General features: G+C 59.7%; 53 protein-coding genes, 1 tRNA gene and 1 pseudogene (1 of these 55 running past the window's edge). 26 read left to right on the top strand and 29 right to left on the bottom strand.

Features of this window, described 5'->3' with window-relative positions; genetic code table 11:
• The 8 genes from mfd to HMPREF2547_RS10300 all read left to right on the top strand — a co-directional run.
• On the top strand, positions 1–1983 hold the 3' portion of the coding sequence (mfd, locus tag HMPREF2547_RS10335; protein ID WP_070605790.1) for a transcription-repair coupling factor. Its footprint begins 1644 nt before the window's first position; the window shows 1983 of its 3627 coding nt (coding positions 1645–3627); its start codon lies beyond the left edge, outside the window; the stop codon is at positions 1981–1983.
• A gap of 7 nt (positions 1984–1990) precedes the next feature.
• Positions 1991–3016, top strand: a complete 1026-nt coding sequence (locus tag HMPREF2547_RS10330; RefSeq protein WP_070605748.1) for a MazG nucleotide pyrophosphohydrolase domain-containing protein — start codon at positions 1991–1993, stop codon at positions 3014–3016.
• A gap of 71 nt (positions 3017–3087) precedes the next feature.
• Positions 3088–3948 (top strand): lytic transglycosylase domain-containing protein, encoded by an 861-nt coding sequence (locus HMPREF2547_RS10325; RefSeq protein WP_070605746.1) that lies wholly within the window; start codon positions 3088–3090, stop codon positions 3946–3948.
• Positions 3949–4033: 85 nt separating this feature from the next.
• Positions 4034–5308, top strand: coding sequence for a phosphopyruvate hydratase (gene eno, locus HMPREF2547_RS10320; RefSeq protein ID WP_048733955.1), 1275 nt, complete (start codon positions 4034–4036; stop codon positions 5306–5308).
• Positions 5309–5420: 112 nt separating this feature from the next.
• A complete protein-coding gene (locus tag HMPREF2547_RS10315; protein ID WP_048733957.1) occupies positions 5421–5957 on the top strand; it encodes an FtsB family cell division protein in 537 nt (178 codons plus the stop codon).
• A 137-nt stretch (positions 5958–6094) separates the two neighbouring features.
• Positions 6095–6631, top strand: a complete 537-nt coding sequence (locus HMPREF2547_RS10310) for a DUF501 domain-containing protein (RefSeq protein ID WP_069359271.1) — start codon at positions 6095–6097, stop codon at positions 6629–6631.
• Positions 6632–7621, top strand: coding sequence for a Ppx/GppA phosphatase family protein (locus tag HMPREF2547_RS10305; RefSeq protein ID WP_049172251.1), 990 nt, complete (start codon positions 6632–6634; stop codon positions 7619–7621).
• A gap of 12 nt (positions 7622–7633) precedes the next feature.
• A tRNA-Leu gene (locus HMPREF2547_RS10300) sits at positions 7634–7710 on the top strand.
• Between the two features lie 62 nt (positions 7711–7772).
• On the opposite strand, the gene HMPREF2547_RS10295 is transcribed toward HMPREF2547_RS10300, so the two are convergent.
• Positions 7773–9356 carry a succinic semialdehyde dehydrogenase gene (locus HMPREF2547_RS10295; protein WP_049190697.1) on the bottom strand — a complete coding sequence of 528 codons (1584 nt, stop codon included), beginning with the start codon at positions 9354–9356 and terminating at the stop codon, positions 7773–7775.
• Positions 9357–9427: 71 nt separating this feature from the next.
• Complete coding sequence (locus HMPREF2547_RS10290) at positions 9428–9760, bottom strand: hypothetical protein (protein WP_048733964.1); 333 nt, start codon at positions 9758–9760, stop codon at positions 9428–9430.
• A gap of 235 nt (positions 9761–9995) precedes the next feature.
• Here HMPREF2547_RS10290 and HMPREF2547_RS10285 point away from each other — a divergent pair, with 235 nt between their 5' ends.
• On the top strand, positions 9996–10823 hold the full coding sequence (locus HMPREF2547_RS10285; RefSeq protein WP_048733966.1) for a Bax inhibitor-1/YccA family protein: 828 nt from the start codon (positions 9996–9998) through the stop codon (positions 10821–10823).
• Positions 10824–11072: 249 nt separating this feature from the next.
• Here the strand turns inward: HMPREF2547_RS10285 and greA are convergent, their stop codons facing one another.
• Together greA and HMPREF2547_RS10275 are read right to left on the bottom strand one after the other, a co-directional pair.
• Positions 11073–11585, bottom strand: a complete 513-nt coding sequence (greA, locus tag HMPREF2547_RS10280) for a transcription elongation factor GreA (protein ID WP_016423193.1) — start codon at positions 11583–11585, stop codon at positions 11073–11075.
• A 173-nt stretch (positions 11586–11758) separates the two neighbouring features.
• Complete coding sequence (locus tag HMPREF2547_RS10275; protein ID WP_048733970.1) at positions 11759–12226, bottom strand: DUF4307 domain-containing protein; 468 nt, start codon at positions 12224–12226, stop codon at positions 11759–11761.
• A gap of 261 nt (positions 12227–12487) precedes the next feature.
• Here HMPREF2547_RS10275 and mca point away from each other — a divergent pair, with 261 nt between their 5' ends.
• From mca to HMPREF2547_RS10255, 4 genes are all read left to right on the top strand, one after another.
• The gene (mca, locus tag HMPREF2547_RS10270; protein WP_070438243.1) at positions 12488–13342 is read left to right on the top strand and encodes a mycothiol conjugate amidase Mca; all 855 of its coding nucleotides are present in this window, start codon (positions 12488–12490) and stop codon (positions 13340–13342) included.
• 27 nt (positions 13343–13369) lie between these two features.
• Positions 13370–13654 carry a hypothetical protein gene (locus HMPREF2547_RS10265; protein WP_016423190.1) on the top strand — a complete coding sequence of 95 codons (285 nt, stop codon included), beginning with the start codon at positions 13370–13372 and terminating at the stop codon, positions 13652–13654.
• Positions 13655–13966: 312 nt separating this feature from the next.
• Positions 13967–15058: a 3-deoxy-7-phosphoheptulonate synthase gene (locus tag HMPREF2547_RS10260; RefSeq protein WP_070605744.1), complete on the top strand. Its 1092-nt coding sequence runs from the start codon at positions 13967–13969 to the stop codon at positions 15056–15058.
• Between the two features lie 38 nt (positions 15059–15096).
• A complete protein-coding gene (locus HMPREF2547_RS10255) occupies positions 15097–15882 on the top strand; it encodes an isoprenyl transferase (protein WP_016423188.1) in 786 nt (261 codons plus the stop codon).
• A gap of 30 nt (positions 15883–15912) precedes the next feature.
• Here the strand turns inward: HMPREF2547_RS10255 and coaA are convergent, their stop codons facing one another.
• Positions 15913–16848, bottom strand: a complete 936-nt coding sequence (gene coaA / locus HMPREF2547_RS10250) for a type I pantothenate kinase (protein ID WP_042388837.1) — start codon at positions 16846–16848, stop codon at positions 15913–15915.
• A 150-nt stretch (positions 16849–16998) separates the two neighbouring features.
• Between coaA and glyA the strand changes: the two genes are divergently transcribed.
• Positions 16999–18300 (top strand): serine hydroxymethyltransferase, encoded by a 1302-nt coding sequence (gene glyA, locus HMPREF2547_RS10245; protein WP_005510713.1) that lies wholly within the window; start codon positions 16999–17001, stop codon positions 18298–18300.
• A 71-nt stretch (positions 18301–18371) separates the two neighbouring features.
• On the opposite strand, the gene HMPREF2547_RS10240 is transcribed toward glyA, so the two are convergent.
• Positions 18372–19589 carry an HNH endonuclease signature motif containing protein gene (locus HMPREF2547_RS10240; protein ID WP_246815947.1) on the bottom strand — a complete coding sequence of 406 codons (1218 nt, stop codon included), beginning with the start codon at positions 19587–19589 and terminating at the stop codon, positions 18372–18374.
• A 159-nt stretch (positions 19590–19748) separates the two neighbouring features.
• Positions 19749–20288 (bottom strand): GNAT family N-acetyltransferase, encoded by a 540-nt coding sequence (locus HMPREF2547_RS10235; RefSeq protein ID WP_070605742.1) that lies wholly within the window; start codon positions 20286–20288, stop codon positions 19749–19751.
• Positions 20289–20368: 80 nt separating this feature from the next.
• Between HMPREF2547_RS10235 and HMPREF2547_RS10230 the strand changes: the two genes are divergently transcribed.
• The gene (locus tag HMPREF2547_RS10230; protein WP_070605740.1) at positions 20369–21127 is read left to right on the top strand and encodes an enoyl-CoA hydratase-related protein; all 759 of its coding nucleotides are present in this window, start codon (positions 20369–20371) and stop codon (positions 21125–21127) included.
• Positions 21128–21169: 42 nt separating this feature from the next.
• On the opposite strand, the gene metS is transcribed toward HMPREF2547_RS10230, so the two are convergent.
• The 5 genes from metS to HMPREF2547_RS10205 form a co-directional block, all read right to left on the bottom strand.
• Positions 21170–21337, bottom strand: coding sequence for a methionine/alanine import NSS transporter subunit MetS (gene metS / locus HMPREF2547_RS10225; protein WP_048733989.1), 168 nt, complete (start codon positions 21335–21337; stop codon positions 21170–21172).
• A 5-nt stretch (positions 21338–21342) separates the two neighbouring features.
• Positions 21343–22953: a sodium-dependent transporter gene (locus tag HMPREF2547_RS10220; RefSeq protein WP_069359264.1), complete on the bottom strand. Its 1611-nt coding sequence runs from the start codon at positions 22951–22953 to the stop codon at positions 21343–21345.
• A 295-nt stretch (positions 22954–23248) separates the two neighbouring features.
• On the bottom strand, positions 23249–24421 hold the full coding sequence (locus HMPREF2547_RS10215; protein ID WP_048759734.1) for an acyl-CoA dehydrogenase family protein: 1173 nt from the start codon (positions 24419–24421) through the stop codon (positions 23249–23251).
• Between the two features lie 634 nt (positions 24422–25055).
• Complete coding sequence (locus HMPREF2547_RS10210) at positions 25056–25829, bottom strand: alpha/beta fold hydrolase (protein ID WP_016423180.1); 774 nt, start codon at positions 25827–25829, stop codon at positions 25056–25058.
• A gap of 50 nt (positions 25830–25879) precedes the next feature.
• Positions 25880–26272: a DUF5997 family protein gene (locus tag HMPREF2547_RS10205; RefSeq protein ID WP_042389451.1), complete on the bottom strand. Its 393-nt coding sequence runs from the start codon at positions 26270–26272 to the stop codon at positions 25880–25882.
• A 40-nt stretch (positions 26273–26312) separates the two neighbouring features.
• On the opposite strand from HMPREF2547_RS10205, the gene HMPREF2547_RS10200 reads away from it, so the two are divergent.
• Together HMPREF2547_RS10200 and HMPREF2547_RS10195 are read left to right on the top strand one after the other, a co-directional pair.
• Positions 26313–27065 (top strand): type 2 periplasmic-binding domain-containing protein, encoded by a 753-nt coding sequence (locus HMPREF2547_RS10200; RefSeq protein WP_070605738.1) that lies wholly within the window; start codon positions 26313–26315, stop codon positions 27063–27065.
• Positions 27066–27129: 64 nt separating this feature from the next.
• Entirely contained in the window at positions 27130–27762 is a 633-nt protein-coding gene (locus tag HMPREF2547_RS10195; protein WP_016423177.1) for a GNAT family N-acetyltransferase, read from the top strand.
• Positions 27763–27793: 31 nt separating this feature from the next.
• On the opposite strand, the gene HMPREF2547_RS10190 is transcribed toward HMPREF2547_RS10195, so the two are convergent.
• The 5 genes from HMPREF2547_RS10190 to glpX all read right to left on the bottom strand — a co-directional run bounded on the left by HMPREF2547_RS10190 (position 27794) and on the right by glpX (position 34382).
• Complete coding sequence (locus tag HMPREF2547_RS10190; RefSeq protein WP_049172271.1) at positions 27794–29392, bottom strand: MDR family MFS transporter; 1599 nt, start codon at positions 29390–29392, stop codon at positions 27794–27796.
• Positions 29382–30077 carry a TetR/AcrR family transcriptional regulator gene (locus HMPREF2547_RS10185; RefSeq protein WP_049172273.1) on the bottom strand — a complete coding sequence of 232 codons (696 nt, stop codon included), beginning with the start codon at positions 30075–30077 and terminating at the stop codon, positions 29382–29384. Before HMPREF2547_RS10185 ends, HMPREF2547_RS10190 begins: the two co-directional genes overlap by 11 nt.
• A 192-nt stretch (positions 30078–30269) precedes the next feature.
• Entirely contained in the window at positions 30270–31565 is a 1296-nt protein-coding gene (locus HMPREF2547_RS10180) for a TIGR01777 family oxidoreductase (protein WP_240593391.1), read from the bottom strand.
• Positions 31566–31792: 227 nt separating this feature from the next.
• Positions 31793–33193, bottom strand: a complete 1401-nt coding sequence (locus HMPREF2547_RS10175) for a class II fumarate hydratase (RefSeq protein WP_016423173.1) — start codon at positions 33191–33193, stop codon at positions 31793–31795.
• A 163-nt stretch (positions 33194–33356) separates the two neighbouring features.
• On the bottom strand, positions 33357–34382 hold the full coding sequence (gene glpX / locus HMPREF2547_RS10170) for a class II fructose-bisphosphatase (RefSeq protein ID WP_005510610.1): 1026 nt from the start codon (positions 34380–34382) through the stop codon (positions 33357–33359).
• Between the two features lie 370 nt (positions 34383–34752).
• On the opposite strand from glpX, the gene HMPREF2547_RS10165 reads away from it, so the two are divergent.
• Positions 34753–35382 (top strand): DUF4245 domain-containing protein, encoded by a 630-nt coding sequence (locus tag HMPREF2547_RS10165; RefSeq protein WP_080969536.1) that lies wholly within the window; start codon positions 34753–34755, stop codon positions 35380–35382.
• Between the two features lie 118 nt (positions 35383–35500).
• Here HMPREF2547_RS10165 and HMPREF2547_RS10160 read toward each other — a convergent pair whose 3' ends face one another.
• From HMPREF2547_RS10160 to HMPREF2547_RS10145, 4 genes are all read right to left on the bottom strand, one after another.
• Positions 35501–35791, bottom strand: a complete 291-nt coding sequence (locus HMPREF2547_RS10160; RefSeq protein ID WP_070605735.1) for an exodeoxyribonuclease VII small subunit — start codon at positions 35789–35791, stop codon at positions 35501–35503.
• A 61-nt stretch (positions 35792–35852) separates the two neighbouring features.
• Positions 35853–37088, bottom strand: a complete 1236-nt coding sequence (xseA, locus tag HMPREF2547_RS10155; protein WP_070605733.1) for an exodeoxyribonuclease VII large subunit — start codon at positions 37086–37088, stop codon at positions 35853–35855.
• 107 nt (positions 37089–37195) lie between these two features.
• On the bottom strand, positions 37196–38350 hold the full coding sequence (locus HMPREF2547_RS10150; RefSeq protein WP_246819677.1) for a DUF6542 domain-containing protein: 1155 nt from the start codon (positions 38348–38350) through the stop codon (positions 37196–37198).
• A 79-nt stretch (positions 38351–38429) separates the two neighbouring features.
• On the bottom strand, positions 38430–39980 hold the full coding sequence (locus tag HMPREF2547_RS10145; RefSeq protein WP_070605729.1) for an AI-2E family transporter: 1551 nt from the start codon (positions 39978–39980) through the stop codon (positions 38430–38432).
• Positions 39981–40074: 94 nt separating this feature from the next.
• On the opposite strand from HMPREF2547_RS10145, the gene ychF reads away from it, so the two are divergent.
• The 3 genes from ychF (at position 40075) to HMPREF2547_RS10130 (ending at position 44816) form a co-directional block, all read left to right on the top strand.
• Positions 40075–41154, top strand: a complete 1080-nt coding sequence (ychF, locus tag HMPREF2547_RS10140; protein WP_042389448.1) for a redox-regulated ATPase YchF — start codon at positions 40075–40077, stop codon at positions 41152–41154.
• Between the two features lie 123 nt (positions 41155–41277).
• Positions 41278–42252 carry an NAD-dependent epimerase/dehydratase family protein gene (locus HMPREF2547_RS10135; protein ID WP_070605728.1) on the top strand — a complete coding sequence of 325 codons (975 nt, stop codon included), beginning with the start codon at positions 41278–41280 and terminating at the stop codon, positions 42250–42252.
• Between the two features lie 617 nt (positions 42253–42869).
• The gene (locus tag HMPREF2547_RS10130; protein WP_016423165.1) at positions 42870–44816 is read left to right on the top strand and encodes a hypothetical protein; all 1947 of its coding nucleotides are present in this window, start codon (positions 42870–42872) and stop codon (positions 44814–44816) included.
• Positions 44817–45092: 276 nt separating this feature from the next.
• Here HMPREF2547_RS10130 and HMPREF2547_RS11135 read toward each other — a convergent pair whose 3' ends face one another.
• Both HMPREF2547_RS11135 and HMPREF2547_RS11130 read right to left on the bottom strand, forming a co-directional pair.
• The gene (locus tag HMPREF2547_RS11135) at positions 45093–45356 is read right to left on the bottom strand and encodes a hypothetical protein (RefSeq protein ID WP_197737674.1); all 264 of its coding nucleotides are present in this window, start codon (positions 45354–45356) and stop codon (positions 45093–45095) included.
• A gap of 160 nt (positions 45357–45516) precedes the next feature.
• Positions 45517–45672 (bottom strand): annotated as a pseudogene (locus HMPREF2547_RS11130) (hypothetical protein); the annotation flags it as partial.
• Between the two features lies 1 nt (position 45673).
• On the opposite strand from HMPREF2547_RS11130, the gene HMPREF2547_RS10120 reads away from it, so the two are divergent.
• The 5 genes from HMPREF2547_RS10120 (at position 45674) to erm (ending at position 49569) form a co-directional block, all read left to right on the top strand.
• Entirely contained in the window at positions 45674–47155 is a 1482-nt protein-coding gene (locus HMPREF2547_RS10120; RefSeq protein ID WP_016423163.1) for an ApeA N-terminal domain 1-containing protein, read from the top strand.
• A gap of 274 nt (positions 47156–47429) precedes the next feature.
• Positions 47430–47759: a nucleotidyltransferase family protein gene (locus tag HMPREF2547_RS10115; RefSeq protein WP_042389445.1), complete on the top strand. Its 330-nt coding sequence runs from the start codon at positions 47430–47432 to the stop codon at positions 47757–47759.
• The gene (locus tag HMPREF2547_RS11070) at positions 47680–47934 is read left to right on the top strand and encodes a HepT-like ribonuclease domain-containing protein (RefSeq protein WP_081636726.1); all 255 of its coding nucleotides are present in this window, start codon (positions 47680–47682) and stop codon (positions 47932–47934) included. Before HMPREF2547_RS10115 ends, HMPREF2547_RS11070 begins: the two co-directional genes overlap by 80 nt.
• A gap of 197 nt (positions 47935–48131) precedes the next feature.
• Positions 48132–48365 carry a recombinase family protein gene (locus HMPREF2547_RS10105; protein WP_224784272.1) on the top strand — a complete coding sequence of 78 codons (234 nt, stop codon included), beginning with the start codon at positions 48132–48134 and terminating at the stop codon, positions 48363–48365.
• Between the two features lie 349 nt (positions 48366–48714).
• The gene (erm, locus tag HMPREF2547_RS10100; RefSeq protein WP_070517629.1) at positions 48715–49569 is read left to right on the top strand and encodes a 23S ribosomal RNA methyltransferase Erm; all 855 of its coding nucleotides are present in this window, start codon (positions 48715–48717) and stop codon (positions 49567–49569) included.
• A 70-nt stretch (positions 49570–49639) separates the two neighbouring features.
• Here erm and HMPREF2547_RS11030 read toward each other — a convergent pair whose 3' ends face one another.
• The 6 genes from HMPREF2547_RS11030 to HMPREF2547_RS10070 form a co-directional block, all read right to left on the bottom strand.
• On the bottom strand, positions 49640–49993 hold the full coding sequence (locus HMPREF2547_RS11030) for a type IIL restriction-modification enzyme MmeI (protein WP_016423158.1): 354 nt from the start codon (positions 49991–49993) through the stop codon (positions 49640–49642).
• A gap of 641 nt (positions 49994–50634) precedes the next feature.
• Positions 50635–52527, bottom strand: a complete 1893-nt coding sequence (locus HMPREF2547_RS10090) for a heavy metal translocating P-type ATPase (protein ID WP_016423157.1) — start codon at positions 52525–52527, stop codon at positions 50635–50637.
• Positions 52524–52883, bottom strand: a complete 360-nt coding sequence (locus tag HMPREF2547_RS10085) for a Cd(II)/Pb(II)-sensing metalloregulatory transcriptional regulator CmtR (RefSeq protein ID WP_005530797.1) — start codon at positions 52881–52883, stop codon at positions 52524–52526. The genes HMPREF2547_RS10090 and HMPREF2547_RS10085 overlap by 4 nt, the downstream gene beginning before the upstream one ends.
• A gap of 82 nt (positions 52884–52965) precedes the next feature.
• Entirely contained in the window at positions 52966–54033 is a 1068-nt protein-coding gene (locus HMPREF2547_RS10080) for an LLM class flavin-dependent oxidoreductase (RefSeq protein WP_016423156.1), read from the bottom strand.
• A 314-nt stretch (positions 54034–54347) separates the two neighbouring features.
• A complete protein-coding gene (locus tag HMPREF2547_RS10075; RefSeq protein WP_070605789.1) occupies positions 54348–54890 on the bottom strand; it encodes a DUF488 domain-containing protein in 543 nt (180 codons plus the stop codon).
• Positions 54891–55079: 189 nt separating this feature from the next.
• Positions 55080–56792 carry a SulP family inorganic anion transporter gene (locus HMPREF2547_RS10070; protein ID WP_016423154.1) on the bottom strand — a complete coding sequence of 571 codons (1713 nt, stop codon included), beginning with the start codon at positions 56790–56792 and terminating at the stop codon, positions 55080–55082.
• Positions 56793–57069: the final 277 nt, after the last annotated feature.

Raw genomic sequence — 57069 nt, 5'->3', positions numbered from 1 at the left:
GTGCTCGAGTACGCACCGAGCAAGCGCGGAGGCCCCTCGGACCAGCTCTACGTGCCGATGGAGAGCCTGGATTTGCTGTCGCGCTATGTCGGCGGTGAAAAGCCCGCGCTGTCGAAGATGGGCGGCTCGGACTGGAAGTCCACCAAGCGCAAGGCCCGTGGCGCTGTCCGCGAGATTGCGGAAGAGCTGGTCAAGCTCTACGCCGAGCGCCAAGCCGCGCCGGGCCACGCGTTCGCGCCGGATACGCCATGGCAGCAGGAGATGGAGGATAACTTCCCCTTCACCGAGACTGAGGACCAGCTTCAGGCCATCGACGAAATCAAGTCCGACATGGAAAAGCCGGTGCCGATGGATCGCGTGCTCATCGGCGATGTCGGCTACGGCAAGACCGAGGTGGCACTGCGTGCTGCCTTCAAGGCTGTTCAAGATGGCCGTCAGGTAGCAGTGTTGGTGCCAACTACGCTGTTGGCACAGCAGCATTTGACCACTTTCACTCAGCGTATGGAGGGCTTCCCGGTCACCATCCGTGGACTGTCCCGCTTTACCTCGCCGAAGGACTCCAAGGAGGTCCTCGAAGGGCTGAAGAACGGGACGGTCGACATTGTTATCGGCACGCATCGTCTCCTGCAGACCGGCGTGCAGTGGAAAGAACTCGGCCTGGTCATCGTTGACGAGGAGCAGCGTTTCGGCGTCGAACACAAGGAACACATCAAGGCGCTACGGCACCACGTCGACGTGCTCACCATGTCCGCAACGCCAATTCCGCGCACGCTCGAAATGTCGATTGCCGGCATCCGCGAGATGAGCCAGATTCTCACCCCGCCGCAGGATCGTCACCCGGTGCTGACATACGTCGGCGCGCAGTCCGACAAGCAGGTCGCCGCTGCTATCAGGCGAGAGCTGCTTCGCGACGGACAGGTGTTCTACCTGCATAATAAGGTGGAAACCATTGACAAAGTCGCCCAGAATATCCGCAATTTGGTGCCCGAGGCCCGCGTGGTAGTGGCCCACGGTCAGATGGGGGAGGAGCAGCTGGAGCGCACGGTCGATGGCTTCTGGCAGCGCGAGTACGACGTGCTGGTGTGTACCACCATCGTGGAGACCGGCCTGGATATTGCCAACGCCAATACGTTGATTGTGGAAAACGCCCACCATATGGGTCTTTCCCAGCTACACCAGCTGCGTGGTCGCGTGGGCCGTTCCCGTGAGCGCGCCTATGCCTACTTCCTCTACCCGGAAAATCAGACGCTGACGGAGACTTCCTACGACCGTCTGTCCACGATCGCGCAGAACAATGACTTGGGTGCCGGTATGGCCGTGGCCATGAAGGACCTGGAAATGCGCGGAGCCGGAAATATCCTCGGTGCGGAGCAGTCCGGTCACATTGCCGGCGTCGGCTTCGACATGTACGTCCGACTGGTTGGCGAGGCCGTGGCCGCGCTGAAGGCAGTGGCCGATGGTGAAACGCCGGATGCTTCCGATAACGAACCGAAGGAAGTTCGGATCGATTTGCCGGTCGATGCGAATATTCCGGCCGAATATGTGTCGTCGGAACGCCTACGTCTAGAGGCGTACCGCAAATTTGCTGCCGCCAGTGCGCTGGACGATATCGACGTAGTGCTCGAAGAACTCATCGACCGTTACGGAACCCCACCCATTGAGGTGGAAAGACTGGCGGTTATTTCACGACTTCGAATTATTTGCCGGGAATTCGGCGTGCATGAAGTTCAAGCCATGGGTGCGCACATTAGAATAACCCCTATGGAGCTTGCTGACTCCAAGCAGGTGCGTCTCAAGCGCCTGTATCCACAGGCGACCTATCGTGCGGCAACGCGCACGGTTTCCGTCGGAATGCCGAAGGAAGGGCGAGGGTTGCGGGCAAAACCTGTCCGCGATATTGCATTGGTGCAGTGGGTAGCAGACTTCTTGACATCGATGGCGGGAATTCCACGTATGGATATCTCGCACATGGGAAAGGACTAGAAACCGTATGACTATCATCAAGCTCGATAGCCGCTTTCCAACTGCAATTCCGCTGGAAGCCGCTAGCCTGCTGACCGGTGAAGTCAGCTACACCGAAGAAGTCCCGATCCGTGTGCGCTGGGCAATCGCCGACGCCGGTGGGCACTCGGTGTCCCAGGCGGAGATTCTAGTCACCACCGATATGGGAAACGACGAGGTACTCGATCGCCTCGATGCGGGCGAGAAAGTCTACTCCGTCGAACTGGATGATGCACCGGACCCAGCAGCTCCAGCGGACCCGGCCGCTCCGGTTGCAGCGGCTCCCGTGCAGGAGTCGGCGCCGGAACCAGAACCGGAACCAGTGGCAGAACCGCTGACTCCGCAGGAACAGCTTGCCGCAGCTCGTCTGCCCCACGTCGTCGAGGCGGTGGACATCATGGCGGCCGCACGGCGCACGGGGCAGTGGGAAGCTCGCCAGACGCACAAGAGCCTGCTGCCGTATCTCATTGAAGAGACCTACGAGTTTGTCGATGCAGTCAACGAGGGCGGTGACATTCGTAGCGAGCTGTCAGATCTGCTGCTGCAAGTCCTCTTCCACGCTGAAATCGCTGAGGACTTCGACTTCGACGACGTGGCGACCGACTTTATTTTGAAGATGCGAGCTCGTCAGCCGTACCTCTTCGACGGCACTGTGGCCGAGGGAGAAATGGTCTCGGAGGAAGAGCAGGAGCGACTGTGGACTTACGGCCGCGGACGTCCGCGCTCGAACCCGGCTACGCAGTTGCCAGCTCTGACTTTGGCTGAGGAAGCCATCCGCCGCGCACGTGCGCTGGGACTGTCCGATGCAGACATTCCAGTGGAGATTCTGGTCCCGACCCCGGGACTGGAGACTGAGTCCGGTGCGGAAGAGCGAACCCGACAGGCTTCACGCGCATTCCTGGCTGAGCTGGCCCAGATGGAGAATCAGCAGGCCGGTAGTGCTGGGCAGTGGGCAGCGGGCAGCGAAGATAACGAAGAGGCTGAGGACCTCGGCCCGTCGGAAAGCGACAGCTAGTTTCCAACAAAAGTGATTTCTGTCCTCGAGTTTGAGTGATTTTTATGGTTTACCCCGTAGAGTAATTCCCCATGCCTTCTAATTCTCCCTTTGATGAATACGCGCACCCCGCACCCCGCGGGGCGAAGTCGCGTGGCCGCAGTAGGGGGAAAAAGAAGTCCTCGCGAGGCTGTGGCTGCCTCGGTCTAACCTCCCTGGCGGTGCTGATTATCATTGGCACGGTTGGGGCGTTGGCGATGTTCACTGGACCCGTTATCCCGTCGTTGACCAAGAAGCCGATTCCGGACAATGTGCCGCCTGCCGCGGCTGAGCCACCGCCGATGATTGATGTCAACGCGCCCGGGCGCACCTCTGAACAGCTCCGACAGTGGGCGCAGCAGATTTCCCCGAAGACGGGGATTTCTGAGGACGCCCTCCGCGCCTACGGCAACGCATATGTGATTGCGGCAGAACAGTTCCCGAGCTGCCACCTGGAGTGGAACACGCTTGCGGGACTGGGCAAGGTGGAGACTAATCACGGCACGTACTCGGGCAATTGGCTCAAGCCGGCGCATATCGGTGCCGATGGGGTAGTGAGTCCGACGATTATCGGTCCGCCGCTGGACGGTACGAGTGGGTTTGCTGAGGTTCTCGATACTGACAACGGCGAACTCGACGGTGACACAGAGTACGACCGCGCTGTGGGGCCGATGCAGTTTATTCCCGAGACCTGGCATCGCTTTGCGATGGATGCTTCTGGTGATGGTGTCGCCGACCCCAACAACATCGACGACGCAACTGCGACCACGGCACGGATGCTCTGCAGTGGGGAACGCGACCTCGCCACCCCGGAAGGGTGGGCATCTGCAATTCGCTCGTATAACCAGTCTGAGCAGTATCTTCGCGATGTTCGGGACGCTGCGGCGAACTATGCGCTGAATCAGCCCGCATAGGGTGAAAAGGATTTAAGGCGAAGGTTGGCAAACCGTGCCACAATTGGAGTCATGTGCCGGAACGGTTCCGGCGGAAAGGTGACCTATGGCTGCAATCATCGAGTTGAACGCACGCGAAATTCTGGACTCCCGTGGTAACCCGACCGTTGAGGTTGAGGTGCTGTTGGAAGACGGCGCTGTGGGCCGCGCTGCGGTTCCGTCCGGTGCCTCCACCGGTGTTCATGAGGCACACGAGCTCCGCGATGGCGGAGACCGTTACCTGGGCAAGGGTGTCGAGAAGGCTGTCCGCGCTGTGCTCGAGGAGATTGAGGACGCAATTATTGGCCTCGAGGCTGAGGACCAGCGTCTGGTTGACAAAACCATGATTGAGCTGGACGGCACCGACAACAAGTCCCGCCTGGGTGCTAACGCAATCCTGGGTGTTTCCATGGCTGTTGCCAAGGCTGCTGCTGAGTCCGCTGGCCTGGATCTGTTCCGCTACGTCGGCGGCCCGAACGGTCACGTTCTGCCGGTTCCGATGATGAACATCCTCAACGGTGGCGCACACGCTGACTCCGGCGTTGACGTCCAGGAGTTCATGATTGCACCGATCGGTGCCCCGACCTTCAAGGAAGCACTGCGCGTCGGTGCTGAGGTCTACCACGCACTCAAGAAGGTCATTAAGGACAAGGGCCTGTCCACTGGCCTCGGTGATGAGGGCGGCTTCGCTCCGTCGGTTGACTCCACCAAGGCTGCTCTTGACCTGATTGTTGAGGCAATTGAGGCTGCAGGCTACAAACTGGGCGACGATGTCGCTCTGGCTCTCGACGTTGCTTCTTCCGAGTTCTTCAAGGACGGCAAGTACCACTTCGAGGGCGGCGAGCACACCGCTGAGGAGATGGCAGCTGTCTACGCTGACCTGGTTGAGAACTACGCCATCGTCTCCATCGAGGATCCGCTGCAGGAGGATGACTGGGAGGGCTACACCACCCTGACTGCTCAGCTTGGTGACAAGGTCCAGATCGTCGGCGACGACTTCTTCGTCACCAACCCGAAGCGTCTGGCAGAGGGCATTGAGAAGAAGGCCGCTAACGCTCTGCTGGTCAAGGTCAACCAGATCGGTACCCTGTCCGAGACCTTCGAAGCCGTCGCAATGGCTCACAACGCCGGCTACAAGTCCATGATGTCCCACCGCTCCGGTGAGACTGAGGACACCACCATCGCTGACCTGGCCGTCGGCCTGAACTGTGGCCAGATCAAGACCGGTGCTCCGGCTCGCTCCGAGCGCGTTGCTAAGTACAACCAGCTGCTGCGCATCGAGGAGTACCTGGGTGACGCTGCTGTCTACGCTGGTCGCAGCGCATTCCCGCGTTTTAAGTAAAGAGCTGAGGCGCTGCGAAAGCTGCGTCTAGCACTGCCCGTCCGCACCACGCACGTGGTGGTGGGCGGGTTTTTGTTATTTCATCGGCTGGCGGTCGGGTAGAGTGTGGGACATGAGTGCATCGGACCGATCTCGCCGCGGAACACAGTCGCGCCCTGCAGGGGCGGGGCAGCGTTCGGCAGCGGCAATCGCATCGGGAATGCGCTCGCTGAGCACAGCACAGAAGATCGGCATTGGTCTGCTGGTGCTTTTCTTAGTATCTGTTCTCGCAATTCCGCTGCGGACTTTTGCACAACAGCAGGCGGATGTAGCCGCAACGCAGGACAATATTGCTCGCATGGAACAGCGAATTAAGCAGTTAGAGGATGAAAAGGAGCTTTACTCCAACCCTGCCTATGTTAAGGAGCAGGCACGTCTGCGCCTGGGGCTGGTAGAGCCGGGGGAGACCCCATTCCGTATCCTCGATCCGGCCGTGGGCGAACAGCCTGTGACGCAGCCGGAGGAAATTCCGCAGCACCAGGCCAAGAAGTGGTACGAGACTCTGTGGGATTCCATTTCCATCCCGCCCGAACCCGAAGAGACTCGCCCTAATCCGGGGCGCGATCAGGCAACGAGGCCAGAGAGCTTGCCGACGGTACCGGAGTCCTAAACCTCCATACGGCTACCTGAGCCTCTCGGTGAGGTTGCATGCGCGGCGGAGTGTGCCGTCGTAAAGCGAAACAACGCGCTTGTAAGGCGACTGTGAGATTATGTGTCAGTAAAACGGAAGCAAAAGGAGTGTGACCGATGTCTGTGGATACCGCAGATTTGGAAGTGATAGCGGAGCAGCTCGGACGTGAACCGCGCGGTGTAGTGGACATCTCTTACCGCAGCCCCGACGGCACTCCTGGTGTGGTCAAGACGAAGCCGCGCTTGGACGATGGCACTCCGTTTCCCACGCTCTTTTACCTAACTGATCCGCGACTCACCGCCGAGGCCTCCCGGTTGGAGACGACCGGCGTGATGAAAGAAATGACCGCGCGTCTGGAAAGCGACGAAGACCTCGCCGCCGATTACCAGCGCGCGCACGAGGCGTTTCTGGCAGAGCGCAATGAGATGGAAGACCTAGGCACGGACTTCTCCGGTGGCGGAATGCCGACGCGCGTGAAGTGCCTCCACGTTCTTATTGCCTACGCGCTGGCCAAGGGGCCGGATCACTTCCGACTGGGTACTGAGTCGGTGGCGCTGGCGGCGGAGAACGAGAAACTGCGCGGCACCGCGATTCCTGCAGATTGGCCCACGATTGCCGAGCTCGGTATTGCGTATCCGGGGGTGGAGGGATAAATGACGACCCTCGCTGCCGTCGACTGCGGCACTAATTCGCTTCGCCTGCTTATCAGCCGGGTCGAGGTTGTCGATGGAGTTCTCGAAATCACAGAACTGCACCGACTGATGGAAATCGTCCGCCTTGGCCAGGGCGTGGATGCCACTGGCATGCTGGCTCCAGAGGCGCTGGAGCGCGTGCGGGAGGCTCTGACGAAGTATGCGGAGCTTATGCAGGTCGAAAAAGTGCAAGCAGTCCGAATGGTGGCGACATCGGCGACACGCGACGCAAGCAACCGCGACGATTTCTTCGCCATGACCCGCGAGATTCTCGCTCCGTGGGGTGCAGAGGCCGAGGTCATTTCCGGCGACGAGGAAGCCGCGCTGTCCTTCCGCGGGGCGGTAGATGACTTGGAGCCCGAGCTCGGTCCGTATTGCGTCATTGACGTCGGCGGTGGCTCCACCGAGGTTATTGTCGGTGACCACGATGGTACGGTAGCCGGTTCTGATTCCGTGGCTATGGGCAGTGTGCGCTTGACCGAACGGTTCCTGCAGGCCTCGCCACCGACGGCGGAACAGGTCCAGGAGGCGCGTTCGTATGTTGCGGAGCTGGCCGACGAGATTGTTGCGAAGGTGCCTGTCGACAAGGCTCGCACCATCGTCGGCTGCGCCGGGACCTTCACCACGCTGTCGGCGCTGGCACAGGGGCTAGAAACCTACGACCCGGAGGCAATCCACCTGTCGCAGCTGCGCTTTGCGGCGTTGCGTGCGCTGACCGCGTCCGTGATTGAGACCGACGCGGAGTCCCTCGCTGCCAATCCCGTGATGCATCCGAAGCGCGCGGATGTCTTCGCCGGCGGTTCCATCATTGTGGACGGTCTGATGGACATGTTTGAGGCGCTGCCGCTTTCCGAGGCAGCGAAGGAAGAGCAGCGCTTTTTCTACATCAGCGAGAAGGATATCCTCGACGGAATTGTGGCGAGTTTGGTAGACACCCATATCGCCCATTAATCTTTCTTAGGGGCCCCTATAGCCCAATTGGCAGAGGCAGAGGACTTAAAATCCTTTCAGTGTGGGTTCGAGTCCCACTGGGGGCACCAAAAGGCCAGGTCAGAGAGTTTTCTGACCTGGCCTTTTGCTATTTGTGCGCGCTACATGCGGATTACGGCAGGACGTTGAACTTCTTGCCGAGGACAAGTGCCGTGTTGAACACCTTCGAGTACAGCTCACGCGGCATCTGCGGCATCGACACCGGGGAAAGACGCTGCACGGTCACCGTCTGCTCATCGGTGTACTTCAGCAGGCCGCCCGCTGCTTGACGACGGCCCACACCCGAATCCTTGAAACCACCCATCGGGGCATCGACAGACGCGAAGGCCGCAGCAAAACCATCGTTGACATTGACGGTACCGGCCTCAAGCTGTGGAGCCAGCTCCTTTGCGCGACGCGGGGAGGTCCACAGCGAAGCGTTGAGGCCATAACGGGAATCGTTGGACTTGGCGATAGCCTCATGGACGTCCGAGACACGCTGGAGGACTACCACCGGGCCGAATACCTCTTCGGTCAGCAGGGCGACGCCCTCCGGGACGTCGGTAAGCACGGTCGGCTCGTAGAACAGCGGTCCCAGATCCGGGCGAGGACGACCGCCGGCCAGCACGGTGGCGCCGGCCTCGATAGCCTCGTCGACCATGGACTTGACGATGTCGAACTGGCCCTGAGACTGCAGGCAGCCCATCTCGGTTTCCCACTCGTAGCCAGCGCCGATGGACATTGCCTTCACGCGGTCGGTGAATGCCGGGACGAACTCGTCCCAGACGGAGTCCACGACATAGATTCGCTCAATGGACACGCACAGGTGACCGGAGTTGGTGAAGCAGCCAATGCGTGCGCCCTCGACCGCGCGGTTGATGTTGGCATCTTCGGCGACAATCAGCGGGTTCTTGCCGCCGAGCTCCGCGGAGAAACTGATCAGGCGCTCGCCGCACTGCTGTGCCAGCGAGCGGCCGGTCTCGGAGGAGCCGGTGAACATCAGGAAGTCGCACTGGCCGACAATGCCCTGGCCGACAACGCGACCTGGGCCTGGAATGACCTGGAAGAGATCCTCCGGAAGACCAGCGCGGTAGAGCAAATCGACAGCGAAGAGAGCGGTAAACGGAGTGGTGCTGTCCGGCTTGAGCACGATGGCGTTACCAGCCATCAGTGCAGCCAGCGCGTCGGAAACCGCGAGAGTCAGTGGGTAATTCCACGGAGCAATAACACCGACGACGCCCTTTGGGTGGTGGTAGACGGTGGTCTTGGAAAGTACTGGGACAGCACCGTGTGCTCGCTTCGGCTCAAGCAGTTTCGGGCCCTGATTGCCGTAGTAGCGGGCGGTGATAGCGGTGTGTACGAGCTCCTCGTGGGCACTGGCGCGGTTCTTGCCGGTCTCGGCCTGCAGCAGGTCCAGCACCTGGTCGCAGTGGGTAAAGAGCAGGTCGTGGAAGTGGTGCAGCACTTCGCCGCGCTTTTCCGGTGCCATGCGGGCCCACTTCTTCTGCGCCGCACGGGCACGCTTGAAGGCCTCGTCGACATCGGCCTGGGTACCGACAGGAATCTGCGCCAGCTCCTGGCCGGTAAATGGCGCCGAGATAGTGGCGGTCTTCGACTTATCAGCTACCGTGACGCGCTGAAGAAGGCGGGCAACGAGCTCGTCGTTAAGCGGATTGCGGATGGTAGTTCGGTTTGTCGTAGCAGTAGATGCTGTCATGGCACAGATACTACTGTTGCGCGGCGCCCCGAGATAGTAAATTTGGCAAAACTACAAAAACTTAGAAAACTTTAGTAAGTAGTCCAGCCCATCCGACGGTTGCGGTCCGGGTCGCGCGGGCCATCGTTGCCGAACTCGAACGGTTCGTGGCCGTCGACATCGCCGTAGCGCATCTCCGGGTCATCATCCAGATCGTCGTCGACGTCGATGTCCGGCTTTTCCTCGGCCAACCGCTTGCCGAGAGTGTCATGCGGAGAAGCGCCCCGCCAGCGGTCCGGCGGATCCATTACATAATTCTCGCCATCACCGGTGAGGAAGTCGCCATCGAGTCCCTCTGAGCCATCGAGCGTGGTCTCGTCGAAATCACCAGTGGTATCCGGATCGTAGTCAAGGCCATCAGACATCTTGACCAACCTCCTGTTTCATAATCACTCATGTGGTGCCCACGCCTGGCGACTGTGAGTTTTTCCGCGATTACAAAATCACCGCCAGCAGGCGAGGAATTACCTTGATACTAACTGTTTTTCAGGGTTGGGAACAATACCTTTACATCGCCCGTTGTAGAAAGTGTAGGCAAACGTAAGCGCGTGTGCCTGAATACAAAACGTAAGAAAAACTGAGAAAAGAAAGAAGGACGACGTGCGCGAAAGCAGCAATCCTGCATTCAGTTCACTTACTAAGACCGTCGCCCGCGGACAGGCGGGCGCACATCACTACGGCCAAGGTCAGATGGGCGCTGGCTACGGGGATAACCCGTACCAGTCGCAGGTTGCCGCCGACTACCGTCCGATGACGGTCGACGATGTCGTTTCCAAGACCGGCATCACGCTGGCAACCATCATCGTTTTGGCTGCGGTCAATTTCTTCATTGCCGTCAGTGTCTCCACCAGCCTGGCCATGATTCTGACCATTGTCGGCGCCATCGGTGGTCTGATTACTGTTTTGGTTTCCACCTTCGGCAAGAAGTACGGCTCCGCGCCGGTTACCCTCACCTACGCGGCCTTCGAGGGCCTCTTCGTCGGTGGCATCAGCTTCATGTTCACTGCTCCAATTCAGGGCGTTGCCGCTGGTGCGCTGATTATGCAGGCCGTGCTGGCTACCCTGGGTGTCTTCATCGGTATGCTCTTCGTCTACAAGTCGGGCGCTATCCGCGTGACCCCGAAGTTCACCCGTTTTATGAGTGCGGCTCTGATTGGTGTCCTGGTCCTCATGCTGGGCAACCTGGTGCTCTCCCTGTTCGGCCTGGGCTTCCCGCTGCGTGACGGCGGCATGCTGTCGATCATCTTCTCTCTGGTCTGCATCGGCCTGGCAGCCTTCAGCTTCCTGATTGACTTCGATCAGGCTGATCGCCTGGTTCGCGCTGGCGCTCCGGCTCAGTACGCCTGGGGTGTCGCCCTCGGTCTGGCTGTGACCCTGGTCTGGCTCTACACCGAGATTCTGCGTCTGCTGTCCTACTTCAGGGACTAAACGCTAGAAAACTAACTAACGCACAAGCGCCGGGTAGCCCGTTATTACGGGTTGGCCGGCGCTTTGTTGTTGGCAGTCGACGTATTGACCGATAGGGCTGTGCAGTGTGACGTCGTAAAGCGCGATATCGAAGCGGGAGAGGGCACAAAAAATGGACCGATAGGCCATATGGGCTTCTATCGGTCCAAGAATCGGGCACTGTGGCCCGAAGTTGCCGCCTGGGTTGAGGCGGTCTAACGCCGGGAGCGCTTAGGCATCCATCTCCGGGTTGTACGGCTCAGCCTTAACTACGGTGACAGACACTTCGTCGCCGCTCGGGGAAGCGTAAGTGCGGGTCTCGCCCTCCTTAGCGCCGACCAGAGCCTTGCCCAGCGGGGAATCGGTGGAGTAGGTCTCCAGGTTCGGGTTGGAGGAGTCAGCGCCACGGGTACCGATGAGGAAGGTCTCGGTGTCGTCTTCGTCGCCGTCGTAGTAGACGTGGACCACGGTGCCGACCAGAGCCACACCGGACTCCTGCGGGATCTCGCCGACGGTGGCGCGCTGCAGCAGGTCTTCGAGGTAGCGGATGCGCGCCTCTTCCTGTCCCTGCTGCTCACGAGCGGCATCGTAGCCGGCGTTTTCCTTCAAGTCGCCCTCTTCGCGGCGCTCGTTAATCTCGGCGGCGATGACCGGGCGGTTTTCATATAGCGCCTCAAGCTCGGCCTTGAGCTTGTCGTAGGACTCCTGGGTGAGCCATGGGCTATTGTTCTTTGCCTCAGTCATGGTTCCTCCTGTGTTTTGGCTATTTAATACAAAAGCGGCCCCGCGTGGGGCCGTCGGCTGCGTCACAGGATAGCACTGTCACGCCACATGGCAATAACAGGCGCGTCGGAGTGTTGTCGCGCACGCTTTACGACGTGCCGTGGAAGCGCATAATCCTCAGTTGCGAAAGGCAGTTACTTAGCAGGTGCGAGGAACTCCGGAATGTCGGTGGAGCAGCCGTAGACATCGCCTGCGACGGCCAGCTCGCGGGTGGCAATGGGGACGTCCATACGCACCGTAGCGGGGCCGCCGCCCGGGATGAATACGTCGCGACGGCCGACCTCTGCCACGTCATAGTTCAGCGCGTAGATAATGCAGTAGCTATCCAGCTCCGGCTTTTCGCGGGTGACGTCCAGCGTGAAGATGAACTGCTCATCTTCCTTACCTGGAGTGCGGCTCCAGCCCGCTTGCGTTGCAGAGACATCCGGGGCGGAGACGCGGTTCATCTGAACGAAGATGTATGCGCCGGCGATGACGAGCATGCCAACAATAGCGATGACAACCAATTTTGCGGGGAGAGTGCGACTGTTGTCCCCATAGCGCTCGCGCTGCCCGTTAGGCGCTGCGGTATTTCGGGTGTTTCGCTCCGAACTTTCAGCCATGCTTTTTAGCCTATCGGAGTTCTTGGTCGACGTGGTAAAATGTTGACAGTTAAACAATCTTTCTGGTGTGGCGCGGTGTCCTGCTGCTATGTCGTTCCACCGAGTAGCGATGCTGCGTAGTCATATGATGGTGCAGCGCTATAGTGGGGCGGTATTGAAACGGTGCTGTAGTAGCATCGTTGCGGTCGAAGGGCCCCGGCCTCGGCCAGAAAACATGGACTGAGATAGTAGCGGGAGTGACTTCAATTGGCACTTCGTCTGATGGCGATTCACGCTCATCCTGATGACGAATCGAGCAAGGGCGCCGCAACAATGGCCCGATATGTGGCGGAAGGGCATCGCGTCAAAGTGGTGACCTGCACCGGCGGTGAGGCCGGTAGCATTCTCAACCCGGCGATGGATCGGCCGGAGGTGCGGGAGAATATCGCCTCGGTGCGCGTTCACGAAATGGCTGCAGCCGCTGAGATTCTCGGCGTTGAACATGAGTGGCTCGGCTTTACCGACTCCGGTCTGCCTGCGGGTAACCCGGTGCCGGTGCTGTCGCACGGTGTGTTTGCGCGCCAATCGGTCGAGGATGCGACCAAGCCTCTCATTCGGGCCATCCGGGAATTCCGCCCGCACGTTGTCATTACCTACGACGAAAACGGTGGTTACCCGCACCCGGACCACATCATGACCCACATCGTGTCCATGCGCGCTTGGCTGGAGTCCGGAACGGATAAGTACCCCGAGCTCGGTGAACCATGGGAGATTTCCAAGCTCTACTACACCCACGGTTTCATCAAGGCGCGCCTCATCGCGCTGGATAACTACTACCGTGACAACGGCTTGGAAAGTCCGCTGACCGAGTCCTTCCGCCGTTGGACTAAGACTCCCGGCGACATCATGACCCGCGTGACCACACAGGTCGAGTGCGGCGATTACTTCCAGCAGCGGGATCAGGCGCTGCTGGCGCACGCCACGCAGATCGATCCGAACGGGCCATTCTTCGCCGTGCCAGTAGACATTCAGCAGCGCGTTTGGCCGACCGAAGAGTTTGAACTCGCCCGCACTCGCGTGCAGACCGAGCTGCCAGAGGCCGATCTCTTCGCTGGTATCGACCCCGACGCGGAATAGTCCGGAATTAACGCTAAGCTGGAACTCATGATTGAAAGCTTCGATGCCTTGGCGGCTCGCACGACAATTTTCCTGGCGCAGAACCCCACTGGTCCGCGGGGTGCTGACTTCGGAAAGGCCTCTCCTGTTGGCCTGCTCATCATTGTCGTTTTGCTCATCGTCATCCTGGCTCTCGGCTGGGATCTCTCGCGGCGCGCGAAGCGCATGGCCGCTCGCCGGAAGTTCGCCGAGGCGCACGACATGGATCCCTTCGATTCCGAGGCTGTGGATAAGGCGATGGCTGCAGCAGAGCAGCGTCGTGAAGCGGAGTAGTCAGCGTCAAGGTGTGTGCGCGTCGCTTGACGACGGGCAGTTGCGCGCACCCCTGATTGTTTCCCGTGTGGCGGGATTTGGAGTTCGAATTGCGGGATTCTAGGCAGTGCGCTACAGTCAAGCGCATGCGTATGTGGCGATTTTATTTTTCGAAGGCTCCGGAGGCAGTGACGACATAGTCACAGCCGGCGGCTATTCGTCACGTCGCCACCAACCGGAGCCAAAGGCAGCAGCCCCACCAATAGGGGCGCTGCCTTTTGTCGTATCTACAGCCAAATACATGCGTAACGCCCCAGAGAAAAGAGACCTCAGATGACCCCTCCAACTTCCCTCGAAGCCCCCGCCTCTACCGCGAACCGCCGTGTCGTAGCCTTCCACGACCTGCCCTCCCCAGAAGAGGTCATGGCCAAACAGCCACTGACCCCGAACCTAGTTAACGAAGTGGAGCAGTCGCGACTCGACATCGCCCGCGTCATCGCCCGCGAGGACGATCGCCTGCTGGTCGTTGTCGGCCCGTGCTCCATTCACGACCCCGAGGCCGCCATCGACTACGCCCGCCGCCTGAAGGCCACCGCCGATGAGCTCGACGAGGACCTGCTGGTCGTCATGCGCGTCTACTTCGAAAAGCCGCGCACCACCGTCGGCTGGAAGGGACTCATCAACGACCCCGACCTGGATAGCTCCTTCAAAATCAACAAGGGCCTGCACATGGCCCGCGAAGTGCTCATCGAGGTCCTGCGCACCGGCCTGCCCGCCGGCGCTGAATTCCTCGAGCCCAACAGCCCGCAATACATCGCCGATGCCGTCTCCTGGGGTGCGATTGGTGCGCGCACCACGGAGTCGCAGGTCCACCGCCAGCTCGCTTCCGGACTTTCCATGCCCATCGGCTTCAAAAACGGCACCGACGGCAACGTCCAGGTCGCCGTGGACTCGCTGGTCTCTGCAGCAAACCCGCACTTCTTCTTCGGCATGAACGACCAGGGCCGCGCCGCCGTCGTCGAAACCGCCGGCAACCACAATTGCCACCTCATTCTCCGCGGCGGCACCTCCGGCCCGAACTGGGACGAGGCATCGCTTAACGACGCCGAAGCCCGCCTGAACAAGGCCGAGCAAACCATCAGCATCATGGTGGACGCCTCCCACGCCAATTCCGGAAAATCCGAGGTGCGCCAGGCCGAGGTCGTTGAGGAGCTCGGCAAGCTCATCGGTGCCGGCGACAAGCGCATCACCGGCATCATGATGGAGTCCTTCCTCGAAGCCGGTGCGCAAAAAATTACCGATGGGCGTAATGGCCTCGTATACGGCAAGTCCGTCACCGATGCCTGCATGGATTGGGAAACCACCGACCGGCTGCTGCGTACGCTTGCGACAGAAGTCCGGAAGCGTCGGCAGGCACGTGACTAAGCACAAAGCGGCCGTGCCCATTGGGTAGAGTTACATATGTGAAAGAAAACCAGCCGTCCTCACTCCGGCGGATTGCGTATCCGCTCTACGAGCGCAAACTAGCCCAAGAGCTAGAAGGAAAACCTCGCCCCAAGCACGTTGCCATCATGGCCGATGGCAACCGCCGCTGGGCGAGGGAGGCTGGATTCACCGACGTCAGCCACGGCCACCGCGTCGGCTCCCGCAAAATCGCAGAATTCGTCGGCTGGTGCGCCGAGCAGGAAATCGAGCTGGTCACCATCTACCTGCTCTCCACCGAAAACCTCGGGCGAGACCCCGAAGAGCTGGAATTACTGTTCGACATCATCGCCGACGTCGTCGACGAATTGGCGCAATCGCCTAACGACGTGCGCCTGCGCATGGTCGGCCACCTCGAGCTCCTTCCGGAAAGAATGACCGCCCGGCTGCGTCACGACGAAGAAGTCACCGCGAACAACACCGGCATCCAGGTCAACATCGCCGTTGGCTACGGCGGCCGGCAGGAAATCGTCGACGCAGTACGCAGAATCATCCGGGAATCAGTCGCCGAGGGAATCGATGCTTCCGAGCTTGAGGAGCGCATCACAACCGACGCCATTTCTCGCCGCCTCTACACATCCGGACAACCGGACCCCGATCTAGTCATCCGCACTTCCGGAGAACAGCGGCTCAGCGGCTTCCTACTCTGGCAAACCGCCTACTCCGAGATTTGGTTCACCGATACCTACTGGCCCGAATTCCGCCGCATCGACTTCCTCCGCGCACTTCGAGACTTTTCGCAGCGCTCACGCCGCTTCGGCAAATAACCTCCCTACATCCGGAAAAATTTCCGGATGTTAGAGTTTGCGCATCCGGACCCTCGAAACCTTGTGGTCCCGAGACTTCGTAAGAACTAATGACGCACGCACTCGAGTGGGCAAAATATTTTCCGTAAGGTTCGGCAAGTTCACCTGCTGCCAAATGCGTCGGGCTACCTCGGCCGCAGCTTCGTCGTCAAGCGTGGCGTAATCCGCGAAGTGCGCGCCCGGAGCGCGAAACGCCGTCTGGCGGAGACGGAGGAAACGGCTGATGTACCAACGCTCGATGTCCGCGCGCGGGGCATCGACGTAGACACTGAAATCGAAAAGATCGGAAATCATCAGCGTCGGGCCCGTCTGCAAAACGTTGAGCCCCTCGAGAATGAGAATGTCCGGACGGTCAACATCGACGAACTCATCCGGCACCCGGTCATAGAGCGTGTGTGAATACACCGGCGCCTTCACATGCCGCGCCCCCGACTTCACCGCCGTGACAAACCGCATCAACGCACGCTGATCATACGACTCCGGATACCCCTTGCGCTGCATAATCCCACGGCGATTCAATTCCTCAGAAGGGTAGAGGAAGCCATCAGTAGTAACCAAGTCCACCCGCGGATTAGTCTCCCAGCGCTCGAGCAGCACCTGCAGCAAACGCGCCGTCGTTGACTTGCCGACCGCCACCGAACCCGCGACGCCGATAATAAACGGCACCGACGCCCCCTTCGAAGGATTTTCCCCAAGGAAGTTCGACGTTACGGCGTTCAGCTCCCGATGCGCCGCCACACGCATGTGAATCAGACGAGAAAGCGGAAGATAGACCTCGGCGACTTCGTCCAGGTCGATGTTTTCACCGATACCGGAAAGTCGTTCAGCTTCCTCTTCCGTCAGCACCAGAGGCATATTCTTGCGCATTTCGCGCCACTGCTCGCGTTTGAACTCGACGTACGGGCTGGGGGATGTTGCGCGCGTCATACTTCCAATTGTGCCAAGGGGGTGCCGAAAACCGGAAAACGAGTCAATAAAGGGGGCATACCTGAATGGTGCTGCTTTCGTGGTTTGCCCCATAAAGGGCTAGCATGGCCTGTGGCATTGAAGTTTCATTGAAAGGTCGAAAACCTACTCATGACCGGGTCTAACAATAACGATGTCCGCTACCAATCGCTGCGTGAACTCGATCCCGACCTCGCAGAGGCAATGGCAGGGGAGCTCTCTCGTCAGCGTGACATGCTCGAAATGATTGCCAGTGAGAACTTTGTTCCACGTGCAGTGCTGCAAGCTCAGGGCTCGGTTCTGACCAACAAGTACGCCGAAGGCTACCCGGGCCGTCGTTACTATGGTGGCTGCGAATACGTCGACGTCGTCGAGGACATGGCACGCAACCGCGCCAAGGAGCTCTTCGGCGCTGAGTTCGCCAACGTTCAGCCACACGCAGGTGCGCAGGCCAACGCTGCCGTTCTGCATGCGCTAATCAACGCCGGTGACAAGATTATGGGCCTCGACCTGGCACACGGCGGTCACCTGACCCACGGCATGAAGCTGAACTTCTCCGGCAAGCTCTACCACGTCGCCGCATACGGTGTGGACAAGGACACTATGCGGATCGATATGGACAAGGTGCGTGAGCAGGCGCTCGCAGAAAAGCCGGATGTTCTCATCGCAGGTTGGTCGGCGTACCCGCGCCACCTCGACTTCGAAGCTTTCCGTTCCATCGCCGATGAGGTCGGTGCGAAGTTGTGGACGGACATGGCGCACTTCGCAGGCCTGGTTGCCGCCGGTCTGCACCCGTCGCCGGTTCCGCATTCTGACGTTGTGTCGACTACCGTTCACAAGACCCTCGGTGGTCCTCGTTCGGGCATGATTTTGGCTAAGCAGGAGTACGCCAAGAAGCTGAACTCCGCTGTTTTCCCGGGGCAGCAGGGGGGTCCGCTGATGCACGCCATCGCCGGCAAGGCCGTGGCGCTGAAGATTGCTGGTACCGAGGAGTTCAAGGAGCGCCAGGAGCGCACTCTGGCTGGTGCCCGCATTCTGGCTGAGCGTCTCACCGCTTCCGACTGCGCCGAGGCTGGCGTCGATGTTCTCACTGGCGGCACCGATGTCCACCTGGTTCTGGCGGATCTGCGCAATTCTGAGATGAACGGCCAGGAGGCCGAGGATCTGCTCCACGCTGTTGGCATTACCGTCAACCGCAATGCTGTTCCGTTTGACCCGCGTCCTCCGATGGTTACATCCGGACTTCGTATCGGTACTCCGGCGCTGGCCACCCGTGGTCTCGACGAGAAGGCGTTCACCGAGGTCGCCGATGTCATCGGTACTGCTCTCGCCGCCGGCAAGAATGCGGATGTTGACTCCCTGCGTGCTCGTGTTTCGAAGATTGCTCAGGAATTCCCGCTTTACGACGGTATCGAGGACTGGAACCTCATCTAAATCTGCGTTTTTGCAGCGCAAGTACCCGTTCTAGCAGTGCGCTAGGACGGGTTTTCCCGTACATCGGGGTTTTAGTCCGGAGGTGGTGGCTCCGGCCCGAGCTGTTTCGTCGTGCCCGCCCGGTATCCGGCGTAGGACCTCCCGGACATTGATGTCACAAATGAGTTGCTAAACAGCGGCGGCCGAGTTTTATCCGGCGGGCGCCATCGAATATGTCCGGATGTGGGGATGCGTTCGAGGTGGCCGTTGCGTCCTTCCCGGTCGTCGTCGTTAAGCCCGTTGTGTTCGCGGCAGACCATGGTGAGGTTGTCCAGCGTGGTTGTGCCGCCGTGTTTGTGGGCGACTAGGTGGTGCGCTTGTCCGCTATAGGCGGGGCGTTCACAGCCGGGCCAGGCGCAGATGGGGTTGTCGATGAGCATCGCGATGCGCTGCTCTTCAGTCGCCAGGCGGGGGTTGCCGATGGGAAATAAGTCCGTAATGGCGCTGTGTTCGTCGTAAAGCACGGCCCACCCGGTGTCGGCGAGTAGGGCGTTGAGGAAGACGTCGGGGGCGAGCGCGGAGCCGTTGGTGGTGGCGGCGAATCGCGGGCTGTAGTCGATGAGGTCTTGTGCGGTGATGATGATGGCGGGTTGGTAGCGCATTTCATCGAGCTTGTCGACGGGCGTTGCGGCATCGGCATGCTCGAGGCGCTCGGCAAGCGCTTGGCCGACGCAGCGGTCGTGGGAAAACTCCGGATGGGACTTCCGGATTTCTGCGGCACGGATGGTAAGCGGCGACAGGAGATTGTCGAGCATATCCGAGGGGCCGGAGATGTGGAAGTGCTTCATTCCCCGGATGTCTACCTTCCGGGAAAATCGGGCGCGCAGATGCTGGGGTGGCTCGTCTTCGGTGTTGAGCTCGGTGAGAGTTTCCCGCATGTAGAGATCGAGTTCTTCGAAGCCGAGGCGTTCGGCGGCAGCGACGAAGGTGAGCCGCAGGTTGTCGTGGAGTTCGGCGTTGTTGGCTTGGCGGCTGCGCTTGTCGATAAGCACGCAGGTGTCCAGGCTGAGGCCGAGCTGGCGCGCAAGGGCGGTGGCGTCTTCGCGGGCTTTGGTGTTTTCCTCGGTGTCAGCGGGTTGGAGATAGTGGGCGGCGACGCGTAGCAAAAGCCGGAGGCGCGCCGGGTCAAGGCCGAGGGTTGCCGCCAGGTGGGAGGTGGCGTCGTGGCCGTCGGGACGCGCGGCGTGGAGTTCCGCTAGCGTGTCCATTCCGCGCGAGGCCAGTGCGGCGAGCGTCCCAAGAACTGTCATGCCTTTGAAGGTAAAAGTCCGGATGTAGGGGGACAACGCCTATGGGGGCAGGCTGTGGATAAGTCAGCCGGTTTAGCAGTTATCCACATCCGGACTTTTCACTGCGCAAAACGCACCGCAGCCGTACCGCCGTACCGCCGCAGCACGCGCTGCCGTCTGTTACGCCCCGAAGTCACGCAGGGCGCTGCCGGTGAGGCGGAAGGTGTCCCATTCGTCCATGGGGAAGGCGCCGAGGGAACGGTAGAAGTCGATGGAGGGTTGATTCCACTTCAGGACGCACCACTCGATACGTGAGTAGCCTCGCTCCACGGCAATTCGCGCGAGGTTCTGCAGCAGTGCTTTGCCCTTGCCGGTGCCGCGTGCCTCGGGGCGGACGTAGAGGTCTTCGAGGTAGATGCCGTGGGTGCCTTCCCAGGTGGAGTAGTTGAGGAACCACAGTGCAATGCCGTCGAGGCGCGGGCTGCCTTCAACACCGCCACCAACACCGCCATCACCGCCACCGGCGCCGTCGTCCAAATTTCCGGATGTGGAGTCGACGACGTGGCAGAAAATCGCAGGGTTGTCCCCGAAGAGCTGTTCGCGCAGGCGCTCGGGGGTCAGTCGGACGGCATCGGGTTCTTTTTCGTAGGCCGCCAGATCTTTGATGAGGTCGACGATCTCGTGGACGTCGTCAGGCGTGGCGGGGCGTGGAAGTGTCATGTGTCCCTTGTTACTCGCGGCGGGTGATTTGGTGCAAAAGTGCGTCCGAGGCGGGGGAGATTGCGATAACCTGCGAGATTATGAGCAACGTTTCTCAAGACTTTTCCGACGGCATTCTAGCCATCACCATCGACCGCCCGGATGCCTATAACTCCCTGGATAAGAATCTCCGCTTGGAGCTGAAAGCCGCTTTTGAGCGTGCGCAGGAGCCGGATGTGCGCGCTGTTATCCTGCTCGGCGGGCCGAAGGCGTTTTGTACGGGCCAGGATTTGAAGGAGCACATTTCTGACCTGCAGTCCGGCGCCGGCATGGGCAAGGTTGTCGAGGAGTACAACCCGATGGTCGCGGAGCTGACCGCGATTAACGTTCCGGTTATTGCAGCTATCGAAGGTGCTGCGGCGGGTGCCGGCTGGTCGTTGGCGCTGCACTGTGATTTCCGTATCGCGGGCCCGAAGGCGTCGTTCAAGGCGGCGTTCCCGTCGATTCGCCTGGCCACGGACTGTGGCATGTCGGCGCTGCTGCCGCGCATGGTCAGTGACGCGAAGGCGCGTGAGCTGTTGTTCTTCGATAAGAAGGTGCTTGCCGACGAAGCCCTGAGCCTCGGCCTGGTCACTGAAGTGGTGGATAATCCAGCGACTCGGGCACGTGAGTTGGCTGCCCAGTTTGCGGCGGGGCCGACGGCCGCGCTGAAGGAGATTAAGGCTCTGCTGCGCCGGGATACCTTGTCTGCCGCTGCGGCGGAGGCGGACGCGCAGGCTCGTTTGGCGGTCTCGGCCGACCATAAGGAAGCGGTGGCCGCGTTCTTGGAGAAGCGACCACCGCATTTCGTAGGTGAGTAAGGCAGATACCTGGAGTGGCAGGGGAGAGGTAGTAGTGAAGAACTACTGCTCTTCCTGTGCTCCTAGTACTTCACTGGTGAGTTCTGGGTGATCTCCCAGCTCACCGGAAACCTCGTCAGGGTGCTTGGATAGGCTGACCAGCGAGACCGCCAGACCGCCCCAGATGACGATGATGAACAGTGCCATCATGACAATTGCGATACCGGACATTTGGCTTAAACCTCCTCGGTTTCCGGAGTGTGCTTGCGTGGCAGGTGTGAGGACCGCTTGAAATCTGGCGTCACACCGAAGTCCGAGCCCGGAGGGCCATCGAGACGGTGTTGGCCGCGCCAAGGCAGGATGGCCATAATCAGAGCGCCGATGAGAATCACGCCGATGACACCCCAGCCAAAGATGTCGATTTGGGTGTCGGAGTAGCCTTCGTAGTTTTCCTGGAAAAGTCCAATGAGCTCCTGGAACAGGATGACGGCGAGAATGACCGGCGTGATGTTTCCGACGAAGATCTGCCACATGGTGCCGACCTTGAACGAGGACACGGCGTTGAGGTGCATGGCGAACTCGTTGGTGCGGCGCAGGATCCAGTCGATTGCGATGATGGTCAGCAGTGCAACCAGGACGATACCGACGTTGTTGGTGAACTTATCTACGATGTCGAGGGTTACCAGACCTGAGGTGGTCGGGAAGGCCAGCAGCGAGATGACGGCCATGGCGCCACCGACGGTGAGGGTGGCCTGGACGCGGCCGAGGTTCAGCTTGTCCTTTACTGCGGAGACGACGACCTCGAGCAGCGACATCAGGGAGGTCACACCGGCGATTGCCAGGGAGAGGAAGAACAGTAGCCCGAAGACCGAACCGATGACCTTTGGCATCTCAGAGATGACCGTCGGGAATGCGATGAAGGCAAGACCAATACCGGAGGTTGCGACCTCGTCAACGGCCTGACCCGACTGCGCTGCCATGAAGCCCAGGGTGGCGAAGACGCCGATACCGGCGAGAACCTCGAAGGAGGAGTTTGCGAACGCGGTGACCAGGCCGGAACCGGTGAGGTTCGTGCGTGGCTTCAGGTAGGAGGCGTAGGTCAGCATAATGCCGAAGGCCACGGACAGGGAGAAGAAGATTTGGCCGTAGGCGGCAATCCATACGCTGGAGTCAGTGAGTGCGGACCAGTCTGGGGTGAAGAATGCGTCCAGGCCCTTTGCGGCGCCGTCGAGCGTCAGGGAGTAGATGACCACTGCGACGAAGAGGATGGTCAACAGTGGGATGAAGACAATCGAGACCTTACCGATGCCCTTGTCCACACCAGCGGCCAGAATGCCGATGACGAGTACCCAGACAATGAGCAGGACGATGGAAATCGAGGGGACGAAGTCCAGAGAGAAGACGCTCTCGGTGTCTACTTGGAGGAAGTCCTTCATGAAGTGGGTCTCGGCATCTGGGCCCCAGCTCTTGCGGATGGACTTCCAGGCGTAGATGAAGGACCACGCGATAATAACGGCGTAGTAGACGGTAATGAAGAAGGCGATACCGACCTGGATCCAGCCGATTGGCTCAGCCCAGGGCTTGATGCGACGCATCGACTTCGGTGCGGACCCTCGGAAGCGGTGGCCGATGGCGAAGTCGAGGAAGAGCAGTGGGATACCCGCGGTCAGAAGTGCGACCAGGTAGGGGATAAGGAAAGCGCCACCGCCGGAGTCATACGCGACATAGGGGAAACGCCAGATGTTTCCAAGCCCGACTGCCGAGCCGATAGCGGCGAAAATGAAGGCTGCTCGGGTGGAAAACACCTCCCTTCGCTGAGGGGTAGCGGTCGAGTTGGTTGTGCTCATACCTCTGGAACTCCAATCCTTCATCTCCGGTCACGCGCTCGCGCGGCCTAGGAGGGAATTTGGTGAAGTGCATCACCATTACCTAACAGAATCTTAGTATATGAGATGGGCATCTCATTGTATAGTTTCGGTTTTGTAGGGGGTAATGTTTTTGGTGAGGGGTATGGCACAGGGGAAGGGAGCTCTAATCCAGCCTCGTAAATAATCGCCAGCCACCTACTTTGAGGTATGCAAAAACCCCGCCAGGAAGACCTGACGGGGTTTGGGGCGAATCGGCTAGACCGACGTGCGCTGTTTACTCTGCGCCGCCCTTGGCGATACGACGGAAGATGATCTCCTTCATGATCTCGTTGGTGCCACCGTAAATGGTCTGGACCTTGGAGTCGAGGTAGTGAGTGGAGATTGGGTACTCGAGCATGAAGCCGTAGCCGCCGAACATCTGCAGGCAGCGGGTAACGATGTCCTGCTGCTCCTCGGTGGTCCAGTACTTGGCCATGGAAGCACCGGTCTCGTCCAGCTGGCCAGCGTTGTGGGCCATAACGGCCTGGTCAACGAAAGCCTGCAGGGCGGTGACGCGGGTGGCGATGTCAGCCAGGTAGTGGCCGTGGACCTGGTGCTGGATAATCGGGCGACCGAATGCCTCGCGCTCCTGAGCGTACTTGTAAGCCAGGGTCCAGGCGCGGCGGGAAGTTGCGACAGAGCCGCAAGCCAGGGTCAGGCGCTCGTGAGCGAGGTTGGTGCGCAGGTAGCCGAAGGCAGCGCCCTCTTCGCCGAGCAGGTTCTCGGCCGGAACGCGGACGTTGTCGAAGTTGAGCTCAGCGGTGTCCTGAGCCTTCAAGCCGACCTTCTGCAGCGGGCCAGCCTTGGTGAAGCCCTCGAGGTCAGCGTCGACGATGAACATGGAGACACCAGCGCGGCCCTTGGATGGGTCGGTGATAGCTGCGACGAGAGCGAAGTCCGCCATCATGCCGTTGGAGATGAAGATCTTGGTGCCGTTGAGGACGTAGTGGTCGCCGTCCTTCTTGGCGAAAGTGCGCATACCTGCCAGGTCAGAACCGGCGCCCGGCTCGGTCATAGCGAGGCAGCCGATGGTGTCGCCGGCGTTCATGGAAGCCAGGTACTTCTGCTTCTGCTCTTCGTTGCCGAACTTAGCCAGGTACGGAGCGACCAGGTCGTTGAGAACGCCGAAGGAAACGACGATGGAGCCACAGTCAGCGTTGGAAAGCTCCTCGTTCAGGACCTGGTTGTAGCGGAAGTCCATCTCTCCGCCGCCGCCGTATGCCTCCGGAGTGGACATACCAATCAGGCCGAGCTCACCGGCCTTCTTGAAGACCTCGCGGTCCGGCTGACCTTCCTTGTGCCAGCGCTCTACGTTCGGGGTGATTTCCTTCTCGACGAAGCCGCGAACCATGTCGCGGAACATGTTGTGCTCTTCTTCGAAGTGAGTACGGGGCAGAAAGTCCTTCATGACATGCTCCTAGAAATATTGTCGTGGAATTTTTGTCTTAAGGCCTTTTCGTACGTCGCAGATAAACGCTGCAGATAAACGCGATGGCCTCGGTTCATCGTCATAGTGACTATGACTGTTGTACCCCATTATGCATGAGTGTGATGAGAGACACTTGTTTTTTTAAAAGTTTTTTCCCGATTGGTGATGTGGAATCGCTTGACGACGGATATTGCGCCCAGCCTTCCCGGAAAACTACCCCCGTTGCGGTTGGGGGTTGCTATTGAATCCAGACTATCCCCGACAGTCGGCAATGTTAGGTAATGCTAACCTACAAAGCCAGGTGAATGGCTATTTTTGTCATATCTGACAGGCGGGACCCTGGGGCTTTGGGGTCGATAGGGTAGGCGTTTTGGATGGTCATCATGGGGGTGATTAACGAAACATTCTCGTTTTCTTATTCCCATTAGTGCTGGTGGTAGTTAGTATGAGCATCAGGTGGAGACCGGTTCCCTTGATTATCCGAGCTTCTTCCACTGCAGTCATAGCAACCTCCAATTGCACTCGAAAAAATGACGCGACCTGTGCGCCGTCCCCGTGGAATGGACAGCGAGCAGGTCGCGTTATTTTTATTTTTTATTGCTGCGATTAGGCGCTAGTCGGCAATCCCATCAATGTGCGCCAGCAGGGCCGAGTTGTAGTACTCCGGGGTTTCCTGGTTGAGCAGGTGCTTGGCCGGCGAAATGACGACCATGGTCGAGCCCGCGATGCCGTCGTGAAGCGAAGTGACGACGTCGAGAGACGTAGAGGTGTCCTGCTTACCGGCGATGACCAGCGTCGGAGCGGTGATCTCGGCGAGGCGCTCGCGGGTGTCGAAGCGAGAGAGTGCTCCGCAGGCGCCGATGTAGCCGTCATCGGGGCAATCTGCGATCATGTCGCGGAAGCGGGCGGGGAGCTCAGGGGTAGTGTCGAAGCACTCGTCGGTAAACCAGTTGCGGACGACAGTGTCCGCGAGCGCGCCTGTGCCCTTGTCACGCACGAGCTGGGCCTTTTCCTGCCAGGCCTCGGGTGTGCCGAATTTCGGCGCCGTCGACGACAGTGTCAGACTGACCACGCGATCGGCGTGTTCTAGTGCGATGGTCTGGGCGATAGCGCCGCCGAGAGATAGTCCCACAAAATGTGCACGGTCAACATCCTCCTCATCGAGGACCTCGATGATGTCGGCGGCCAAGTGGCTCATGTCCCACTCACCCTCGGGGATAGGGGAATCGCCATGGCCGCGGACATCTGGCGTGATGACCTGGTACTTTTCGCTCAAAGCGGCTACCTGGGGCTCCCACATCTCCTGTGTGGTGCCCAGCGAGCCAATCAGGACAACCGTACCGTTGTCCTTGTGGTTGATTGCATGTGCGGTGTAGTCGATGGCCACGAGATCCTCCTTGAAGGTGTTGGCTGTGTCAGCTGTGCCAGCTGTGTCTGCTAATTCTCGGCGTTGCGAGCAGCTTCAGCGGCAGCCCGACCAGGGCCGTCGTCCTTCTTGGCCTCTGCCTCAGCGGCTTCCACGCGCTGCTTCGCCATGGACTCACGAGCGGCCTCCAGCCACTCCGGCATCTGCTCGAGCAAATCCTTAATCTCCGCCGTTGTCAGCGGCTTGTCCATGTCGTTCTTCTTCAACGCCGTGATAGTGATGCCCAGCTTGCGGGCAACTTCTGGACGCGGGTGCGGTCCGTTGCGGCGTAGCTCAGCGAGCCATTCCGGCGGATTGGATTGCAGTTCGGCAAACTGCGCGTGCGAAATCTCACCAGTGCGAAATTCCTCGGGTGTGGCCGGGAGGAAAATGCCAAGTTTTTTGGCTGCGGTTAGGGGTTTCATGGGTTCAACGCTAGCACCCATTCGAGTAACCTTGCGGAGTATGTCGACTCCTGAACCCGCCGTCCTGCGCATCGTGTTCGCCACCGGCACCAGTCCCGAGAAGTGGTTTCGCCGCTTTAGGGATCGAATTCCGGCAACACTGCACACCCACGCCGCCGACGATCCGATGTCCGACCTGGTCGGCGGCGCCGCTGACATGGCGCTGGTTCGGTTAGAGTCCGAAAGCTCGCTGCCCGAGTCGCTCCATCGCATCCGGCTTTACGACGAAGCCTGGGGCGTGGCCTTCGAGAAAGAGCACGTGTTCTCCCTCACAGAGTCCGTGCCGGAGGAGCTGTTGGCGGACGAAACTGTGCTGTTGACCTCCGTGGATCCGGATGAGCTGCGACAGATGCTGCCCGTTGCGGCCACTGGTGCAGGTGTCGTGGTGGGACCTCGCACGATTTTGAAGGCGCTGTCGAAGAAGGCGGTGGCCTCATCGAACTTGGTGGCCGAGGAAGGCGCCACGGAACCGCTGTCTCGGACAGCTATTTGGTTGGTGTGGCCGAAAGTAGAGGACGACGAGCTCCGGCAGGAGTTCGTCGGCATTGTCCAGGGGCGCAGGGAGGGCTCGACACGCACGCAGTTGGGGCGCAAGAAGGCTGACGAGCAGCCGAAGAAGTTGTCGGCCAGAGAAAAGACGCTTGCTAAGCAAGCCCGCCGGCAGCGCGCTGGGACCGTCGTAAAGCATGCGCGCAGTGGTCGTGGTGGACGTCGAAGCAGCGGCGGAAACGGGCGACCGCGCAGGCGAAAGTAATCTTTTTACAATATTTTTGCCGTTTCGTTCGACGTGCGCGGAAAAATTAGCCACACTTGTAGTTATGGCTGAAAAGAAGCGCGATTTCACGATTCGAATGATGCGTGAAGAGGACTATCCACAGATCCAAGAGATCTACGAGATTGGCCTGGATACGGGGCACGCGTCCTGGGAGCACTCCGCTCCCGAGTGGGACGAATTCATCGCACTCAAACGAGTGGATTTGTGTTACGTCGCCGTCGACGCAGAAAACCCGGACAAGATTCTGGCTTGGGCATCGGCAGCGCCGGTATCCAAGCGCCCGATTTTCAATGGCGTCATCGAAGACTCCATCTACGTCCATCCTGACGGGCAGGGCATGGGGCTGGCGGCGACGCTGCTGCAGAAGCTTATCGACGATGCCACGGAGCTCGACTGCTGGTCGATTCACTCGTGGGTCTTCCCGGAGAATGTGGGATCGTTAAAGCTGCATCGAAAGCTCGGCTTCCGTGAAGTGGGGATTTACCACCACATGGCAAAGATGACCTACGGCCCAATGGCGGGGCAGTGGCGCGATGTCATTATTTTGGAAAAGCTGCTGGAAAAACCAGAAGAGCGCGCGCTGAAGCGCGTCCAGGAAGAAGCAGAAGCCGCCGGTGAGCCGAACCGTCCGATTCTGGACAAGCTCGACCGCGCCGACGGCCAGGTGGGGGCATAGCTGCCGGGAGCTGAGGCTCCCTTTGAATTAATTACTCGACGGTTTCCTTCAACGGATCCTCGCGAACAAAGAACACAATGATTGCTGCCAGAATAATCACTGGCATTAGTACCAAGAAGATCGGCGTCAAACCATCGTTGTAGCTGGAGATCAGCGCTTCATGGATTGGCGCCGGCATGCTATCCAGCACATGAGGCGTCAGTGAACCGATCGACTTAGAGGAAAAGCCCTCCGGGCCCATCTGCTTTGCGAACTCTGCTGCAGCCTCCGGTGATGCGGCCTTGATTTGTTCGACAGCAGCCGGAACGCGTTCGCCTGCCAGGTCCTTCATGCGGTGGATGAAAATCGAACCCACAATGGAGGAACCGACCGCACCACCAATCTGGCGGAAGAAGTTATTCGCAGCGGTAGCGGTACCGACCATGGCGACCGGGAAGGAGTTCTGCACGATGAGAACCAGAACCTGCATGCCGGTGCCCAGGCCGAAGCCCATGATGAACAGGTACACACCAACCTGCCACAGCGGGGTGGTGGTCTCCAGCGTGGACAGCAAGTAGAGGGAGACAGCCATAATCATCAGGCCGACGAAGGGGTAGAAGCGATACTTACCAGTCCGCGAAATAATCTGGCCAACGCCAATTGAGGTGAGCAGCATGCCGACCATCATCGGCGTCATCATCAAACCTGCAGCGGTCGGTGACATTGAGTGCACCATCTGCAGGTAGGTCGGAATATAGGCCATAGTGCCGAACATCGCGATACCCAGAATGAGACCCGACACAGTCGTGAGCACGAAGTTCCGGTTATTAAACAAGTGCGTCGGAATCAGTGGGTTGGAAACGCGAGTCTCGGTGAGGAAGAACAGCACCCAGGAAACGACAGAGGCAACGATAAGCGAGATGATGACCCCGGAGTTCCAGTCGTACTGTGTACCGCCCCACGTGGTGGTGAGAATTAGCGTCGAGGCAGCGGCAGTCAAGAACATCGTGCCGATGTAGTCGAAGTTTCCTTCACTCTGGCGTCGGGGCAGCTTCAGGAAGGCCGCAGCTGCCGATAGTGCAACCACGCCCATCGGGACGTTGATCCACAGGCCCCAGCGCCAGCCCGGGCCGTCGGTGAACCAGCCTCCCAGCACTGGTCCCAGCACGGAACTCAGACCGAACACAGCACCCATGATGCCCATGTACTTACCGCGCTGGCGTGCGGGAATAACCTCGGCCAGGATGGCCTGTGAGGAAACCATCAATGTACCGCCAGCAAATCCCTGAAAAGCGCGGGCGGCGATGAGCAGGCTCATGGAGTTGGTGATTGCACCCATGACGGAACCGACCATGAACAGCGCGATGCCCATCATGAACAGGCCCTTGCGCCCAATCATGTCACCGAGCTTGCCGACAATCGGCATTGCCACAGTCTGTGCCAACAGGAATGCAGAAATAACCCACGACATGTGGTCAACTCCGCCGAGCTCGCCGACGATGGTCGGCAGGGCGGTGGCGAAAATCATCTGCCCCAGCGAGCTCATCAGCATAGTGAGAATGAGCGCGAAGAAAATGATTCCCAAGTGGGACTTGTTGTCAGAAACCGTGGTGTCGGTTTGATCTTGAGCAGTGGTGTTGCTAGCTGTCACTATTCCTCCTCCAGAAATTTTTAACGACGTCGGCGGCGTCGTGAAGCGGTGTATCTGTTGTGAATTCGTCCCGATGAGCCGATGAGTACAGCACGCATTCGCGGACGAAACCGACCGACAGTGCTACCTCGTGCCCGACGGGCAGCTCGGGGTGCGTGCGCGACTGTGGATTCATCTCGAAATAGCGCTCAAAGGCAGAACGGACGCGGCGCATTGAGTTGCCAAAATTCGAAATGACAACCGTCGATAGCTTTGGCTCATTGCGCAAAATCTCGCGGATACGCTCCTTGAGCAGACGGTGAAACTCTTCGGTTGCCCCCAGCTCTTTATATCGGAGTAGCTGGGATTGCTGCTTTTTCTCGATGAAATCGAGCATGTCCGCGATGGGGTCTTGGTGAATTTGGGCGAGGAATACCTCTTCATCGTCAGCATCGAATGACATGATGCCGTTGCCGAAGATGGCTTGATCCTTGGAGTCGAAGTAATTGAAGAATGTGCGTCGACTGATATTGACCCGCTGACAGATGTCTTCGATGTTGACTTGGTCGTATCCGCGATCCAATACAAGGGCGGTCGCGGCATCGGCCAAAGCGCAGTGTGTTTGAAACCTTTTGAGCTCCCGGAGACCGCACTCGGGGTGTTGGCCCGGGTCCAATCTGTGATAGGTATTCTCATCAATTTGCACGAGGTGCAAAGTTACACCGAGTGCAATGTGATGGCAAGTTGATGAGTCAACAGGTGTTTGAGTACCTATGCAGAGAGCATCTTTGGGTTGTTCAGGATGCCGTGGACTCAGGCGCAGGGGTCGGGTTGTTGATAGTCGCAACGCGCCATTCAATTACACAACCTTCGTGTTTTGTGTAGGCACGGTGGAAGGCTACGTCTCCTTCAATAGCTCGTGGCGCAGGGCGTCGTTAAGCGAAGTGAAGCGGAACCTGTGCCCCGCCTTTTGCAGCGCTGCTGCCTCTACTCTCTGATTCGCGAGAGCCAACTCCGCAGCACCGCGTTTGCCCAGCAGTACTGCAGGCCCCAGTGAAGGAATCGGAACCGCCGTCGGGCGGTGCAAGACCTCTCCCAATACCCTCGTGAACTCCGCATTATTCACTCCGGAAGCCAGTGGCACCACCGCATTGACAGGTCCGGCAAGTGCGGAATCTGCCAACGACCGGTGATAGATGTCCAACAGGTCGTCCAAAGCAATCCACGGGAACCACTGCTCGCCCGACCCCAATCTTCCTCCAAGTCCGGTGAACACCACGCCCGCTAGTAGCGGCAAGAGTCCGCCGCCACCAGCAAGCACGAGACCAGTACGGACGTTTACGACCCGCTTGCCTGCATCGCGAGCGGGATCCCATGCATTTTCCCAATCGCGCACGATAGCCGAGAGACTGTCCGCGGCGGCGCTGCCGTCGTAACGCTGCGCTTCCGCGCCAGGGCCAGCGTCCTCGGTGAGCACCTCTGGGCCACGATCCGCACCGTAGAACCCCACCGCCGACGCTCCAACCGCGACCTTCACGCTGTCAGTAGATGCAACGAGCTTTGCCAGAGCTCGCGTTGGTTCGACACGGGAATGGCGAACCTTTCGAAGATGCGCCTCCGTGAAGCGCCCCGCAATCGGTGCGCCGGCCAGATGGATGACCGCGTCGACTCCCTCCAGCAAGTCAGCTGCGGGTGCCGCAGTATCCCAATATCGCTTGTCCACACCCGTCTGTTCACGTGAGCGCACCAGCAAAATCACCTCATGTCCGGCCGTGGTCAGTAGCGCGCGCAGCTGCGTTCCGACGGTCCCCGTAGCTCCACTGATCGCCACTGTCAGCGGCTCCGGCACATGCCCCAAATACTCCGAAAGCCTATCGACGGCCGCAAGGTCGCCAGCAACCTTCGTAGCACGGTAGGCGAACATCGAATCCAACCCGGGTACCGGAACCTTGGTGTCAACGGTGTCCTCTAAAACCGTGCCAGCGCTGCCGTCGTCAAGCGGAGTATCGGAGAGAACGTGGGTGTGCTTCCACCCCGTGATGCGGCGAAAGGGCTCGCTGGTGACTTCGTCAATGAATCTCTGGCCGGGGAGGAAACCGGCCGGGTCGTGACGTGCAATCCATTTGAGGCCAGCCGGCATGGAGAATACGGTCGTGCCGTCGGCGAGGTTGGCGGATTCGGATTTCGGTGACATCGGGAGAAGCCCCGGTGTTAGGCGGGTGACAGCGCCTGGGCGGGAGAACCACTCGGCGACGCAACGGCGAGGAAATGCGATGGTGTGGCGATAGGTGGGAATAGTTAGTCACTCTCTGAAACTTGTCCGACGTTAAGGAAAAATAGTAGACCCCGAAGTCTTTCAGCGAAGTGAGACTACGGGGTCTTATGCGTAAGGTGCTCTCACACCTTCGAGTTCAGAAAGAACTAGTCACGATCAGTGTTGGCCATTGCCAGCACGTCGAGGCGCTTGTCCAGCTCTTCCTCGGTCAGCTTCTCGCCGTCGACGAAGCCCATGTCGATAACAGTCTGACGGATGGTCTTACCTTCCTTCAGAGCAGTCTTAGCGACCTTAGCTGCGTTCTCGTAGCCGATGGCGGAGTTCAGCGGGGTCACAATCGACGGGGAGGACTCAGCCAGAGTCTTCATACGCTCAACGTTCGGCTCGATGCCGTCCACCAGCTTCTCGGCGAAGACGCGTGCGGTGTTCGCCAGCAGCTTAGCGGACTCCAGCACGTTACGTGCCATGACCGGGATGAAGACGTTCAGCTCGAATGCGCCGTTAGCGCCAGCAAACTCAACAGCGGTGTCGTTGCCCAGAACCTGCGCTGCGACCTGGGTGGCAGTCTCGCACAGAACCGGGTTGACCTTACCCGGCATGATGGAGGAACCCGGCTGCAGATCCGGCAGGTGAATCTCAGCAAGGCCGGTCAGCGGGCCGGAGCCCATCCAGCGAATGTCGTTAGCGATCTTGTTCAGGGAGACTGCGACGGTGCGCATAGCGCCGGAGAATTCGACCAGGGCATCGCGGTTAGCCTGAGCCTCGAAGTGGTTCTGAGCCTCGCGCAGCTCCTTGATGCCGGTCAGTTCGACGAGCTCAGCGGTGACCTTGGCACCGAAGTCCGCCGGGGTGTTCAGGCCGGTGCCAACAGCGGTACCACCGATTGGCAGCTCGCCCAGACGCGGCAGGGTGGCCTCGATGCGCTCAATGCCAGCCTCAATCTGGCGGGCGTAACCGGAGAACTCCTGACCCAGGGTCACCGGGACAGCGTCCATCAGGTGAGTGCGGCCGGACTTAACAACGGTCTCCCATTCCTTGGCCTTCTTAGCCAGGGACTCCTGCAGAACCTTCAGTCCCGGGACGAGGTCCTTGACAGCTGCCTCGGTTGCTGCGACGTGAGTGGCAGTCGGGAAGGTGTCGTTGGAAGACTGACCCATGTTGACGTGGTCATTCGGGTGAACCTCAACGCCGTTGGCCTTTGCGATGGACGCAATGACTTCGTTGGTGTTCATGTTGGAAGAAGTGCCCGAACCGGTCTGGAAGACGTCAATCGGGAACTCAGCATCGTGCTTGCCTTCGGCAATTTCCTTGGCAGCGGCGACGATGGCATCTGCCTGCTCAGCAGACAGCAGGCCGCGCTCCTTGTTGACGATGGCGCAAGCTGCCTTCAGCAGACCCATAGCGCGAATCTGTGCAGACTCCAGCGGACGGCCGGAAATCGGGAAGTTCTCAACTGCACGCTGAGTCTGTGCGCGCCACAGGGCGTTAACCGGAACCTTAACCTCGCCCATGGTGTCGTGCTCGATGCGGAACTGCTGCTCTGTCATTCGTTGCCTCTTTCAGTTAGGGGAACTTGAGTGCGCGCAGAACGGCCCCTCATTGCGCATGCAATTTTCATGCGATGCAGAACCGTTAGCGCATTCGTCTTCAAGTATGAATCAGTTTGTTAAAAAAGTGGTGCCCTGAGGGCACCACTAAAGGGGTAGTTACTTACAGATCGATGTCAGGCATCTCGCCCTTGCCGTAGTCGATGCTGGCGTACTTGCGCAGCTTCTCCAGGGAGTGGAAAGCCTCGATGCGACGAATGGTGCCGGACTTGGAGCGCATAACCAGCGAGCGGGTCCACGCGCCGTTACCGCGGTAAGCGACACCGCGCAGCATGTCACCGTTGGTGACACCAGTGGCAACGAAGTAGCAGTTGTCGGATGCGACCAGGTCATCGGTGGTCAGAACACGAGAAAGATCGTGCCCAGCGTCGAGAGCCTTCTTAATTTCGGCCTCATCGCGCGGGTGCAGTTTGCCCTGGATCTCGCCGCCCATACACTTCATGGCGCATGCGGTGATGACACCTTCTGGGGTGCCGCCGACGCCCATCATGATATCAACCGAGTTTGTGTTCTGAGCTGCGGCAACAGCGCCAGCAACGTCACCATCGCCGATCAGGCGAACCTTGGCGCCAGCTTCGCGGATGTCACGAATCATGTCAGCGTGGCGCGGGCGATCCAGCACGACAACAGTGACATCTTCCGGACGCAGCCCCTTGGCCTTAGCAACGACCTTGATGTTGTGCTCAACTGGAGCCTCGATGTCAATCTTGCCGGCAGCCTCCGGGCCAACAGCAATCTTATCCATGTAGAACACAGCCGACGGGTCGTACATGGAGCCGCGGTCTGCAGCAGCAAGAACAGCGATAGAGTTCGGGCGGCCCTCTGCCATCAGAGTCGTGCCGTCAATCGGGTCAACCGCGATGTCAACGGCCGGGCCTTGGCCGTTGCCGACCTTTTCGCCGTTGAACAGCATCGGGGCTTCGTCCTTTTCGCCCTCGCCAATAACAACGACACCGTTCATAGCCACGGTGTTGATGAGCTGACGCATGGCATCGACGGCAGCGCCGTCGCCCTTTTCCTTCTGACCACGACCGACCCACTGACCAGCTGCCAGTGCAGCGGACTCAGTAACTCGGACGAGCTCCATCGCAAGGTTGCGATCTGGTGCTTCAGGATTCGAGGCGTTCATTGACTTCTGGCCCTTCCGTGGTTTTTGAGAACTCTTTTGAGGTTTGAGAATGTGCTGGGAGACGCCACGCCAGGAAACTGGGGTTTAGCGTTGCAACAATTTCTATTGATTGATGTTTGGCGCATCAGTTTTAGCGCCTTTGCATCTGTTACTAGTGTTCCACCTTTTTGGTGTTCGGGGGTGGACGCAGCGCCAAAGTGGGGGGAGTTTCAGGGCTAAACCCCCACATCACGCGGTTATCAAAAGTTTGTTCCGGCGTCAGTTCGCTTGACGACGTCGACAGCGTCCGTCATCAAGTATTGCTAGCTGCAGCTGTGCGGGTGCGACTGATGACTAGGTTCGTTGCGGGGCCTTTGGCATACTTGAGCGCGTGGCGAATGAGAAACCTAGGATTTTGCAGGACAGTCGAGACATGATTCTCACCCTCGTGGTGATGTTTCTTGCGGTGGCTGTCACCATTGGCTTTACCGGCCTGTGCAGTTTTAACCCCGGGAAGCCGGAAAACGGTCCGGTGCGCGAGGTCGATGCCGCCCCATTCGTGAACGTGGAGGCTCGGCGCGTGGACTATCCAGTTCGCCTGCCGAAGGTGCCTGAGGGCTGGACTTCAAACTCGACCCGCGCGGGTATGGCGGCGGGGAAGCAGACAACCATTATTGGCTATGTCACCGCTAGCGGAGCATTCATTCAGGTCACGCAAACAGATGCGGAAGCAGGTCAGCTGCCGGATGATGGTAAGAACCGTCTCCGGGACGGTACTACTGACGTGGAAGGTACAACCTGGACTAAGTATGAGCCGGCTGAGGACAACGTGCGTCGCGTATGGGTTGGGGACCTCGGTGACTCCCGCGCAATTATCGAGGGCACTGCCAACGACGAGGAGTTCACACAGTTGGCGGCGGCATTGCAGAAGGCCGAGCCAATTGATCCGGACACGACAATGCCGGATTCGTCACAGCCGCAGCAGACTGCGTCCGAGACGCCGTCGGCACCAGCAAAGTAGGCCGAGTCGAGCACTCACCTGGATGGGTAATCCCAACTAGGGCCATAAAATAGCTGAACTCAGCTATCAGCGAAGAGACGAGAAACGATATGAACTGACGATCGTTTCTCGTCTCTTTTTATTCCTCATCGCCCACATTCTCGGCAGAAGCCGAGACATCCTGATTCTTGCTGGCCAAGGCGGCTTCAACCTTTGCCCGTGCGCCAGCCAAATGCTCCTCGCAGCGGCGGGCCAGCGCCTCGCCTCGCTCCCACAGCGCCAGGGATTCATCCAGGCTCATCTGTCCGAGTTCTAGGAGCTTGACGGTCTCGACCAGCGCATCTCGAGCCTGCTCGTAGCTCAGGTTCTCTACCGGTACCTGTTCCTCCGAAGAGGGAGCCTGACCCGCGCCGAAAACATTGTCATTCATTAGCGAATACGTCCTTCACATCTAGTAGTTAAAGATTCAAAGTTGGAAAAGTCATTGCTTACTAATTCGCCGGCTTCGTAGCTAGCGTCGCTGCAGAGATGGAGCCGTCACTGACGCGAATTCGCAGTTGGGAACCCATCGGAGCATCTGCAATAGAGGTCACAATCTGTGGTTCCGGCTGAGTAGCCGATTGTGCCTGCACGATGGCATAGCCGCGAGCGAGCGTGGCAGAGGGGCCAAGTGCTGAAACCTTGCCGCGCAATCCCGATACCACGGCTTCCTCACGTTCCAGACTGCGGTGGATGAGAAAACGTAGCCGATCGACCTGCGCCGTGACAAACTCTTCACGCACGCGGATGGGAGTGAGCGGATCGCGCAGTACCGGCCGCGACGTTAAATCCCTCAGAGTAGCTACTTCACGGTCAACCCATCGCCGCAGGGATGCCGAGGAGCGCTCACGCAGCTGTGCAATGAGGCGGCGTTCCTCAGCAGCATCGGGCACTGTTTTCTTGGCTGCATCCGTCGGTGTGGCAGCACGTAAATCAGCGACGTAATCCAACAGCGGAGTATCCGGCTCGTGCCCGATTGCAGAAACCACCGGTGTTGTCGCCTTACTCACCGCACGAATCAGAGCCTCATCTGAAAAAGGCAGCAAATCTTCGACACTGCCACCGCCACGGGCGACGATGATGACATCGACCTCCGGGTCGGCGTCGAGCTGTGCCAGCGCTTCAATAATCTCCGGAACAGCCTTGGCGCCCTGCACAATTGTGTTGATTACCCGGAAATCCACTTCGGGCCAGCGGGCACCCGCGACCGAAAGCACATCGCGTTCAGCTGCCGAACCGCGACCGGTAATCAACCCGATCTTGTAGGGGAGGTAGGGCAGAGGGCGTTTCAGCCATGGATCAAAAAGTCCCTCCGCCGCTAGCGCCTGGCGCAGCTGTTCCAACCGTGCCAATAGTTGCCCCAAACCGACGGGCCTCCACTCCGTAGCCCACAGGGAAAACTGCCCCCGCCCGGCATAAAACGCAGGCTTGCCCAAAACCACTACGCGGTCGCCATTGCGCAACGGATTAGTGCGCAGAGCCGCCGTAGAACAAGTCACCGACACCGAAAACTCCGCGGAGGTGTCACGCAGAGTGATGTAGGAGAGCTTCCAGCTCGGCTTGGAGTTGACCTGGGCGATTTCCCCCTCGACCCAAATCTGTCCAAGGCGCTCAATGTAGTCCTTGACTAACTGGTTCAGGCGTCGAACCTGAACCGGTTTCTCGGCCGACGTTTCCAATTTCGACATACATCAACATTTACACGATGGCGCGGATTGCCCTGCTAATAAACGCACGTTGCCCACAGGCTAAATCTGCCTGTGGGCAACTGTGATGGTAGAAGTGCAAGCCCGAGCTACTTGCGGTAACGAGACCTGCTATCGCGCCCGGTTATGCGCTCCTGGCGAGGACGCTGCTGTCGCGGTGGCCACTCCTCGGTGCGGCGGTGGTTGCCTACTTGGCGTGCGGGGCTCTGTTGAGGCTTTTCGGACCGGGACTCCGGCGAAGACTGTTCTCCCCACATCCGTGCCGTTCCTGCCGCTTGACGACGGGGAAACTCCTGCTTCGGCCGCTGCGGTGCGTTTGGCCGTTCAATCGGACGACGAGGCTGCTGTCTGGTCGAGTTTGACGAAGTGGAATCCTGAGTGAACTGCGCCTGTCCCGGATGCGGGCGAGACTGCCAACGGGATGTTGGCTGCTGGGCCCGCTGTGCGAAATTCGAGCGCTGCTGGGCGCGCTCCCCAGAGCGGTCAACTGGTCGCTCACGCAGTTGCTCGGCGTTGCGCGATGCCGAGCTGGCGCTCGCTGCCGGTCGGGCACCAGAACGAGAAGTCTCCTGCCGAGAGCGTGCAGCCTGCTGGCGCGCCTGGCGGCGAGCTTCGGCATCTCGGATAATGTCCGCAGCGGGACGTCGTGAAGCAGGGCGTTCCTGAGAGCGAGAAGCTACGCGGCGATCCGATTCGGCGAGACGACGGCGCACCTGAGAGCTGGATTCGACAGCGGCTTCGTCACGGTGCTGGCGCTGTTTAGCGGCCTTGCGCTGGGTGTTGAGGGATTTCTCCTGGGTGCGGGTGATTTCGAGGTAACGCCATACTGCGATGATGACACAGATGATCATCAAGATCAGCAGCCACGGGAACTGCTGGATGATGGGATATGCGGAGGTCACCAGGCGAGCGCGTTTAGAGGTCGTCGCGGTCGCGCCACCATTTTCGGGATCGGCGAGAGAACCGGTAAACCACGCTGTGAAAAAGGTGACAAGCGCGAACAAAATGGGGATTTGAGCGACGGTAACTACCAGACCGCGAGGAACCACCAACAGTGTTCCGGCCACAGCAGCCACGGCAAAAGCAATGAAGTAGGGCTTGCCAATCGAACCGTTGGGAACAGAAAAGAGCAAACCAATAACGCCAGCTAGAAGCATCAGCAACGGCGGCACAAACATTGGCACGCGTGGAAGCAGGGGTTTGTTTCCACTGCCTTTACGGGTTATTGCTGATCTGTTCGACACGAATGCGTATCCTACCGGTTATTAGTGATAATACGGGCAAGCCCGGTATGTGGGCTCGCCCGTGTCTTAAAATTTCGCCTTACTTCTTTTTCTTAGAGAAAGACCCGGAGACCACTTCAGAGACTTTATGGAAGGCCTTGGTCATCGTTCCCTCTTCCTGCTTGGTCGGACCAGCATCGGGGGAAACCTTACCGGCGGTGCGAGCATCTGCCTTCACGGCGCTCTCTGCAGAGCTGTCGGAGTCGTCACTGCCCAGGCGGAACGAAGCCAGTCGGTCGCGCATCGCACGGCCGGCAGCTTCAATTTGAATACCCGAGATCGATCCGGCGTCCGTGGCGAACTCGATGTCCTTTGCGGTCTTGTCGCCCGTACGCAAATCTGTGAGGTCGCCGAGGTAGCGGAACCAGACCGCGACGACTGCGGTGACTGGCACCGCCAGGAAGGCGCCGATGATGCCGAAGATACCGCCACCGAGCAGAACGACCAGCAGGACGATTGCGGCGTGCAAGTCCATAGCCTTGGCCTGCAGGATTGGGGAGAGGATGTTGCCCTCGATTTGCTGGACAGCAATGATGATGAGCAATACGAGGATTGCTGTAGTCAGGCCGTTGGCGACGAGTGCGACTACCACTGCAATGAAGCCGGCGGTGAACGCACCGACAATAGGAATGAAGCCAGCGAAGAAAGTCACCACGGCCAGAACCATTGCCAGCGGCACATTCAAAATTGCAAGACCGGCACCGATGAAGACCGCGTCGATAAGCGAAACGATAGCCTGCGTGCGGATGTAGCCCGACAGCGTGTTCCAGGAGCGGGTGAGCACCTCGGTGAGGTGCCAGCCGAGACGACGTCCGGTCAGGCGGCGGAGCCATGGCAGGAAGTCCTGGCCGTCCTTGATGAAGAAGAACGTCAGAACCAACATTGCCATCAAGGTTACGGCGGCCGAGGAGACCACCGAGATGCCTTGGAAGACTGTGTTGGCGATATCGCCGGAGCGCTCCTGAAGCCATGTGGACCCCTGGTCCAGAGCATCGAGAATCTGCTCATCCTTGACGTTAAATGGCGGGGCCTGAATGATGTTCTGGACTTCCTGAATGCCGTCGGTGAACTGGCGACGCAATTCTGGGAACTGCGACTGCACAGTCGGGGCGAGGAACGCGACAACGCCGCCAAGCACCGCCACCGCGCCTAGGATGACCGTCAGTGCGGCGAGTGCGCGGGGCCAGCGGTGTTTCATCAGGAACACGGCGGGCGGGGCCAGCACCGTGGAGACAATCAGGGCCAACAAAATCGGCAGAACGCCAGCCCAAATCTTTCCCAGAATCATAGCGCTGACGTACAGCGCCGCTGCTGTGATGAGGAAGCGCAGACACCAACCTGCGAACCACCGGGCGCCCTCGCCGATGACGTCGGCGCGGTCGATGGACTCGGAGTCGTTTTCGCTCATAAGCTCATCGAGGTTTTCAGCATCTTCCGGCAAATCCGGTTGCGTTGCCGCTGACTTATGGGCGTCGGAGGGTATAGACAGAGACTGTTCTATACGCAGAGGCTCCGATCCCATTACGTGATCGATAGCGTCTTTTTCGGACTGCGCAGTCCGCTCTTCGCCTTCATTGGGTTTATTGCTCACATATTCATTATGGGGGTTCGCAGGGGATAGGGGGCAACTTCACGAAGCTAGGGCGAGTTCAAATCTGTCTCCCCAAGCCCGTAAGATGGGCAATGTGAGTCTTACACTTGGAATCGTCGGTCTGCCCAATGTCGGAAAGTCAACCCTGTTTAACGCCTTGACACGCAACGATGTGCTGGCTGCGAATTATCCGTTCGCCACCATCGAGCCGAACGTCGGCGTTGTGGAGCTTCCCGATCCACGTTTGAATAAGCTCGCCGAAATTTACGGCTCCGAGCGTATTCTTCCGGCTACGGTGTCGTTTGTGGACATCGCCGGCATCGTCAAGGGTGCATCGGAGGGCGAAGGTCTTGGTAACAAGTTCCTCGCCAACATCCGCGAGGCTGACGCTATCTGTCAGGTCGTCCGTGTCTTCAATGATGATGACGTTGTGCATGTCGACGGCAAGGTTGACCCGGCCTCTGACATCGGTGTGATTGAAACCGAGCTTATCCTGGCTGATATCCAGACTATTGAGAAGGCGCTGCCGCGTCTGGAAAAGGAAGCCAAGAAGGATAAGGAAAAGGTCGGTGAGGTTGAAGCCGTCAAGCAGGCTCTCGCTGTGCTGGAAGAGGGACGCACTCTCTTCGCAGCTTCCGATGACGTGAAGCTCTCCGCTCTGCGCGAGCTGCACTTGCTCACCGCAAAGCCGTTCCTCTACGTCTTCAACGCTGATGAGGAAGTGCTTGCCGACGAGAACCGCCGCGCGGATCTGGCCGCTGCTGTGGAACCGGCGGACTGTGTGTTCCTCGACGCCAAGGCTGAGTCGGACCTTCTGGAGCTGGATGAGGAATCCCGCAATGAGCTCCTGGCTGAAATTGGCCAGACCGAGCCGGGTCTGCATTCGCTTGCTCGCGCTGGTTTCCGCACTCTTGGTCTGCAGACTTACCTGACCGCTGGCCCGAAGGAGTCTCGCGCCTGGACCATTCCGAAGGGTGCTACGGCTCCGCAGGCTGCCGGCGTGATTCACACTGATTTTGAGCGCGGTTTCATTAAGGCTGAAATTGTGTCCTTCAACGACTTGGTCGAGGCCGGTTCGATTGCCGAGGCGAAGGCCAAGGGCAAGGTCCGCCAGGAGGGCAAGGACTACATCATGCACGACGGTGACGTGGTCGAGTTCAAGTTCAACGTGTAGGTTAGCCGAATAAGAAGCTCTGACAGATGGTGGGGTAATCCTGCTCTGACATCTTATTCCAGCTTCGATGCGCTGGGATTAGGACTGGTCACGTGTGAGAAGGTTTCGTGTACAACTAGTGACATGAACTTTTTATTGCTCGGTGGTACCGGTTTCCTTGGAGGACACATTGCGGCGGCAGCAATCGACCGAGGACATCAAGTTACTTGCCTCGCGCGGGGTAACGGGAAGGTTCCCAACGGAGCCGAATTTGTGAGTTCAGACCGTGACCGTGACGGTGCGTACGATGAGGTTGCGGGGAAAACTTGGGACACCATTGTGGATCTGACGAGTCAGCCGAAGCATGCGCGGGATGCGGCGACGAAACTCCAGGCCAAGCATCGTATATTTGTGTCTTCGAGCAGCGTATATGAGGACCAAGGAAGTATTTCTTCCGAGTCTGATTCCGTAGTCACTCCGCTTGAAATTGACTACATGGAGAACATGGGGCAGTACCCGGCCGCAAAGTCTGCTTGCGAAACGATTTATCGCAACATAAATAGGTCGGTAATGGTAGTTCGACCCGGTCTGATCGCCGGCTACGGCGACGAAACAGGGCGCAGTGGTTACTATCCGTGGCGCTTCGCGCATCCCACGGGTGAGAACGTGATCGTCCCAGACCCGGCGTTTCCCGTCGCTATGATTGATGTGAAAGACCTTGCAGACTGGATAGTTGAGTCTGCAGAAGTTGGAACTTTCGGAACCTTTAACGCCACGGGGTTTGCTACTTCCTTGTCCGATGTGTTCAAGATTTCGCGTGAGTTAACCGCATCGGAGGCTACGGAGCGACCTTGCTCTGATGAACTGCTTCTCGCTAATGATGTAACCCCGTGGATGGGCCCAAAATCGTTGCCGTTGTGGGTACCAGGTGAACAGTTTCGCAACATCGCGCTACTCGATTGCGCCACAGCCTACGAAGCTGGCCTGCAGATTCGCCCGTTGAAAGAAACATTGGCGGATGCGCTGCGATTCGAAGAAGAACAGCAGGGGGAAAGACTCGCTGGGCTCAGCGATGAAGAGGAAGTCGTGCTTCGCCAGCGGTTAGAAGATGGTATTTAGTTTCGGCAGGAACAGTTTTAGTTGCAGTCGGGACCGTACTAAGTTGGTTTTCGTTCCGCGACTGACTGTGAGAATGAGTCCGAATCTGACTTGAGGGGAACTTCGGCGGTGCTAGCTCTTCATGACGCGGAACGATCTAGCCTGCGGAGGCTGCCTTTCCGAGCAGGAAACGCCTTGCGGCACACTTTTCGGCTTCTCGAATCGCTTGCAACTGAGTGAGGTAGCCTTCTTTCGCCACTCCGTGGAGTTCCGTTTCAATAACTAGTGAGATTCGTTGATGATTCTCGTCGAGTGTTGAGTCAGGACTAGTGCCCGGCGCTTTTGCCAGGGACCTACCCGCGTAGTTGTACATCGTCCGTCGTGCGCCGCTCCGCGGTGGGGAGGAGCCCGATGGGGCGCGGGACTATGCCCATGGAGACGTAGGTCGTGTCCGCCTCGGGGTGATGCGCCGCTAGTTCGGCTCGCTTCCACGACAGAACGAGGAGCCGGCGCAACGATCGACGTGGACGACGGCTCCGCCCAAGGGGACTGCTGCACGATCAGGCAACAACTTCAAATTCGTGCCACTAGGCGCCCCCGAACTGTATAGAGTGACGCCTACCGGGAGGGAGATTCGAGTGTCGGAAAGCGGACCAGAGAAGAGACTGAAGTTCTTCGGCCTCAGCGACTACGGAACCTTCTGGCAGGCCGACCGCCTCCTAGAGCTCGTCCGTGAATTCGATGCTACTCGTGGCGATCAAGGCATAAACGACATCGTTGAGTTGCATCATCTCGCGTTGTTCCTAGAACACAAAGTTCTCCCGAAGGACCTGGCCGAAGCAGAGCGAGACGCGCCTCTGGCGCACGTCTCCGAGATCCGGGAAGTCATCGGCAGGTTTTTCGGCAAAGTGACTGACGCCACCTTCTCAACGCTCGTTCAGGACGTTGACTTTCAGTACCGCACAGACGTCCTCGATCTCCTCGGAAAGAACAAGGTCTTCGAGCGCTGCACTGACTCGATCGTGCTTGCTGCACTTCAAGAGCAGAGTTTCCACCCGCACGATCTGCTCTCATGCCAGACACTCGTGCGTGCCTACGACCAGGAAATTCGGGCCCTGCTACTCGATGAGCCGCGCAATGCTGAGCTGCTTGCGCGGAAGTTCCTCCAGTCCGAGGGGCGGGATCCAATCCATCTTCCGAAGAGCTTTACTCCCGCGGATCAGCGTGGCCTGTTTGACCGATATCTCGATGAGGAAGAGCCCAACCTCAACTTCGTCAAGCTGATCGCATCCGCACGAGCTGACAAGAACACCGGCGTCGATGCACGACTGAAGCTAAAGGCTCGTCGCAAGGCAGATGCGCTCACGAAGAAGATGTTCGAGTCCACGGAGGGGATCAAGACCGGCTGCGAAGTGGGCATCTCGGCCGATCAGGTCGAAGAGGTCGTCCAGTCTTTGGACGGCATGGTTGGCAAGTACTCCTACAGTCGAACCTGGCTCACGGAGAACCTCGACTACCCGACTATCCTGAATAACTTTGTTCACCTGTTCCAGTTCGCCAACGACCACATGCTCCTGGAACTTCCTTCCTACGGAGCGCAACTTGGCGTCTTCGAGCGGTTCATGGGTACGCCGGGCAAGGGCGACTACCGGACGGGGGCGGTGTTCAGGCTCAAGGATCAGGCGTCCTTGCTCCAGACCTTGATGTACGAGCGCTTCCTCAGCTCCGAAGGTATAGAGCTCGAGTCGGTCATCGCTTGGTTCTTCACGGACTACCTTGAGCAGGAGTTCGGTGCCAAGGGGCTGAAGTACCGCGCCTCCAGCCCGACCGCTACCTACCTTGAGAAGAGCCGCCATCTGTTCTCAGAGATGGAGAGCGTCCTCAAGCAGTTCACGCTGCATGTCGACTACGGCGAGGTTGACCCGGAGCTGCTGACAATCACATCGGAGCAGCTTTCCTACGGCGACATCCCGAGTCAGGTTGTGGATAAGTACGCCTACGTTGCCAACAACGCGGACATCCAAGGAATTCAGCACCTGCTCTTCTCGGACCAATCCGGATTGGTGCACATCAGCAGCGATCTGGAGGCAGAGAGCTTCCTCCACTTGGTCATCGCCAATGACATCGCCTACGACCAGTTCCACGAGTACCAACAGCGCAACATCGACTTCCTGGTCGAGAAGGGCATCCTGACCGGAGATCGTGACCGAATTGCGTTTGCAAGCGCGCCACAATTGCATGTGCTCAAGGAACTCTGGGAGTACGAGGTGACGAGCTGTCTCCATCATTCGGCGGCCGGCCAGAAAGCCATTGACGAGATGGTGAGCGCCGGATGGCTGGTGCATCGATCAACGCTGCTCAGCGCCGCGGAGGTCAGCTACTTCAACTACTTCCTTAACGATAAGGAGTTCAGCAACGGACCTAGCCTGCGCAACCGCTACCTCCATGGATCACAGGCAGACGGTGACGACGACCGCGTTCACCGCCACACGTATCTAACAGCGCTCCGCCTACTCGTTGCGCTGGTCATCAAGATCAACGATGACTTCTGCCTGACGGATAACGCCGTGCTCGCGAAGGAATAGGGGCCGACCGCTGGCATGGTCGAGCCCTCTTCAGATCCCTAGTATGTGGCGTCTCAGCCGGGTTCCCTGCCGGCGTGATGGCGCGGTACCTCCTTCGTGGCGTCCTGCAGGCTGACCCACGTCGAAGGTGAGCCTGTGTCCCCTGATCAGTAGCGAGCACTGACCGTGGGGAGGGGGAGCACGTGAACCCCGTGTTCAGATGTACCTATGTGCCGGAACTCGGTGGAGTTTAGATTCAACGTGTGATCGACGGCCGATTATCGGGCACGCTGGACTTCAGTTCATCTGTGGTCGAGCGGCCCAGGCGTTGACATTGCATTGCTGCTCGGTGTGGTCGCCCGCAGCCACGACTGTTCCGTCGGCGCGCAGCCCGAGCGAGTGTCTCGCTCCGGCTGCGATCGCTGTGATGCCGGTCCATGACTGGACATCGCACTGGCCGAACTGGTTGTCGCCCGTTCCGAAGACCCTTCCGGTCTGGCTCAGCGCGAGCGTATGGACGGAGCCGGCCGCTACTGAGGTGATGCTTCTCCACGATGACACCTCGCACTGGCCTCTGCTGTCGTCGCTGACGGCGACGACGGTGCCGTCTTCGTGTAAGCCGACGGTGTGCAGGGTAGCCGGCAGAGACCCCGGACAGGTGTGTCCACCGGGCGACGTCGGTCTGCCCTCGCTGATTGTTGCCAGTTGCGAGGGCTGTGCCGTCGCGTCGAACTGCGATTGTGTGCCAGTCGCCGCATCCGATCTCAGTTGACCATGATCTCGCTGTAGATTGTCCTACGTGGGGGCATGTGGTGGAGTAAAGATTTTCGACCTGACATCTGGTCGCAAGACAGGAAGGAGCCCGGACCGGGAGCACGATGCCTAATGATCCTCTCAACCTCGACAAGGCCGGCGAGTGGGCTGGCGTGTGGTGGCTGCCGGAAGCCCCTAGCGAGAAGGTCCCGGGTGTCCTACGGTACGACCCGGAAGATGGTCTCTCTCTGTCGCTGATCGGCACCTTCGAGGATCGGATCTTGACGACGGACTCGTCTGGATGGACTGCTGTTCACGAAGGAACCCGCACCTGGGAAGTCATGCACGGTGTGGCCGAGCTCAGGGAGATCACACTGCTCGGCTGTGTTCCTAGGAGCACCAGAAGGACCATGGGTGCGCGAGTGGCGAGCCCTGATAAGCAGACCGTGACCGCGACGGTCGCCATCATCGGCGCGCATGTCAGCGGTGACGCGGATCCGGCGTTCGCTGGGGCAGAAGTCTCAGTCGAGGATCTGAGTCTCTGGGCGGCGTCTTCTGTGTTCGAAGGATCCCTCGGGGCTCCCGACGGCAAGATCGACGGGACCGGGCGTATCTCGGTGAAGCCGGTCGAGGCGCAATCGGTCGTGGTCGACGACACTGAGTATCGCCTTCAGCACACGCACACGCTTCCATTCTTCGACCAGCGCAAGGGAGGAAGCGTCGGACGTATGCGGGACACGGTGTCCATCTGCGTCGTGCCAGCCGAACCATTCTCTCTGAGTGTTGCTCTGCAGGAGGCGAGCCTGGTGCAGGACCTGATCTCCCTGGCGACGCATCGCGCGGCCGGAGTGATCTGGCTCCGACTGGAAGTTGCCGGGACCGAGTCGCACTTCCCTGATGGCCGCCCGCTGCCGCGCCGACGTGCCGATGTGCTCTACTCACCGGCCGCGCTTGGAAAACACGACGCGAAAGCCGTCGATCACCACCGAATGTTCTTCACCTGCGGCTCGATCCCATTTGAGGAGGTCATGCCCCGATGGTGCGAGGCCCATGGCCGCCTGGAGGCAGCGACAAACATGATCTTGGGCTTGTGCTACGCACCGGCCCGTTTTGTTGAGAACAATCTTCTGACGGCAGTCGGTGCTGCCGAGGTGTTGCACCGCAACCTCCGCATCGACGAGAAACCGTTCCCCAACGTGGAGTTCAGGGCGATGCGAGAGGCGATGCTGGCGCAGGTACCCGATGAGCACCGAAACAGGTTCAAGGGGGCGATCCGCAACGACCCGACCCTCCGTGATCGGCTCCATGCCCTCGCCGCGCGACCCGATCAGGAAGCGATCGCACAGCTCTTACCGGATGTCGACCCTTGGGCGAAGTGGACGACGCGCGCCCGCAATGACCTCGCGCACGAGGGCAGAACGTCCAACCATTCCATCGAGGAGCTGATCGCCGTCGTCGAGGTGACGACCGCGGTCGTAATCCTCAACCTCTTGCACGAGCTCGGGTTGCCGGCGGAGCGGCAGCGAGAGATCGTGCGGGAGCACCCGCAACTGAGGGCTACGTTCCGTACCGCTGCCGAATGGCTGGTTCCCTCACCAACCCCTTAGGTGCACTGCGATAGCCGCTACTTCGGAACCTCCGTGACGCTGCTGCCCGGTCGTTTAGTGCGAGACGCGTGTAAGCCTGCTCTATCGCTCGTTCGTTGAGTGCGTCATGGCGGGCGGGCGAGACGACCGGCTGTAAGTGGTGGCAGCGCGTCAGTGCCGCCTGGTGCGGCGGTGAGACGGGAGAATGTCGTCGGCCCTTAAGAACGCGGTGGAGTTCCGCTTCAATGTCAAAGCTCCATGTCGACGTGCTGCCGAGCCCGTTACCCCCGGAAGCATGTCTGAGACCGTCGTGACGCCCGAGACGCTTGCCCTACGCAAGATTCTCGTTGCGCGTCTTGACAAGTTCCAGGTGCTCCTCGATCGGTACGGCGCGACCAACCCGAAGTTGTTCGGGTCCGTCGCGCGCGGCACCGCGTCTGCAGGATCGGACATCGACATCCTCGTCGGGATGGACCCTGCGGAGGGACGTCTCCTGATGCGTGCGTCTGGTCTGCTCGAGGAGAGTCGCGCTCTGTTCGGGCGCGATGGCATCGACGTGTTTCCTGCCCAGTTGCTCAGGCACCCGGTATCCGCTTCGACGCTCGCCGAGGCGGTGCCGCTGTGAGTCGCAGTCCGGCGAAGCCGTGAACCATCTTCCCGATGAGATCACCGGCGCGCACCCTGAGATCGTCTGGCCTCAGATTCGGGATTTCCGCAACATCCTGGTGCACCAGTATTTCGGCGTCGACATCGACGTGGTCCGCGATATCGTCGATACTCATCTGCCTCCTCTTGCCTAGGCGCTGCGGTGCCACATCTCTGCTAACTGACGGCGCGGCTCCAAAGGTTATTCGGCTACGGAACGTGGTCGAGTTTAAGTTCAATGTTAGCTAAGGGCCTTATTAAAAGCGTTTGGCAACACGCGCTCCTATTTACCTTCGTATCTCGCGAGACGCTGACGTGGATGGCCTCACCATCGACCGGCAGCGTCAGGACTGTGAAGCCATTGCAAAGCAGCGTGGCTTGGACGTTGGACATAGGACATAACTACGTCGATCAGTCCATTTCCGCGTCAAAGAAGAATGTGGCTCGCCCCGACTACGACGCCATGGTGGCATCCTTTGAACGCGGCGAAATCGACGCGATCATCTGCTGGGACCTCGAACTACCCGCCCCACGTCGGTGGGTAGTCCGATCAGTCGGACAAAACTACTCCCGCACCACAGCGTAATAAGGGGTGCACCTTAAAAACATCCGGAGGTGGGGGTAACTCCCCCTCGTTGCCCAGAGACAAAATACGCCAGTGGCGTCTGTACGACGAGCCGAAGGTAGGACAAATTCCAATCCAGAGAGGTCTTGCACTGTTGCGGTGCGGTTGTCTTCTTTCTCACCGTATTGGACCCTGCGAAATTAATTGGATACGATAGGCCCATGTTGATTTCAGGTTCCGTTTTCATGCGGCCGCTCACCAGCCGCTAAGGCGGTTTTCTCCCTCCCGCAGGTTAGAAACCGCTCCGGTCCTTTAGCCGGGCGGCTATTTGTCATGCCCGGCTCCGTTTCAACTCCAAGGAGCACACCTGATGTCTGCATACGGATACGGCCGTCACGAGCATGGCCAAAATTTTCTCACAGACCACAAGATCATCAACTCCATCGTCGATCTTGTGAAACAAACCTCCGGCCCCATCATTGAGATCGGGCCAGGAAGCGGTGCCCTCACTCACCCGATGGCCCACTTGGGGAGGGCGATAACGGCAGTTGAGGTAGACGCAAAACTAGCTGCCAAACTCACAAAAAAGACCGCCTCGGCGGCGGTCGAAGTGGTCCATGATGATTTCCTTAACTTCCGGTTACCCGCCACTCCCTGCGTCATTGTGGGAAACATTCCCTTTCACCTCACCACTGCCATTCTTCGAAAGTTGTTGCATGCGCCGGCATGGACTGACGCTGTACTCCTCATGCAGTGGGAAGTCGCTCGCCGCCGGGCCGGGGTAGGTGCAAGCACGATGATGACGGCTCAGTGGTCCCCATGGTTCACGTTTCACCTTGGTTCCCGAGTACCAAGGTCTGCTTTCCGGCCACAGCCAAACGTTGACGGGGGGATCTTAGTGATCCGCCGGGTGGGTGACCCGAAGATTCCGATAGAGCAGCGCAAAGCCTTTCAGGCGATGGTGCACACCGTTTTCACTGCCCGGGGACGCGGGATAGGGGAAATTCTCCGAAGGGCAGGGTTGTTTTCATCACGTTCAGAGACACAATCATGGTTGCGCTCGCGAGGAATCGACCCCGCGACCCTACCTCCCAGATTGCACACCAGCGACTGGATCGATCTCTTCCAGGTGACTGGTTCCTCTCTACCTCACCATCGGCCCATTTCACCATCGGGAAGTAGTCAACGACCTCCTCAACGGAAAAATCGAGGCCGGCGGCGGTAATCCCCCCACCACCAAAACCGAAATCCACCAGTAGTAGTGAACGACCCATGTTCGTCTACCGTGAGCCGCGTTATGGCAGTGACGTGTTCTCGTCGGGCACAGTCATAGTTCCCGGCGTTGCCAGCGACAGGGTTCTACACCCAGCAGCGGGACCGATCAAAATCACCCGCACGGGGAACGACCCTGCTGGTGGTTTCGATTTTGATGAAAGCGAGGAGACATAGCCCCTCGCCAACTCCCCGTAGCTGGCGAACAGTAGCTCCTGGCGCTGGCGCTCGTTGGTGAGTTTGCGTGCCACATCGAAAGCCTTATCGACTTCCCGGTCCAAGTTGTTGTGAGCCTTGAGCAGAATTGGGTCCATCGATAACGGGTTGTAGTGCTCCGCGAGTGACCGCTGGGGGTGCCGCTCGCGTGCCCGCAGCACCAACTGTCCAGCGTCGATGATTCGCTGCTGCGCCTTCTCATCTAGTTCACACAGAGCTGGTCCGCAGTTGTAGCTCCCGATGTACTCCGAAAAACGGAAAAAATAAATAGTGGGGATACATCAACCTTCCACTTTCCATTCTTCCGGCTCAGAGTATTGAGGGGTCTGGGACCGGGTCCGTAAACCCTTTATGTTTTTCGCGCACAGCGGTTTTTAGCGACGCACCCTATAGGTTTTCCGCAGAACTTATATGTGTTTCTGTGCACCCCATATGTTGTCTGTTTTAGCGGTATTTCGTTGTTAATTCCGCACGCGCGCATCAAATGGTTATTTATCGACGACACTCCGTCGAGTTCAAGTTCAACGTGTAACGCGAGGCGTTAATGACGTTTCGCGTTATTGGGGGTAGGTTGAAGAGCGCTGTCTCTAACTCGGGTTTTCGTTCGGCCTCGGTCCATTCCGCTACCTCGTGTGAAGAATCTGCAAGCGGTATCGAACCGTTGAACTATTAGGTTCCCCCACAGTTCCCGTGCCTGCACGCATCGAGAAGGACCAGGTGGTGAACTCGAATGACTCGCCTGGTCCAACGTGTGTGCGCTCGGCGCGTGGTTTAACCCTTATAAGACTTGCCGGTCACAGCCTCAGCGTTTCGCTCGTGCAGCCCGCAGGCCGTTCAAGATCACGATGACTTCGGCGACTTCGTGTACCAACACGACGGCGGCCAAGCCCAGTACACCGCTGATCGCCAGTGGCATCAACACGATGATGATGGCCAGAGACAGCACGATGTTTTGGTTGATGATCCTGCTGCCTCGGCGGGCGTGCTGCAGCGCCTGCGGGATCAGCCGGAGGTCGTGGCCAGTGAAGGCGACGTCAGCGGACTCGATCGCGGCGTCAGAGCCGGTTGCTCCCATCGCAATGCCCACCGTTGCGCCCGCCAGTGCCGGCGCGTCGTTGATGCCGTCGCCGATCATCGCCGTCGGCGTCTTGGAGGAGAGTTCGGCGACGATGCTTGCCTTGTCCTCCGGTCGCAGCTCGGCGCGCACGTCGTCGATTCCGGCGATTTCAGCCAGCGCCCGGGCGGTGCGAGTGTTATCGCCGGTGAGCATGCTCACTTCCACGTCGTTGTCGTGCAGGGACTGCACGGCATCGGGCACCTCGGGCCGCAACTCGTCGCGCACCCCGATCGCCCCGGCGAGAGCGTCATCGACGGTGACTAGGACGCAGGTCTGGCCTTCGGACTCCATGCGCTCAACGTCCGCCTTCAGTGGCCCGGCGTCGATCCATCGGGGGCTGCCGACCAGCACCCGTCGGCCTTCGACGGTGCCGCCGATGCCATGACCGGCTTCCTCGCTGATATCCAAGGCGGTGGGCGCTTCGGGCTCCGCTGCCACGATCGCCGCGGCGAGGGGGTGCGTCGATTGCTGCTCAACCGCCGCCGCGAAGGAAAGCACCTGCGCCCGATCGAATCCGTCTGCCGGGACCACTCCGGTAACCTCGGGCTGGTTGCGGGTAAGGGTTCCGGTCTTGTCTACCGCTAGGTGACGGATGCCGCCGAGTCGCTCGAACGCCGCGCCGGACTTGATGACTACTCCGAACTGGCTGGCCGCGCCGATCGCGGCCACGACCGTCAGCGGCACGGAGATTGCCAGCGCGCACGGCGACGCTGCGACCAGGACCACCAGCGCACGGGTGATCCAAGTCTCGGGGTCGCCCAACAGCGAGCCGATCACGCCGACCAGCACCGCCAGGATCATCACCCCGGGCACTAGGGGTTGGGCAATTCGGTCGGCGATCCGGGCGCGGTCACCCTTCTCCGCCTGCGCCTGCTCGACGAGGTCGACGAGTGTGGTCAGCGAGTTGTCCGTTCCAGCTGCGGTCGTCTCGACCTCCAGCACACCGGCGGAGTTGATCGCTCCCGCGGGTACCTCGTCGCCGGGCGCAACCTCCTCCGGAATGGATTCTCCGGTGATCGCTGAGGTGTCAAGGCTGGAGCGTCCGGACCGAATGATGCCGTCCGTGGCGATCCGCTCCCCGGGGCGTACGACCATTAGCTCGCCAACCTCAAGGTCCTTCGCAGCGACCTCGGCCGTCGTACCGTCGCGCAGCACGGTCGCGGTTTGCGGTACCAGCTTCAACAGTGCCCGCAGTCCGCCTTGGGCCCGGTCCATCGCCTTGTCTTCAAGCGCCTCGGCGATCGAGTACAGGAACGCCAGCGCCGCGGCCTCTCCGACGAAACCAAGGATCACCGCGCCGACCGCGCTGATCGTCATAAGCAAGCCAATGCCGAGCTTGCGCTTCGTGACAAGGTTCCGGATCGCTCCAGGTGCGAACGTGTAAGCGCCCAACAGCAGGCCAAGCCAATACAGTACCGTTGCGGGCGTCTCCAAGTCGGACCAGTCCAGCGCCAGTCCTGTAATGAGGGCTACGCCGGAGAAGATCGGTAGCAGTAGCTCGGGGTCCTTCCACCATGGCCGATCGAGCTCTTCGATCTCCGTGGCGGGTTCGTGTTCGCATCCACATGCTGAACTCATGCGTCCGTTCCTTTCTCGCCGCAGCCGGGCACCGAGCACTCGGTGTCGATGCAGGGGGCATTCTCGTCGACGGCCAGCGTCGCGTTGACCAGCGCTTCGAGCGCCGCCGCGAGGTGCGGATCGGCAATTTCGTAGCGGGTCTTACGGCCCTCCGGCTCAGCGACGACGATGCCACAATCGCGTAGGCAGGACAGGTGGTTCGAGACGTTCGAGCGGGTCAGATCCAAGCTTTGCGAAATCTCGGCCGGGTAGCCCGGACCGTCGAGTAGGGTCATCAGGATTCGGGAACGCGTCGGATCAGCCATGGCCCGGCCGAGCCGGTTCATGACGTCGAGGCGCGAAGCAATAGTCAGCATGTGCTGAACAATACAACGTGTGTTGAACTATTCAAAATGCACTGAACTGACGGTTCCGCGAAGGTCCTGCGACCTGCAGGAATTAGTCGATGGGATAGCCGGTAACTGGGCCTTCGTGATTCGGCTGCCAACCCAACGCGGGGGCGACATGCGTGGCGAAGTTGTCCAAGATCTTCACGTTGACGTCGACGCCCATCCCAGTGGGGATGGTGATGAGCAGGGTGTCGGCGGACATGACGGCGGCGTCGGCTTTGAGTTGCTCAATGAGTTTGTCCGGCTCGGCGGCGTAGGTGCGGCCGAAGGTGGAGGCGCCGACGTCGGGAAGCATGCCCACCTGATCGGAGCCGGAGGCCTGCATGCCGAACAACTGCATGTCCGCGCCGTCGACGATGGGGAAGACGGAGCGGGACACCGACACACGCGGCGTCCAATCGTGGCCCGCCTTCTTCCACGCGGCGCGGTAGCGGCTGATCTGATCCGCCTGGATTTCGCCCAGAGTCTCGGCGGTGGTCTCGGAGACCAGGGTGGAGGACATCAGGTTGAGCCCGTCCTTGGCGGTTTGCTCGGCAGAAGCGTGGGTGCCGGAGCCGTAGAAAATGTGCTTACGCAGCTCGGGCACCATGGGGAAGACCGGCAGGGCGGAGCCGGGTTGGAACATGTTGGGGTACTGCCGGTCTAGCGGTGCGGCGGTGGCGAATCCGTTGCCGTCCACTGCAGCCATGAACGCCTCGAGGTGGGCTCGCGCCACGTCCGCGCCGTTGGGCGCTTTACCCTTGTAGCCGAAGGCCTCCCAGCCGCGGTCAGCCACCTCTGGGGCGCCGCGCGAGACGCCCAGGGCCACGCGGCCACCGGAAATTTGGTACAGCGACGCGGCCTCTTCGGCGAGGTAGAGCGGGTTTTCATAGCGCATGTCGATGACACCGGTGCCCATCTCGATGTGTTTGGTGGTGGCCGCGACAGCACCCAGCAGCGGCATCGGGGCGGAGGCCTGCGGCACGAAGTGGTGGACTCGGAAGGACGCGTTGTTCACGCCGATTTCGTCCGCAGCCTGGGTGATCTCCAGATGAGTCTTGGCGATCTTTTCCGCAGATGGCCCGCGCTGGCCACCGAAGGCGTAATGCCCGAAGCTTAAGAATCCGAACGCTTTCATTGGATACCACTCCTTTTCATGGTGCTAACGAGAAAGTAACTTTGCAACGAGATACCGTGGACTTTAAGCTCGATGTCTAGGTCCGTGGCAAGACGGTAGATCGATTTTTCGATTCGGCGCTTTGGGGCGCTACCGGAGTCCCCGGTGGTCTTCTTAGATTGAGCGGTTCAGATTTCCTAACCTAAAGCTCGTTTGAGCGTGCTATCCGCTGGTGCGCCTCCGATACTGCTGCTCATAAGGTGGCGGGCGCTCCATGAATACAAAGCGTAGGTCAGGTCGAGGAGGATGCAGCCCCCTGGGCTCTGGTGTATGTGCTAGCCCCGCTCGGGGTAGCGCACGAGGAGATCGTTGCCGATGACTGCGCCGTCGTTGAGCGTTGCCTCGCTCACCTTCGCCCCGGCTGCACCCAGGCCCATAATGTGGCCAACCTCGTCACCGTGGGCGATGAGGTGGCCGGCGATGATACGCCGGTGGCAGCGCCACCACACCGCCTCGGAGCACATGATCGCGGTGGGAGTTTCGGCTGCGTTCGCCCGTAGCTGCGAGATCGCGTCGGAGAACTCCTCGCCCAGCGCATGGTCGGCGTAATTGTGGAAACTGCGGTTACGCCAGTTGCCGTTAACCTCAAACGGCACCGAGTGGGACACGTTGCGCCGTCCGGTTAGGCCCTCGCTTCTGCTGTAAGTGATGCCACATGTGGGAAGGTGTTCGGCAAGGTGGTCGCCGTTGAACCACGGGTACTTCCTGGACCCGGGCAGCTTGCGCACATCCACGATGGATGCCACACCGGCCGCCTTGATCATTTCAGCGAAGTCCTCGAACTCGAGGTTGGAGTGGCCCACGGTGAAAATGCGCATGTCACCAATGCTACGCGCCAAGCGATTACACTCACATCGGCTTCACGAATGAGAAGGTGACTTTGCAACGACACGTCGTGGAGTTTAAGTGCAACGTGTAAAGGTTTTTCAAGCGTCGCGCGATGGGGATGTGGACCCACGATTGCAGGGTCGACTGCGACGGAGTGACCATTGTCTGGCTCAGCCAAGCTATTGACTCTGCGATGCCGCGGGTGCGCCATCAGACTCTTCATGCTGAATGCGCGAGGCATGCAGTCGGGCGTGGGCGATGGCGTCGAGAGTGTTGTCGAAGACGTGATTCTCGTGCGCAAGCTGGTCGAATACGCCGAGTTCGCGCAACACCGGAATATGTTCGGGCTTCGTGGCTGCGAGCAAGACCCTGGTACCGCGGCGTTCGAGGCGCCCAATCGTGTCGGCGAGCATCTGGGCGCCGGTGGCGTCGATCGTCGTAACGTAGCGCATGCGGAGCACGACAACCTTGACCGACGAGACATCAGCGAGCTCGAGGAGGAAATCGTGCGCTGCACCAAAGAAGAGGGGGCCTTCCATACGGAAGGCGGCGATGTGCTCGTCGAGAAGCTCACGCTCCTTGTCGCGGTGGTCTCCCTCGTCTAGCGGGGCGGCCTCTAATACCGCCGTGCGGGCGGTATCGCGCAGTGCGAAGAAGCCCGCCATAATGAGGCCGATGAGCACGGCGACTACAAGATCGAACACGACGGTGGCGGCAGCTGTGATGAGCAGGGTCGCCCCGTCGCCCTTGGTGGCGCGTATCACCGAGCGGAGGTTCCGCGGGTGGAGCATCTGAATCGCAGTGGCGATGAGCACGCCGGCGAGCGCGGCGAGAGGAATCTCGCCCACCCACCGAGCCGCGACGAGTACGGCGACGAGCAGGAGCAGCGAATGGAACACCGCTGCCAGGCGTGTGCCTGCGCCTGCCCGCACATTGACGGCAGTTCGGGCAATCGCGGCGGTCGCGGGAATCCCGCCGAACAGGGGCGCGACGACGTTGGCCACGCCCTGTCCAAAGAGCTCGCGGTCGGGATCGTGCCGGTCGCCAACAGTCATTGCGTCGGCAACCGTCGCAGATAGTAACGATTCCAACGCGCCGAGAGCTGCGACGGCGACTGCTGCCAACAGAAGCGAATCCAGGTGCTCCCACGGGATCTGTGGCCAGCGCGGGGCAGGCAACGTCGACGGGATGTACCCGATTGTCTTCAGGCCGCTGTCTGCCAGCATGTTGATGGCCGTCGCGGCAGCTACCAACACCAGCGCCGCGGGGAAGCCGCTACGAACGCGCGCAGCAAGCACGATTCCAGCCGCCACCGCAATGGTCATCACGGGCGCTTGCCATGCCGGAGCGTCTAACCAAGCTTTGATTGCGCCCCACGCCAACCCGAGGACTTTCTCGCCGTCCACGTCAACACCGAGTGCTGCGGGCAGCTGTTGGAGGCCGATGATTAACGCAATACCGGCGGTGAAACCTTCGACGACAGGTAACGGCATGTACTTCATCGCTCGGCCAGCACCGGTGACCGCCAACACGAGCAGCATGAGCCCTGCCAGCACGCCGACGACGAGCACCCCATCGGCACCATGGTTGGCCACGATGGGGATTAACACGACGGTCATTGCGCCGGTCGGGCCGCTTACCTGGACATTGCTACCGCCGAAGACTGCGGCCAGGATACCCGCGACGATGGCCGTCGTAATTCCGGCCGCCGCGCCGACACCGGACGCAACGCCGAAGCCGAGTGCGAGGGGGAGGGCGACGAGGGCCACCATGAGGCCTGCCGAGAGGTCGCGCCCGATTGTCGCGCGGGACCAGTCCGAGCGGCGCGGTGCGAAACGCAGGGCACGGGACCGGATGCCCACCGTAGAGGCGGCGGAGGAGGGGTGGGTCATGCTACTTTCTTGCTCCTTCAGGGCTCAATGACACTCAAAGGATACACAAGGTGCCATCCTCCGACGGTCACATTCCCGGTTCTGGCCGAGGCCTCATGTCGGGGGAATAAAACTTCCTGACCTGGCGGGAGTTCGCTGGAGCGTTGTCGCGGTGCTTGGAGTGACGTGCGTGAGCCGGTGTCCGAAGAGCAGGTAGCCCAGGAGAACCGGTACCAGTGTCATACAGAGCGCGACACCACTGCTCATGGGTCGGGCCTGACGGCGGGCTGGGGGGGGG

The organism is Corynebacterium sp. HMSC055G02 (assembly GCF_001809065.1).
GTDB classification, from domain to species: domain Bacteria; phylum Actinomycetota; class Actinomycetes; order Mycobacteriales; family Mycobacteriaceae; genus Corynebacterium; species Corynebacterium jeikeium_D.
This window is presented reverse-complemented; position numbering and strand designations above follow the sequence as displayed.

Bases quoted from the DNA above. Each gene is read 5' to 3' on its own strand.
- HMPREF2547_RS10090 (WP_016423157.1), bottom strand. From the start codon at position 52,527: ATGAGTTCAGCATGTGGATGCGAACACGAACCCGCCACGGAGATCGAA.
- HMPREF2547_RS10230 (WP_070605740.1), top strand. From the start codon at position 20,369: ATGAGCAACGTTTCTCAAGACTTTTCCGACGGCATTCTAGCCATCACC.
- metS (WP_048733989.1), bottom strand. From the start codon at position 21,337: ATGTCCGGTATCGCAATTGTCATGATGGCACTGTTCATCATCGTCATC.
- HMPREF2547_RS10195 (WP_016423177.1), top strand. From the start codon at position 27,130: ATGGCTGAAAAGAAGCGCGATTTCACGATTCGAATGATGCGTGAAGAG.
- HMPREF2547_RS10325 (WP_070605746.1), top strand. From the start codon at position 3,088: ATGCCTTCTAATTCTCCCTTTGATGAATACGCGCACCCCGCACCCCGC.
- mca (WP_070438243.1), top strand. From the start codon at position 12,488: ATGGCGATTCACGCTCATCCTGATGACGAATCGAGCAAGGGCGCCGCA.
- HMPREF2547_RS10260 (WP_070605744.1), top strand. From the start codon at position 13,967: ATGACCCCTCCAACTTCCCTCGAAGCCCCCGCCTCTACCGCGAACCGC.
- HMPREF2547_RS10305 (WP_049172251.1), top strand. From the start codon at position 6,632: ATGACGACCCTCGCTGCCGTCGACTGCGGCACTAATTCGCTTCGCCTG.
- HMPREF2547_RS10235 (WP_070605742.1), bottom strand. From the start codon at position 20,288: ATGACACTTCCACGCCCCGCCACGCCTGACGACGTCCACGAGATCGTC.
- HMPREF2547_RS10175 (WP_016423173.1), bottom strand. From the start codon at position 33,193: ATGACAGAGCAGCAGTTCCGCATCGAGCACGACACCATGGGCGAGGTT.
- HMPREF2547_RS10310 (WP_069359271.1), top strand. From the start codon at position 6,095: ATGTCTGTGGATACCGCAGATTTGGAAGTGATAGCGGAGCAGCTCGGA.
- HMPREF2547_RS10085 (WP_005530797.1), bottom strand. From the start codon at position 52,883: ATGCTGACTATTGCTTCGCGCCTCGACGTCATGAACCGGCTCGGCCGG.
- glyA (WP_005510713.1), top strand. From the start codon at position 16,999: ATGACCGGGTCTAACAATAACGATGTCCGCTACCAATCGCTGCGTGAA.
- erm (WP_070517629.1), top strand. From the start codon at position 48,715: ATGTCTGCATACGGATACGGCCGTCACGAGCATGGCCAAAATTTTCTC.
- HMPREF2547_RS10330 (WP_070605748.1), top strand. From the start codon at position 1,991: ATGACTATCATCAAGCTCGATAGCCGCTTTCCAACTGCAATTCCGCTG.
- greA (WP_016423193.1), bottom strand. From the start codon at position 11,585: ATGACTGAGGCAAAGAACAATAGCCCATGGCTCACCCAGGAGTCCTAC.
- HMPREF2547_RS10265 (WP_016423190.1), top strand. From the start codon at position 13,370: ATGATTGAAAGCTTCGATGCCTTGGCGGCTCGCACGACAATTTTCCTG.
- HMPREF2547_RS10135 (WP_070605728.1), top strand. From the start codon at position 41,278: ATGAACTTTTTATTGCTCGGTGGTACCGGTTTCCTTGGAGGACACATT.
- HMPREF2547_RS10160 (WP_070605735.1), bottom strand. From the start codon at position 35,791: ATGAATGACAATGTTTTCGGCGCGGGTCAGGCTCCCTCTTCGGAGGAA.
- HMPREF2547_RS10275 (WP_048733970.1), bottom strand. From the start codon at position 12,226: ATGGCTGAAAGTTCGGAGCGAAACACCCGAAATACCGCAGCGCCTAAC.
- HMPREF2547_RS10315 (WP_048733957.1), top strand. From the start codon at position 5,421: ATGAGTGCATCGGACCGATCTCGCCGCGGAACACAGTCGCGCCCTGCA.
- eno (WP_048733955.1), top strand. From the start codon at position 4,034: ATGGCTGCAATCATCGAGTTGAACGCACGCGAAATTCTGGACTCCCGT.
- HMPREF2547_RS10200 (WP_070605738.1), top strand. From the start codon at position 26,313: ATGTCGACTCCTGAACCCGCCGTCCTGCGCATCGTGTTCGCCACCGGC.
- HMPREF2547_RS11070 (WP_081636726.1), top strand. From the start codon at position 47,680: ATGGCATCGACGTGTTTCCTGCCCAGTTGCTCAGGCACCCGGTATCCG.
- HMPREF2547_RS10295 (WP_049190697.1), bottom strand. From the start codon at position 9,356: ATGACAGCATCTACTGCTACGACAAACCGAACTACCATCCGCAATCCG.
- HMPREF2547_RS10240 (WP_246815947.1), bottom strand. From the start codon at position 19,589: ATGACAGTTCTTGGGACGCTCGCCGCACTGGCCTCGCGCGGAATGGAC.
- HMPREF2547_RS10070 (WP_016423154.1), bottom strand. From the start codon at position 56,792: ATGACCCACCCCTCCTCCGCCGCCTCTACGGTGGGCATCCGGTCCCGT.
- HMPREF2547_RS10120 (WP_016423163.1), top strand. From the start codon at position 45,674: ATGCCTAATGATCCTCTCAACCTCGACAAGGCCGGCGAGTGGGCTGGC.
- HMPREF2547_RS10220 (WP_069359264.1), bottom strand. From the start codon at position 22,953: ATGAGCACAACCAACTCGACCGCTACCCCTCAGCGAAGGGAGGTGTTT.
- HMPREF2547_RS10205 (WP_042389451.1), bottom strand. From the start codon at position 26,272: ATGAAACCCCTAACCGCAGCCAAAAAACTTGGCATTTTCCTCCCGGCC.
- HMPREF2547_RS10075 (WP_070605789.1), bottom strand. From the start codon at position 54,890: ATGCGCATTTTCACCGTGGGCCACTCCAACCTCGAGTTCGAGGACTTC.
- HMPREF2547_RS10080 (WP_016423156.1), bottom strand. From the start codon at position 54,033: ATGAAAGCGTTCGGATTCTTAAGCTTCGGGCATTACGCCTTCGGTGGC.
- HMPREF2547_RS10180 (WP_240593391.1), bottom strand. From the start codon at position 31,565: ATGTCACCGAAATCCGAATCCGCCAACCTCGCCGACGGCACGACCGTA.
- HMPREF2547_RS10215 (WP_048759734.1), bottom strand. From the start codon at position 24,421: ATGAAGGACTTTCTGCCCCGTACTCACTTCGAAGAAGAGCACAACATG.
- glpX (WP_005510610.1), bottom strand. From the start codon at position 34,382: ATGAACGCCTCGAATCCTGAAGCACCAGATCGCAACCTTGCGATGGAG.
- HMPREF2547_RS10290 (WP_048733964.1), bottom strand. From the start codon at position 9,760: ATGTCTGATGGCCTTGACTACGATCCGGATACCACTGGTGATTTCGAC.
- coaA (WP_042388837.1), bottom strand. From the start codon at position 16,848: ATGACGCGCGCAACATCCCCCAGCCCGTACGTCGAGTTCAAACGCGAG.
- HMPREF2547_RS10115 (WP_042389445.1), top strand. From the start codon at position 47,430: ATGTCTGAGACCGTCGTGACGCCCGAGACGCTTGCCCTACGCAAGATT.
- xseA (WP_070605733.1), bottom strand. From the start codon at position 37,088: ATGTCGAAATTGGAAACGTCGGCCGAGAAACCGGTTCAGGTTCGACGC.